At 70.7% G+C, this 57,230-nt stretch carries 53 protein-coding genes and 1 pseudogene (1 of these 54 running past the window's edge); 30 read left to right on the top strand and 24 right to left on the bottom strand.

Features of this window, described 5'->3' with window-relative positions; translation table 11 throughout:
• The 13 genes from ngcE to AC07AG_RS40845 form a co-directional block, all read left to right on the top strand.
• Positions 1–1,320, top strand: the 3' portion of a protein-coding gene (gene ngcE, locus AC07AG_RS40905) for an N-acetylglucosamine/diacetylchitobiose ABC transporter substrate-binding protein (protein ID WP_478762025.1). 114 nt of this gene lie to the left of the window's left edge; the window shows 1,320 of its 1,434 coding nt (coding positions 115–1,434); the start codon falls outside the window, past its left edge; its stop codon occupies positions 1,318–1,320.
• Positions 1,321–1,510: 190 nt separating this feature from the next.
• Entirely contained in the window at positions 1,511–2,425 is a 915-nt protein-coding gene (locus AC07AG_RS40900; RefSeq protein WP_478762077.1) for a carbohydrate ABC transporter permease, read from the top strand.
• 21 nt (positions 2,426–2,446) lie between these two features.
• On the top strand, positions 2,447–3,340 hold the full coding sequence (locus AC07AG_RS40895) for a carbohydrate ABC transporter permease (RefSeq protein WP_478762024.1): 894 nt from the start codon (positions 2,447–2,449) through the stop codon (positions 3,338–3,340).
• Between the two features lie 150 nt (positions 3,341–3,490).
• Positions 3,491–4,753, top strand: coding sequence for an ABC transporter substrate-binding protein (locus AC07AG_RS40890; protein WP_478762022.1), 1,263 nt, complete (start codon positions 3,491–3,493; stop codon positions 4,751–4,753).
• Between the two features lie 130 nt (positions 4,754–4,883).
• A complete protein-coding gene (locus AC07AG_RS40885; protein WP_478762020.1) occupies positions 4,884–5,762 on the top strand; it encodes a carbohydrate ABC transporter permease in 879 nt (292 codons plus the stop codon).
• On the top strand, positions 5,762–6,646 hold the full coding sequence (locus AC07AG_RS40880) for a carbohydrate ABC transporter permease (RefSeq protein WP_478762019.1): 885 nt from the start codon (positions 5,762–5,764) through the stop codon (positions 6,644–6,646). Before AC07AG_RS40885 ends, AC07AG_RS40880 begins: the two co-directional genes overlap by 1 nt.
• Positions 6,647–6,854: 208 nt before the next feature.
• Positions 6,855–8,054: an ROK family transcriptional regulator gene (locus AC07AG_RS40875; RefSeq protein WP_249587155.1), complete on the top strand. Its 1,200-nt coding sequence runs from the start codon at positions 6,855–6,857 to the stop codon at positions 8,052–8,054.
• Positions 8,055–8,174: 120 nt separating this feature from the next.
• Positions 8,175–9,260, top strand: a complete 1,086-nt coding sequence (locus tag AC07AG_RS40870) for a substrate-binding domain-containing protein (protein ID WP_478762018.1) — start codon at positions 8,175–8,177, stop codon at positions 9,258–9,260.
• A gap of 192 nt (positions 9,261–9,452) precedes the next feature.
• A complete protein-coding gene (locus AC07AG_RS40865) occupies positions 9,453–10,232 on the top strand; it encodes an ATP-binding cassette domain-containing protein (protein WP_478762017.1) in 780 nt (259 codons plus the stop codon).
• Positions 10,229–11,512: a sugar ABC transporter permease gene (locus AC07AG_RS40860; protein ID WP_478762016.1), complete on the top strand. Its 1,284-nt coding sequence runs from the start codon at positions 10,229–10,231 to the stop codon at positions 11,510–11,512. Before AC07AG_RS40865 ends, AC07AG_RS40860 begins: the two co-directional genes overlap by 4 nt.
• Before the next feature lie 213 nt (positions 11,513–11,725).
• Positions 11,726–13,660, top strand: a complete 1,935-nt coding sequence (dxs, locus tag AC07AG_RS40855; RefSeq protein WP_478762014.1) for a 1-deoxy-D-xylulose-5-phosphate synthase — start codon at positions 11,726–11,728, stop codon at positions 13,658–13,660.
• Between the two features lie 145 nt (positions 13,661–13,805).
• Positions 13,806–15,308: an amino acid permease gene (locus AC07AG_RS40850; protein WP_478762013.1), complete on the top strand. Its 1,503-nt coding sequence runs from the start codon at positions 13,806–13,808 to the stop codon at positions 15,306–15,308.
• A 3-nt stretch (positions 15,309–15,311) separates the two neighbouring features.
• Entirely contained in the window at positions 15,312–16,796 is a 1,485-nt protein-coding gene (locus tag AC07AG_RS40845) for an ArnT family glycosyltransferase (protein WP_478762011.1), read from the top strand.
• On the opposite strand, the gene AC07AG_RS40840 is transcribed toward AC07AG_RS40845, so the two are convergent.
• Entirely contained in the window at positions 16,772–17,158 is a 387-nt protein-coding gene (locus tag AC07AG_RS40840) for a PIN domain-containing protein (protein ID WP_478762010.1), read from the bottom strand. The two genes, AC07AG_RS40845 and AC07AG_RS40840, sit on opposite strands and share 25 nt — an antisense overlap.
• A 111-nt stretch (positions 17,159–17,269) precedes the next feature.
• On the opposite strand from AC07AG_RS40840, the gene AC07AG_RS40835 reads away from it, so the two are divergent.
• Positions 17,270–18,391, top strand: a complete 1,122-nt coding sequence (locus AC07AG_RS40835; RefSeq protein WP_478762009.1) for a PLL family lectin — start codon at positions 17,270–17,272, stop codon at positions 18,389–18,391.
• A gap of 82 nt (positions 18,392–18,473) precedes the next feature.
• On the opposite strand, the gene AC07AG_RS40830 is transcribed toward AC07AG_RS40835, so the two are convergent.
• The 5 genes from AC07AG_RS40830 to AC07AG_RS40810 form a co-directional block, all read right to left on the bottom strand.
• On the bottom strand, positions 18,474–20,615 hold the full coding sequence (locus tag AC07AG_RS40830) for a 3-hydroxyacyl-CoA dehydrogenase NAD-binding domain-containing protein (RefSeq protein WP_478762008.1): 2,142 nt from the start codon (positions 20,613–20,615) through the stop codon (positions 18,474–18,476).
• Positions 20,612–21,838 carry a thiolase family protein gene (locus AC07AG_RS40825; protein ID WP_478762006.1) on the bottom strand — a complete coding sequence of 409 codons (1,227 nt, stop codon included), beginning with the start codon at positions 21,836–21,838 and terminating at the stop codon, positions 20,612–20,614. The genes AC07AG_RS40830 and AC07AG_RS40825 overlap by 4 nt, the downstream gene beginning before the upstream one ends.
• 816 nt (positions 21,839–22,654) lie before the next feature.
• Positions 22,655–23,932: an HRDC domain-containing protein gene (locus AC07AG_RS40820; RefSeq protein WP_478762004.1), complete on the bottom strand. Its 1,278-nt coding sequence runs from the start codon at positions 23,930–23,932 to the stop codon at positions 22,655–22,657.
• 78 nt (positions 23,933–24,010) lie between these two features.
• A complete protein-coding gene (locus tag AC07AG_RS40815; RefSeq protein WP_160507754.1) occupies positions 24,011–24,673 on the bottom strand; it encodes a response regulator transcription factor in 663 nt (220 codons plus the stop codon).
• Positions 24,674–24,959: 286 nt separating this feature from the next.
• Entirely contained in the window at positions 24,960–25,637 is a 678-nt protein-coding gene (locus AC07AG_RS40810) for a DUF3000 domain-containing protein (RefSeq protein ID WP_478762002.1), read from the bottom strand.
• 121 nt (positions 25,638–25,758) lie between these two features.
• Between AC07AG_RS40810 and hemE the strand changes: the two genes are divergently transcribed.
• Complete coding sequence (gene hemE, locus AC07AG_RS40805) at positions 25,759–26,826, top strand: uroporphyrinogen decarboxylase (protein ID WP_478762000.1); 1,068 nt, start codon at positions 25,759–25,761, stop codon at positions 26,824–26,826.
• A 119-nt stretch (positions 26,827–26,945) separates the two neighbouring features.
• Here the strand turns inward: hemE and AC07AG_RS40800 are convergent, their stop codons facing one another.
• On the bottom strand, positions 26,946–28,328 hold the full coding sequence (locus tag AC07AG_RS40800) for an FAD-dependent oxidoreductase (protein ID WP_478761998.1): 1,383 nt from the start codon (positions 28,326–28,328) through the stop codon (positions 26,946–26,948).
• A gap of 37 nt (positions 28,329–28,365) precedes the next feature.
• Entirely contained in the window at positions 28,366–29,289 is a 924-nt protein-coding gene (locus AC07AG_RS40795) for a DUF4349 domain-containing protein (RefSeq protein WP_478761996.1), read from the bottom strand.
• 144 nt (positions 29,290–29,433) lie between these two features.
• On the opposite strand from AC07AG_RS40795, the gene hemG reads away from it, so the two are divergent.
• The 3 genes from hemG to AC07AG_RS40780 all read left to right on the top strand — a co-directional run bounded on the left by hemG (position 29,434) and on the right by AC07AG_RS40780 (position 32,127).
• Positions 29,434–30,885 carry a protoporphyrinogen oxidase gene (hemG, locus tag AC07AG_RS40790; protein ID WP_478761994.1) on the top strand — a complete coding sequence of 484 codons (1,452 nt, stop codon included), beginning with the start codon at positions 29,434–29,436 and terminating at the stop codon, positions 30,883–30,885.
• Positions 30,886–30,889: 4 nt separating this feature from the next.
• The gene (gene hemQ, locus AC07AG_RS40785; RefSeq protein WP_478761993.1) at positions 30,890–31,609 is read left to right on the top strand and encodes a hydrogen peroxide-dependent heme synthase; all 720 of its coding nucleotides are present in this window, start codon (positions 30,890–30,892) and stop codon (positions 31,607–31,609) included.
• 143 nt (positions 31,610–31,752) lie between these two features.
• Positions 31,753–32,127 (top strand): RNHCP domain-containing protein, encoded by a 375-nt coding sequence (locus tag AC07AG_RS40780; protein ID WP_478761992.1) that lies wholly within the window; start codon positions 31,753–31,755, stop codon positions 32,125–32,127.
• Here the strand turns inward: AC07AG_RS40780 and AC07AG_RS40775 are convergent, their stop codons facing one another.
• The 10 genes and pseudogenes from AC07AG_RS40775 to AC07AG_RS40730 form a co-directional block, all read right to left on the bottom strand.
• Positions 32,128–33,747 (bottom strand): alpha/beta hydrolase, encoded by a 1,620-nt coding sequence (locus AC07AG_RS40775; protein WP_478761990.1) that lies wholly within the window; start codon positions 33,745–33,747, stop codon positions 32,128–32,130.
• Between the two features lie 106 nt (positions 33,748–33,853).
• Positions 33,854–34,645 (bottom strand): TIGR04222 domain-containing membrane protein, encoded by a 792-nt coding sequence (locus tag AC07AG_RS40770; RefSeq protein WP_478761989.1) that lies wholly within the window; start codon positions 34,643–34,645, stop codon positions 33,854–33,856.
• A gap of 208 nt (positions 34,646–34,853) precedes the next feature.
• Positions 34,854–35,588: pseudogene (locus tag AC07AG_RS40765) on the bottom strand (DUF4142 domain-containing protein); the annotation flags it as partial.
• A 209-nt stretch (positions 35,589–35,797) separates the two neighbouring features.
• Complete coding sequence (locus tag AC07AG_RS40760) at positions 35,798–36,769, bottom strand: TIGR04222 domain-containing membrane protein (RefSeq protein WP_478761988.1); 972 nt, start codon at positions 36,767–36,769, stop codon at positions 35,798–35,800.
• Between the two features lie 10 nt (positions 36,770–36,779).
• Complete coding sequence (locus AC07AG_RS40755; RefSeq protein ID WP_478761986.1) at positions 36,780–38,081, bottom strand: MbnB/TglH/ChrH family RiPP precursor modification enzyme; 1,302 nt, start codon at positions 38,079–38,081, stop codon at positions 36,780–36,782.
• A 109-nt stretch (positions 38,082–38,190) separates the two neighbouring features.
• Positions 38,191–38,958 (bottom strand): DUF4142 domain-containing protein, encoded by a 768-nt coding sequence (locus AC07AG_RS40750; RefSeq protein ID WP_478761984.1) that lies wholly within the window; start codon positions 38,956–38,958, stop codon positions 38,191–38,193.
• Positions 38,959–39,057: 99 nt separating this feature from the next.
• Positions 39,058–39,648, bottom strand: coding sequence for a TIGR03086 family metal-binding protein (locus AC07AG_RS40745; protein WP_478761982.1), 591 nt, complete (start codon positions 39,646–39,648; stop codon positions 39,058–39,060).
• A gap of 7 nt (positions 39,649–39,655) precedes the next feature.
• On the bottom strand, positions 39,656–40,093 hold the full coding sequence (locus AC07AG_RS40740) for a hypothetical protein (RefSeq protein WP_478761981.1): 438 nt from the start codon (positions 40,091–40,093) through the stop codon (positions 39,656–39,658).
• A 160-nt stretch (positions 40,094–40,253) separates the two neighbouring features.
• Positions 40,254–40,919 (bottom strand): TetR/AcrR family transcriptional regulator, encoded by a 666-nt coding sequence (locus AC07AG_RS40735; RefSeq protein WP_478761979.1) that lies wholly within the window; start codon positions 40,917–40,919, stop codon positions 40,254–40,256.
• A 182-nt stretch (positions 40,920–41,101) separates the two neighbouring features.
• Positions 41,102–42,049 (bottom strand): LysR family transcriptional regulator, encoded by a 948-nt coding sequence (locus AC07AG_RS40730; protein ID WP_478761978.1) that lies wholly within the window; start codon positions 42,047–42,049, stop codon positions 41,102–41,104.
• A gap of 113 nt (positions 42,050–42,162) precedes the next feature.
• On the opposite strand from AC07AG_RS40730, the gene AC07AG_RS40725 reads away from it, so the two are divergent.
• A complete protein-coding gene (locus AC07AG_RS40725; protein ID WP_478761977.1) occupies positions 42,163–43,059 on the top strand; it encodes an NAD(P)H-binding protein in 897 nt (298 codons plus the stop codon).
• A gap of 69 nt (positions 43,060–43,128) precedes the next feature.
• Positions 43,129–43,494, top strand: coding sequence for a darcynin family protein (locus tag AC07AG_RS40720; RefSeq protein WP_478761975.1), 366 nt, complete (start codon positions 43,129–43,131; stop codon positions 43,492–43,494).
• Positions 43,495–43,577: 83 nt separating this feature from the next.
• Here the strand turns inward: AC07AG_RS40720 and AC07AG_RS40715 are convergent, their stop codons facing one another.
• Positions 43,578–44,324 carry an aminoacyl-tRNA hydrolase gene (locus tag AC07AG_RS40715; RefSeq protein WP_478761973.1) on the bottom strand — a complete coding sequence of 249 codons (747 nt, stop codon included), beginning with the start codon at positions 44,322–44,324 and terminating at the stop codon, positions 43,578–43,580.
• A gap of 86 nt (positions 44,325–44,410) precedes the next feature.
• Between AC07AG_RS40715 and AC07AG_RS40710 the strand changes: the two genes are divergently transcribed.
• Together AC07AG_RS40710 and AC07AG_RS40705 are read left to right on the top strand one after the other, a co-directional pair.
• Positions 44,411–45,400 carry an ABC transporter ATP-binding protein gene (locus AC07AG_RS40710; RefSeq protein WP_478761972.1) on the top strand — a complete coding sequence of 330 codons (990 nt, stop codon included), beginning with the start codon at positions 44,411–44,413 and terminating at the stop codon, positions 45,398–45,400.
• A complete protein-coding gene (locus tag AC07AG_RS40705; RefSeq protein ID WP_478761970.1) occupies positions 45,397–46,065 on the top strand; it encodes an ABC transporter in 669 nt (222 codons plus the stop codon). Before AC07AG_RS40710 ends, AC07AG_RS40705 begins: the two co-directional genes overlap by 4 nt.
• Before the next feature lie 47 nt (positions 46,066–46,112).
• On the opposite strand, the gene AC07AG_RS40700 is transcribed toward AC07AG_RS40705, so the two are convergent.
• Positions 46,113–46,253: a hypothetical protein gene (locus AC07AG_RS40700; protein ID WP_478761968.1), complete on the bottom strand. Its 141-nt coding sequence runs from the start codon at positions 46,251–46,253 to the stop codon at positions 46,113–46,115.
• Between the two features lie 10 nt (positions 46,254–46,263).
• Positions 46,264–47,214 (bottom strand): polysaccharide deacetylase family protein, encoded by a 951-nt coding sequence (locus AC07AG_RS40695; RefSeq protein ID WP_478761966.1) that lies wholly within the window; start codon positions 47,212–47,214, stop codon positions 46,264–46,266.
• A gap of 557 nt (positions 47,215–47,771) precedes the next feature.
• Between AC07AG_RS40695 and AC07AG_RS40690 the strand changes: the two genes are divergently transcribed.
• Both AC07AG_RS40690 and AC07AG_RS40685 read left to right on the top strand, forming a co-directional pair.
• Positions 47,772–48,404, top strand: coding sequence for a TetR-like C-terminal domain-containing protein (locus AC07AG_RS40690; RefSeq protein ID WP_478761964.1), 633 nt, complete (start codon positions 47,772–47,774; stop codon positions 48,402–48,404).
• Positions 48,405–48,515: 111 nt separating this feature from the next.
• Positions 48,516–49,103, top strand: a complete 588-nt coding sequence (locus AC07AG_RS40685; protein WP_478761963.1) for a DUF4352 domain-containing protein — start codon at positions 48,516–48,518, stop codon at positions 49,101–49,103.
• Between the two features lie 27 nt (positions 49,104–49,130).
• Here the strand turns inward: AC07AG_RS40685 and AC07AG_RS40680 are convergent, their stop codons facing one another.
• Both AC07AG_RS40680 and AC07AG_RS40675 read right to left on the bottom strand, forming a co-directional pair.
• Entirely contained in the window at positions 49,131–49,823 is a 693-nt protein-coding gene (locus AC07AG_RS40680; RefSeq protein ID WP_478761962.1) for an alpha/beta fold hydrolase, read from the bottom strand.
• 145 nt (positions 49,824–49,968) lie between these two features.
• Positions 49,969–51,264 carry an MFS transporter gene (locus tag AC07AG_RS40675; RefSeq protein ID WP_478761960.1) on the bottom strand — a complete coding sequence of 432 codons (1,296 nt, stop codon included), beginning with the start codon at positions 51,262–51,264 and terminating at the stop codon, positions 49,969–49,971.
• Positions 51,265–51,563: 299 nt separating this feature from the next.
• Here AC07AG_RS40675 and AC07AG_RS40670 point away from each other — a divergent pair, with 299 nt between their 5' ends.
• Positions 51,564–52,580: a LacI family DNA-binding transcriptional regulator gene (locus AC07AG_RS40670; protein WP_478761958.1), complete on the top strand. Its 1,017-nt coding sequence runs from the start codon at positions 51,564–51,566 to the stop codon at positions 52,578–52,580.
• A 16-nt stretch (positions 52,581–52,596) separates the two neighbouring features.
• On the opposite strand, the gene AC07AG_RS40665 is transcribed toward AC07AG_RS40670, so the two are convergent.
• Positions 52,597–53,055, bottom strand: a complete 459-nt coding sequence (locus AC07AG_RS40665; RefSeq protein ID WP_478761957.1) for a YunG family protein — start codon at positions 53,053–53,055, stop codon at positions 52,597–52,599.
• Here AC07AG_RS40665 and AC07AG_RS40660 point away from each other — a divergent pair.
• From AC07AG_RS40660 to sph, 5 genes are all read left to right on the top strand, one after another.
• Entirely contained in the window at positions 52,938–53,468 is a 531-nt protein-coding gene (locus AC07AG_RS40660; RefSeq protein ID WP_478761955.1) for an FCD domain-containing protein, read from the top strand. The genes AC07AG_RS40665 and AC07AG_RS40660 overlap by 118 nt on opposite strands.
• Positions 53,469–53,615: 147 nt before the next feature.
• Positions 53,616–54,809 (top strand): Cmx/CmrA family chloramphenicol efflux MFS transporter, encoded by a 1,194-nt coding sequence (locus AC07AG_RS40655; protein WP_478761954.1) that lies wholly within the window; start codon positions 53,616–53,618, stop codon positions 54,807–54,809.
• Positions 54,806–55,219 carry a RidA family protein gene (locus AC07AG_RS40650; protein ID WP_478761952.1) on the top strand — a complete coding sequence of 138 codons (414 nt, stop codon included), beginning with the start codon at positions 54,806–54,808 and terminating at the stop codon, positions 55,217–55,219. Before AC07AG_RS40655 ends, AC07AG_RS40650 begins: the two co-directional genes overlap by 4 nt.
• A 71-nt stretch (positions 55,220–55,290) precedes the next feature.
• Entirely contained in the window at positions 55,291–55,869 is a 579-nt protein-coding gene (locus AC07AG_RS40645; protein ID WP_478761950.1) for a TetR/AcrR family transcriptional regulator, read from the top strand.
• 203 nt (positions 55,870–56,072) lie between these two features.
• A complete protein-coding gene (sph, locus tag AC07AG_RS40640) occupies positions 56,073–57,065 on the top strand; it encodes a sphingomyelin phosphodiesterase (RefSeq protein WP_478761949.1) in 993 nt (330 codons plus the stop codon).
• Positions 57,066–57,230: the final 165 nt, after the last annotated feature.

Raw genomic sequence — 57,230 nt, 5'->3', positions numbered from 1 at the left:
GAGAACAAGGCGGAGAAGGGCGAGAAGTCCAAGAAGAATCCGCTCGGCGTGAAGGAGGACGCCGGGCTCGCCGTGGTCGTCTTCAACGGCGGTTACGGCGACAAGTACGCCCAGTTCGTGACCGACATGTACAAGAAGCGGTACCCGGACTCGGACGCCGGCCAGAAGTCGACGACGAAGATCGCCACTCAGGTGCAGCCGAAGATCGTCCGCGGCAAGCCGACGGCCGACGTCATCAACAACTCCGGCGCCGACCAGATGAACCCCGGCAAGCTGGTCTCCAACAAGCAGGTGGCGGACCTCACCGAGCTGCTCGACGCGCCGTCGTGGGACGACCCGAGCGTCAAGGTGCGCGACATCCTCGTCCCGGCCGTCGCGGACAGCGGCAATTTCGGTGGCTCGGGCACCTTCCAGGCCGGCATCTCGCTGACGGTCTACGGCACCTTCTACTCCAAGAAGCTCCTTGAGGAGGGCCTGGATTCCGCGTACCCGAAGACGTGGGACGAGATGCTGGCCGTCTGCAAGAAGGCCAAGGCCAAGGGCATCCACGGCTGGAGCTACCCGGGCGGCCACCCCCGGTACATGTTCTTCAGCATCTACACGATGTTCGCGCAGCGGGGCGGGCGCGAGATCACCACGGCCATGGACCACCTGGAGCCGGGCGCCTGGAAGAACGACGCGGTCAAGGACGTCTTCGAGGCGTGGGAGGAACTGGTCGCCAAGAAGTACGTGCTGACCGGCTTCGACGGCACCGAGGCGCACACCGAGATGCAGACCGCCTGGACCAAGGGCGGCAAGTGCGTCTTCGTGCCCAACGGCTCCTGGGTGGAGAACGAGGCCAAGGACACCACCCCGAAGGACTTCGGGATGTCGTTCGGCCCGAGCCCGTCACTGGACTCGGGCGACAAGATGCCGTTCGGCACGATCAACGCGCCGGCCGGTGAGTTCTACGTCGTCCCCGAGAAGGCGCAGAACCGGCAGGGCGGCCTGGAGTGGCTGCGGGCGATGTACAGCAAGGAGGCCGCCCTGAACAACTTCAAGCAGCTCTCCGCCCTCCCGGTGGTCAAGGGAGCCATCGACGGCCAGAAGCTGCCGTCGGGTGTGGCCAGTGTGCAGAAGGCGATCGAGGCCGCCGGCGACAACGTCGTCATCGCCAAGCACATGGACTGGTACAACGAGCTGTTCCGCGAGGACTTCAACAACATGATCGCCAAGTTCATGCTGGGCCAGATCGGTACCAAGCAGGCCATGGACATCATGGAGAAGGCCGGGGCCCGGATCCTCAAGGACCCTGACGTCGTCAAGATCAAGAAGTCCTGATCAGACGCGGATCGACCGAGAACGCGGGCACGTGAACGAGGCGGGGCGGAGTGGCGTGAAGACTGACACCCGGGTGGACGAATCCCCACCCCCGAAGAAGGCACCGGACCCGGCAGGACGGCCCAAGCCGCCGAACGGGCTGCTGTTCCTTCTGGCAGTGCTGCTGCCGCCCCGCTTCACCCCGCAGAGCGTGCGCTACGACCGGCGCTACCGGACGCTGGACAAGTACCGCTTCATCGCGGGCTTCCTGGCACTGCCGCTCGCGTTCTACGCCCTGTTCGTGATCTCGCCCTTCGTTCAGGCGATCTATTACTCGTTCACGGACTGGTCCGGCGGACCGGTGGCGAACTTCATCGGCTTCGACAACTTCACGAAGATGTGGAACGACGAGCGCTTCTGGGAATCCCTGGAGGTGAGCATCACCCTGGCGGTCGTCGCCCCGGTGATCACGCTCGTGCTCGGCATGTTCTTCGCCTACATGATCACGTCCGGCGGCAGGCACCGTAAGGGCCAGGCCATCGCCGGTGTCGCCGGCTCGTCCCTCTACAAGGTCGTCTACTTCTTCCCCCAGGTCCTGTCCGTCGCGATCATCGCCGTGGTCTGGGGCCGCGTCTTCAACACCAACAGCGGCCTGATCAACGGCGGGCTCGACAAGGTGGGCATCGACGGCCCCGCCTGGCTGGGCGGCGATCGCTCGCTGGCCCTCATCGCGGTGATGGTCGTGCTCTCCTGGAGCTTCGTCGGCTTCTACGTGGTGCTGTTCTCCGCCGCGATGGGCGCGGTCCCCAAGGACATCTACGAAGCCGCGCTGCTCGACGGCGCGGGCCGCGGGCGGACCTTCTTCAGCGTGACGCTCCCGCTGATCTGGGACACCGTGCGGACCGGCTGGATCTACATGGGGATCCAGGCGCTCGACTCGTTCGCGATCGTCCTGGTCATGGTCCCCGAACACGTCCTGAAGGTCACCCCGGTCTTCCTCTACGAACGGTTCCGGGACGGTCAATACGGCTATGCCACGTCCATCGGCGTCGTCCTCCTCGTCCTCAGCATGGCGTTCTCGCTGATCGTCATGAGGATCGGGAATCGCGACCGGATCGAATACTAAAGACCGCGGGAGCACTGCATCATGACCACGACCACCGCGCCCCGCGCCGAATCCGCCGACACGACCCGCCGAGAGGGCGAATCGGCGGGCGGTGCGACCCTGAACGTCTTCTCGCACGCCTTCCTGGTCCTGTGGGTGGTCCTCGCGGCGGGCCCCCTGATCTGGGTCGCCCTCACCGCTTTCCGCCCGTCGGTGGAGATCCTCAGCGATCCGATGGGCTGGCCGACCTCCTTCCACTGGGAGAACTTCACCAACGCGTGGACCGACGCGAACATCGGCCAGTACGCCATCAACTCCGTGATCATCCTGGCGGGTTCGCTGACCGGCACCATGCTGCTCGGCTCGATGGCGGCCTATGTGATCGCCCGCTTCACCTTCCCGGGCAACCGGTTCATCTTCATGCTCTTCGCGGGCGGCATGATGTTCCCCGTCATCCTCGCCCTCGTTCCGCTCTTCGCGGTGATGGAGAACTTCGGCCTCCTGGACACCCGTCCCGGCCTGATGATCGCCTACATCGCGTACTCGCTGCCCTTCACCACCTTCTTCCTGACGTCCTTCTTCCGTACGCTGCCGACCGGCGTGCAGGAGGCGGCGATGGTCGACGGGGCCTCGCACACGCGGACGTTCTTCCAGATCATGCTGCCGATGGCCAAGCCGGGCCTGGTCAGCATCGGCATCTTCAACTTCCTCGGCCAGTGGAACCAGTACCTGCTTCCGCTGCTGCTCAACAACGAGGAGGAGAGCAGGTACGTGCTGCCGCAGGGACTCGCCACCCTGGCGGTCTCACAGGGGTACCGGGGCGACTGGGGAGCGCTCTTCGCGGGCCTGACGATCGCGATGCTTCCGGTGCTCGTCGTGTACGCCGTGTTCCAGCGTCAGGTGCAGGCCGGGCTCACCGCGGGGGCTCTCAAGTGACCCTGACCGCCGGTGATTTCAGCTTGGCCACGAAAGTGGTCTAGGCCTGTCGCGCCAATTCCGGCCGTGAGTAATGTCGGCCCCACGGCGCCGCGGGGGGAACCTTTTGCCCGCGTTCAAGTCGACACCGATGTCGAAGGGTTGAACAGCATGAGGAATCGAGTAATCGCCACCGGTGCGGCAACGCTCGCGATGGCAATGGGACTTACCGCGTGCGGCGGTGACAGCGACAGCGGTGACGGCAAGACGATCAAGATCGTCGCCGCCGACTACGGCGACAAGGCCTCCAACGCCTCCAAGAAGTACTGGGACGGCGTGAAGAAGGACTTCGAGGCGGAGAACAAGGACTACAAGGTCGACGTCCAGGTCATCAACTGGAACGAGATCGACAAGCAGGTCAAGAACATGATCCAGGCGGGCAACCAGCCCGACCTGCTCCAGACCGGCGGCTACGCCGACAAGGTCGCCGACGACCTGCTCTACAAGGCCGACGAGGTCCTCTCGCCCAAGACGCAGGAGAACCTCATCCCCACCTTCGCCAAGGCGGGCGAGGTCGACGGCACCCAGTACGGCATCCCGTGGGTGTCCTCGAGCCGCGTGATGTTCTACAACAAGGCCGTCCTGAAGAAGGCGGGCGTCAAGACGCCGCCCAAGACCTGGGACGAACTCGCCGCCGCCGCAAAGAAGATCAAATCCTCCAAGGCCGCCGACACCCCCTACGCGCTGCCGCTCGGCCCCGAGGAGACCCAGGGCGAGACGATGATGTGGGAGCTCGGCAACGGCGGTGGCTACACCGACGCGAGCGGCAAGTACACGCTCGACAGCGCCAAGAACGTCGAGACCTTCGACTGGCTGCAGAAGAACCTGGTCAAGCCCGGCCTCACGTACTCCAACCCGGCCTCCACCGACCGCAAGACGGCCTTCGCGGACTTCGCGGCCGGCAAGGTCGGCATGCTGAACGGCCACCCGAGCCTGATCCAGATGGCCAAGGACGGCAAGGTCGACTACGGCGTCGCGCCGATCCCCGGCAAGACGGGCCCGCTGGAGTCCACCCTCGGCGTGGCCGACTGGATGATGGCCTTCAAGGACGGCGGCGCGGAGAAGGAAGGCGTCAAGAAGTTCCTGGACTTCACGTACTCCAAGAAGATGCTGGAGTTCGACGAGATGTACAACCTGATGCCCGTCACCCAGGACACGCTCAAGACGATGCAGACCAACGGCAAGCACAAGGACCTGGAGCCGTTCTTCGAGGTCCTGCCGAACGCCAAGTTCTACCCCCTGGGCGACACCTCGTGGGACGTCATCTCCGCGGAGATGAAGAAGACCGGTGGCAAGGCCGCGAGCGACGACCCGAAGTCGGTCCTCGGTGACCTGCAGAAGAAGGCGGAGGACGCGGCTGCCGCGAGCAAGTAGCGCTCAGGCGGCTCCCCCTTCGTCCCGTACCTCTCGTACGTCCCGTTCGCTAGGAGACCTTGTGTCACTGAAGGCCCCTCCGCCCCCGGCCGACACCGGCCGGGGACGGAGCGGGCGCGCACCCAGGCCGGTGAGCCGTCGCAGCGGCATCGCCCGGCTCGGCCCGCTGCCCTGGATAGCGCCCGTCATCCTGCTGATCCTCGCCGTGGTCATCTGGCCGGTCGTCGAGCTGATCCGCACCTCGTTCCTCAACATCTCCATCGCCGGCATCGTGCGCGGCAGCGCGGGGACCGACAAGTACAAGAAGCTCTTCGACGAGACCGACTTCGGGGCGGTCCTGCTCTGGACGGTCGTGTGGACCGTCGTCGTCGTGACCGTGACGATGCTGCTCTCGCTGGCCCTCGCCCAGCTGTTCAACCAGAAGTTCCCCGGCCGCACCGTCACCCGCTGGGCGCTCATCGCGCCCTGGGCCGCGTCCGTCCTGATGACCGCCATCGGCTTCAAGTGGATGCTCAACCAGACCGCGGGCGTGCTCAACACGCTGATGCTGGACCTCGGCCTGATCGACAAGTCCAAGGACTGGCTGGGCAAGCCGGAGACGGCCTGGCCGTGGATGATGGCCGTCGCGATCTTCGTCTCGCTGCCCTTCACCACGTACACGCTGCTCGCCGGTCTGCAGACCATCCCGGCCGAGGTCTACGAGGCGTCGCGGATCGACGGGGCGAGCCCCTGGCAGACGTACCGGCACATCACGGTGCCGATGCTGCGGCCCGCGTTCCTCGTCGGCGTGGTCATCAACCTCATCAACGTCTTCAACTCCTTCCCGATCATCTGGGCCATGACGCAGGGCGGTCCCGGCTATGACACCTCCACGACCATGGTGTTCATGTACAAGCTGAAGGAGACCGACATCGGCGAATCCGCCGCCATGTCCGTGGTCAACTTCGCGATGGTCGTCGTGCTCGTGCTGATCTTCCTGAAGGTCAGCCGGTGGAACGAGGAGGACTGATGGCCACCGCGACGGCTCCCCGGGCGGGGACCCCGAAGGGCCCCGCGCCCCAGCACAAGCCCAAGCGCACGTTCCGGCCGCGCACCCTGGTCATCACCGTGGTCGCCTGGGCGCTCGCGGCGATCTTCCTGGCTCCGTACCTGGAGATGGTGATCACCGCGCTCCGCCCCAAGAGCGAGCTGCGCGACCGGACGTACCTTCCGCAGGACCTGGAGTGGTCGAACTTCATCGAGGTCTGGAAGGAGTCGGAGCTCGGCCAGAACCTCCAGGTGACCCTGTTGGTCGCGGGCGGGGCGACGCTCCTGGTGCTCCTGGTCTCGCTGCCCGCCGCGTACTACACGGCGCGCATGCGCTACCGCGGGCGCAAGGCCTTCCTGCTCCTCGTCCTGATCACCCAGATGTTCCAGCCCACCGCCCTCCTGGTCGGTCTCTACCGCGAGTTCCACCAGCTGGACATGCTCAACTCGGTCTGGACGCTGATCATCACCAACGCGGCGTTCAACCTCGCGTTCGCGGTGTGGATCCTGACGGCCTACATCAGCTCCATCCCGCCGGAGCTGGAGGAGGCGGCCATGGTGGACGGCACGAGCCGCTTCGGCGCGATGGTGAAGGTGACCCTGCCGCTCGCGCTGCCGGGTGTCGTCACCGCGGTGATCTTCACTTTCATCACCTCGTGGAACGAGTTCGTGATGGGCCTCACGCTCACCACCGAGCCCGACAAGCAGCCGCTGACCGTCGGCATCAACAACTTCATCGGCGCCTACACCGTGGAGTGGAACTACCTCTTCGCGGCCTCCGTGGTGGCGATCGTGCCGGTCATCGTGCTGTTCGCCTTCATCGAGCGGCACGTGGTCTCGGGTCTCACCGCGGGATCGGTCAAGTAACGGATCGGCCCTCTCAGGCCGGGTCTGGGCGGTTTGGGGTGCATCCTCGCCGCTTGGACCCGGCCTGTCCGCTGTTCAGGAGCGCCGATTTACGTCAAGGACTTGACTGCGCCAACCCGTTCAGCAGAGCTTGGAGTTCACAACTTGTACGGGCGGCGACGTAGCTGCCACTTCATTAACGTCATACGGAATAAGGGTGGCTGAGTCAATGGAGACTCCGGGGTCGCAGTCGTCGCTGCACCGGGCCAATCTCGAGCGGGTCGTACGTGCCGTACGGCTCGCCGGGTCGCTCACTCAGGCGGAGATCGCCAGGACGACGGGTCTGTCCGCGGCCACGGTCTCCAACATCGTCCGGGAGCTCAAGGACGGCGGAACGGTCGAGGTCACGCCCACCTCGGCAGGCGGCCGCAGGGCCCGCAGCGTCTCGCTCAGCGGCGACGCGGGCATCGTCATCGGCGTCGACTTCGGCCACACGCACCTGCGCGTGGCCGTGGGGAACCTCGCCCACCAGGTGCTCGCCGAGGAGGCCGAGCCGCTGGACGTGGACGCGTCGGCCGCGCAGGGCTTCGACCGCGCCGAGCAGCTGGTCAGCAGGCTGATCGCGGTGACCGGCGTGGACCGTACGAAGATCGCGGGCATCGGCCTCGGCGTGCCGGGCCCCATCGACGTGGAGTCGGGGACGCTCGGCTCGACCTCGATCCTGCCGGGCTGGACCGGCACCAAGCCCGCAGAGGAGCTCAAGGACCGCCTCGGCGTCCCCGTGCACGTCGACAACGACGCCAACCTCGGCGCGCTCGGCGAACTGGTCTGGGGGAGCGGCCGCGGGGTCAAGGACCTCGCGTACATCAAGGTCGCGAGCGGTGTCGGCGCCGGTCTGGTGATCAGCGGGCGGATCTACCGCGGCCCCGGCGGCACCGCCGGCGAGATCGGGCACATCACCCTGGACGAGTCGGGCCCGGTCTGCCGCTGCGGCAACCGCGGCTGCCTGGAGACCTTCACCGCGGCCCGCTACGTGCTGCCCCTGCTCCAGTCGAGCCACGGCACCGAGCTGACCATGGAGCGCGTGGTCGCGCTCGCGCGTGAGGGCGACCCGGGGTGCCGCCGGGTGATCGCGGACGTCGGCCGGCACATCGGCAGCGGCGTCGCGAACCTCTGCAACCTCCTGAACCCCAGCCGTGTCGTCCTCGGCGGTGACCTCGCGGAGGCCGGTGAGCTGGTCCTGGGGCCCATCAGGGAGTCCGTGGGGCGCTATGCGATCCCCAGCGCGGCGCGTCAGCTGTCCGTGCTTCCAGGGGCGCTGGGGGGCCGCGCCGAAGTCCTCGGCGCACTGGCTCTCGCACTCAGCGAAATGGGCGATTCAACCCTTTTGGATGGCTCGCTGCCCGCGACCGCACCTGCCTTCACTTAGATAACGCATGGCACCGTTGTCATCTCGTTAAGGATTTACTCCTTGACGCTGGTGTGGCGGCCGAGTTGACTTCGAGCCACCTCGGCCGCAACGACGCGGCCACGTCAGGGAGGTTGGACAGTGAACACCCATCTGCGTCGTGCCGCGATAGCCATGACCGCTACCGCGATGGCCGTTTCCCTTGCCGCTTGTGGCGAGGCTGGTGGCGGTGACAAGGGAGACGGGGACAACAAGACCATCGGTCTGTTGCTGCCCGAGAGCAAGACCACGCGTTACGAGTCCTTCGACTACCCGCTGATCAAGGCGAAGGTCCAGGATCTCTGCTCCGACTGCAAGATCAATTACAAGAACGCGTCCGAGAACGTCTCGACCCAGAAGCAGCAGTTCGACGACCTCGTCGACTCCGGCGTCAAGGTCATCATTCTGGACGCGGTCGACTCCGGTGCCACCAAGGCGTGGGTGCAGGAGGCGAAGAAGAAGGACATCAAGGTCGTCGCGTACGACCGCCTCGCCGAGGGTCCGGTCTCCGCGTATGTCTCCTTCGACAACGAGAAGATCGGCAAGCTCCAGGGCCAGGGCATCATCAACGCCCTGGGGGACAAGGCCAAGGACTCCAATGTCGTCATGATCAACGGCAAGGAGTCCGACCCGAACGCCGCCCTCTTCAAGAAGGGCGCGCACTCCGTCCTCGACGGCAAGGTCAAGAAGGTCGTCTACGAGCAGACCGGTGAGTGGGACCCGAAGATCGCGGGCGAGAAGATGGGCACCGCCATCACCTCCCTCGGCAAGGACGGCTTCGACGCCGTCTACTCGGCCAACGACGGCATGGCGGGCGGCATCGTCGCGGCGCTGCAGTCGGCCAAGGTCAAGGGGATCCCGGTCGGCGGCCAGGACGCCGAACTCGCGGGCATCCAGCGGATCCTGAAGGGCACGCAGGCCTTCACGATCTACAAGCCCTACAAGCCCGAGGCCGAGAAGACCGCCGAGGTCGCGGTCAAGCTCCTCAAGGGCGAGAAGATCGACTCGCTGGTGACGGCCAAGCTCGACAGCCCCAGCGACAAGGCCATCCCGTCGGCCCTCGTCCAGGCCTTCGTCGTCACCAAGGACGACATCAAGGACACCGTGGTCAAGGACAAGTTCTACAAGACGAGCGAGATCTGCACCCCGGACTTCGCCAAGGCCTGCGCGGACGCCGGCATCAAGTAGCCGCGTTGCAGGCAACGGACTCGTACGGCGTCTCGGTCCCCGTCACGCTTGCCCCGCTGTCGGGGGCCAAGGCGCCGTACGTCTGCTCGCCTTCCTGCCTCATCCCCCCTTAGTCCACACATCACATCCCGCCGTACGCCATGTCCGTACGGCCTCCGCCGCACCCCTCGGCGGACGAAGGAGATGGTTTGCATGTCCGCTCCGCCCGTGCTGGCGTTGCGCGGAGTCTCCAAGCGCTTCGGTGCCGTTCAGGCGCTCACCGATGTCGAACTGGAAGTACACGCAGGTCAAGTGGTCGCCCTGGTCGGCGACAACGGAGCCGGTAAGTCGACCCTGGTCAAGACGATCGCCGGGGTCCATCCGATCGACGAGGGCACCATCGAGTGGGACGGCAAGCCCGTCTCCATCTCGCGCCCGCACGACGCCCAGGGACTTGGTGTCGCGACCGTCTACCAGGACCTCGCACTCTGCGACAACCTGGACGTCGTGGCCAACCTGTTCCTCGGCCGTGAGCTCGGCCGCGCCAAGGTCCTCGACGAGGTGGCGATGGAGAAGCGTGCCAAGGAGCTCCTTGACACCCTCTCCATCCGCATCCCGAGCGTGCGCATCCCGATCGCCTCGCTCTCCGGCGGTCAGCGCCAGGTCGTCGCGATCGCGCGCGCCCTGGTCGGCAACCCCAAGCTGGTGATCCTCGACGAGCCCACCGCCGCGCTCGGCGTCGAGCAGACCGCACAGGTCCTCGACCTGGTCGAGCGGCTGCGGGAGCGCGGCCTCGCGGTGCTCCTCATCAGCCACAACATGGCCGACGTCAAGGCTGTCGCCGACGACGTGGCCGTCCTGCGCCTCGGCCGCAACAACGGTGTCTTCAGCGTCAAGGACACCAGCAACGAAGAGATCATCGCCGCGATCACCGGAGCCACGGAGAACGCCGTCACCCGGCGCAAGGCGCGCAACGCGGAGGTCGCGAAGTGAGTGAGACCGTGAACACCTCGAAGACGGTGGACGCCGAGGCCCCGGCCGCCGCCGCCATCCCGGTCGTCGACCCGCGTCTGCTCGTCCGCGAGCAGGGCTTCGCCGGCTACCTCACCGAGTTCAAGCGGAAGATCAAGGGCGGCGAGCTCGGTTCCATACCGGTCGTCACCGGCCTGATCGTGATCTGGGCGATCTTCGAGATAACGACGGGCCGCTTCCTCGACCCGTCCAACCTCAGCAACATCGCGCAGTACATCGTCGGCCCCGGCCTCATCGCGACGGGCATCGTCTTCGTCCTGCTGCTCGGCGAGATCGACCTGTCGGTCGGCTCGGTCGCCGGTCTCACCGCCGCGGTCAGCTCGGTCCTCGCGATCAAGCAGGACGTGAACGAAGGCCTCGCCGTCATCATCGGCCTGGCCGCCGCCGGCGCGATCGGCGCACTGCACGGCTTCTTCTTCGCCAAGATCGGGGTCCCGGCGTTCGTCGTGACGCTGGCGGGCTTCCTGGGGTGGAGCGGACTGCAGCTGTACGTCCTCGGCAACACCCTGAGCCTGAACAACCTCTCCGACGGCATCATCTACAACCTGAACAACTACTACTTCAGCGATGTCGCCGCCGCCTACGGCCTGGCGACCGTCGCGGTGCTCGCGTACGGCTACTCCCAGTGGAGCCAGCGTCTGCGCCGCAAGGCCGCCGACCTGCCGCACCGCCCGGTCAGCGAGCTGGCCCTGCGCACCGGCGTCGTCGCGGTCCTCGCCTATGTCGTGGCCTTCGTCCTGAACCAGGAGGACGGCCTGCCGCTCGGTCTGACCGTCTTCGTCGCCGTGGTGGTCCTCGCCAGCTTCGTGCTGCGCCGCACCAACTACGGCCGCCAGGTCTTCGCGGTCGGCGGCGGCGTCGAGGCGGCCCGCAGGGCCGGCATCAACGTCGTATGGATCCGGATCTCCGTGTTCACGATCTCCGGCTTCCTCGGCGGCCTTGGCGGCCTCTTCATCGCCTCCCAGTCCGGCGTCGCCGACTCGAACCTGGGCGGCGGTGACACGCTGATGCTGGCGATCGCCGCGGCGGTCATCGGCGGCACCAGCCTCTTCGGCGGCCGGGGCACGCCCTGGTCGGCCCTGCTCGGCATCCTGGTCATCCAGTCGATCATGACCGGCCTGTACATGTCGGGCAGTTCCAGCAAGGCGGTGCAGTCGATGATCACGGGTGCCGTACTCCTTGCCGCTGTTGTGCTCGACTCCGTTTCCCGCAGGAGCCAGAAGGCGGCAGGACGCGCCTGACCTGGAAGAACCCGGAGCAGAGCTGCCCGGCACCGCAAGGGAGCGGTGCCGGGCAGCTCTCTGTCCGCCTCCGATGTACGCCCGTTCGCGTGACACGGAACATCCGGCCCGGACGCCGTCCTCAGCGACGGAACATTAGACTCAACAGGCCCGGCAACAATCCGGTCAACGCTTGAACAGCTCTACTGCACGCTCTACTGCAAGGAGGCACGGGTGCCGCTGCTGACCCGCATCAGGGGACCGCGCGATCTGGACCGGCTCAGCCCGGAGGAGCTGAACCAGCTGGCCGGCGAGATCCGCGCCTTCCTCGTCGACGCAGTGTCCAAGACAGGCGGCCACCTCGGCCCCAACCTCGGCGTGGTCGAGCTCACGATCGCCATGCACCGCGTCTTCGAGTCCCCGCAGGACAAGGTGCTCTTCGACACCGGCCACCAGAGCTACGTGCACAAGCTGCTCACCGGCCGCCAGGACTTCGGCAAGCTGCGCACCAAGGGCGGCCTCTCCGGCTACCCCGCGCGCGCCGAGTCCGAGCACGACGTGATCGAGAACTCCCACGCATCGACGGTCCTCGGCTGGGCCGACGGCCTCGCCAAGGCCAACGAGGTGCAGGGCAAGGACGACCACGTCGTCGCCGTCATCGGTGACGGCGCGCTCACCGGCGGCATGGCCTGGGAGGCGCTGAACAACATCGCCGCCGCCAAGGACCGCCCCCTGGTGATCGTCGTCAACGACAACGAGCGTTCGTACGCCCCGACCATCGGCGGCCTCGCGAACCACCTGGCGACCCTGCGCACCACGGACGGCTACGAGCGCTTCCTGGCCCGCGGCAAGGACCTCCTGGAGCGCACCCCGGTCGTCGGCAAGCCCCTCTACGAGACGCTGCACGGGGCGAAGAAGGGCCTGAAGGACTTCATCGCCCCGCAGGGCATGTTCGAGGACCTCGGCCTGAAGTACGTCGGCCCGATCGACGGCCACGACATCGAGGCCCTGGAGTCCGCCCTGGTGCGCGCCAAGCGCTTCGGCGGCCCGGTCATCGTCCACTGCATCACCGAGAAGGGCCGCGGCTACAAGCCCGCCCTTGAGGACGAGGCCGACCACTTCCACGCCGTCGGCGTCATCCACCCCGACACGGGCCTGCCCATCGCAGCCTCCGGCATGGACTGGACGTCCGTCTTCGGCGAGGAGATGGTCAAGCTCGGCCGGGAGCGCGAGGACATCGTCGCGATCACCGCCGCGATGCTCCAGCCGGTGGGCCTGAAGAAGTTCGCCGAGGAGTTCCCCGACCGGGTCTACGACGTGGGCATCGCCGAGCAGCACGCGGCCGTGTCGGCGGCGGGCCTGGCCACCGGCGGCCTGCACCCCGTCTTCGCGGTGTACGCGACGTTCCTCAACCGCGCCTTCGACCAGCTCCTGATGGACGTGGCCCTGCACAAGTGCGGCGTCACCTTCGTCCTGGACCGTGCGGGCGTCACCGGCACGGACGGCGCATCGCACAACGGCATGTGGGACATGTCGATCCTGCAGTGCGTGCCGACCCTGCGGATCGCCGCCCCGCGCGACGCCGACCAGGTCCGCCTGCAGCTGCGCGAGGCCGTCGAGGTCACGGACGCCCCGACCGTCGTCCGCTACTCGAAGGGCGCGGTCGGCCCGGCGGTCAAGGCCGTCGGCAAGGTCGGCGGCATGGACGTCCTGCGCGAGGCGGGCACGAACCGCCCCGACGTGCTCCTGGTCTCCGTGGGCGCGCTCGCGCCGATGTGCCTGGAGATCGCGGACCTCCTGAACAAGCAGGGCATCACGACGACGGTCGTCGACCCCCGCTGGGTCAAGCCCGTCGACGAGGCGCTCGCCCCGCTCGCCGAGCAGCACCGCGTGGTCGTCACCGTCGAGGACAACTCCCGCGCGGGCGGCGTCGGCTCGGCCATCGCCCAGGCCCTGCGCGACGCGGGCGTCGACGTGCCGCTGCGTGACTTCGGCATTCCGCCGCGCTTCCTTGACCACGCGTCGCGCAAGGAGATCATGGCCGAGATCGGCCTGACCGCCCCGGACATCGCCCGCCAGGTCACCGGCCTGGTCGCCAAGCTCGACGGCCGGTTCGAGCGCACGGCGGCCGTGGACTCCGTCGAGGCGGGGGAGCCCGCGCGCGACTGAGTCAACACGCACCGCCGATGGGCCGGTTTCAGCACCCTGTACGGGTGGTGGAACCGGCCCATTCGCGTGAATAGGCTCGCGCCGGAGCCTATGGGGTACTCGCCCTCTCGATCATGTCGAGGACGACAAGCGTGGAGGTACGTCCGTGGCAAGCAGCCTTTTCAGAACGAAGAGCATCGAGCAGTCCATCCAGGACACCGAGGAGCCGGAGCACGCGCTCAAGAAGTCGCTGTCCGCCCTCGATCTCACGGTCTTCGGCGTCGGCGTCGTCATCGGCACCGGCATCTTCGTGCTGACCGGAGCGGTGGCCAAGGAGACCGCGGGGCCCGCCACCGCGATCGCCTTCGCCGTCGCCGGCGTCGTCTGCGCCCTCGCGGCGCTCTGCTACGCGGAGTTCGCCTCCACCGTGCCGGTGGCCGGATCGGCGTACACCTTCTCGTACGCCTCGCTCGGCGAGCTGCCCGCCTGGACCATCGGCTGGGACCTGGTCCTGGAATTCGCCCTGGGCACGGCGGTGGTCGCCGTCGGCTGGTCCGGCTACGTCCGTTCGCTGATGGACAACGCGGGCTGGCATCTGCCCGAATCGCTCTCCGGGCCCGATGCCGCGGAGGGCTTCAGCTTCGACATCCTCGCGACGGCCCTGGTGCTGGTCCTCACGGTCGTCCTCGTCCTGGGCATGAAGCTCTCGGCCCGCGTCACCACGGTCATCGTCGCCATCAAGGTGGCCGTCGTCCTCATCGTCATCATCGCGGGCGCCTTCTTCATCGACGCCGACAACTACAAGCCGTTCATCCCGAAGGCGGAGGAGGTGACCGCGGGCAACAGCATCGATTCCCCGCTCATCCAGCTGATGTTCGGGTACGCGCCCACCAACTTCGGCGTCCTCGGCATCTTCACCGCCGCCTCCATCGTCTTCTTCGCCTTCATCGGCTTCGACATCGTGGCCACCGCAGCCGAGGAGACCAAGATGCCGCAGCGGGACATGCCGCGCGGCATCCTCGGCTCGCTCCTCATCTGCACGGTCCTGTACGTCGCCGTGTCGATCGTGGTCACGGGCATGCAGCACTACAGCGAGCTGTCCGTGGACGCCCCGCTGGCCGACGCCTTCAAGGCCACCGGGCATCCCTTCTACGGGGGCGTGATCAGCTTCGGAGCCGCCGTCGGCCTCACCACCGTCTGCATGATCCTGCTGCTCGGCCAGACCCGCGTCTTCTTCGCGATGAGCCGCGACGGACTGCTGCCCCGGTTCTTCTCCCACGTCCACCCGAAGTACCGGACGCCGCACCGCCCGACCATCCTGCTCGGCGTCCTCATCGCGATCCTCGCGGGCTTCACCAGCCTCGACGAACTCGCCGAGCTGGTGAACATCGGCACGCTCTTCGCCTTCGTCGTGGTCGCCCTGAGCGTCATCATCCTGCGCCGCACCCGCCCGGACCTGCCGCGCGCCTTCCGCACCCCGCTGGTGCCCCTGGTGCCCATCCTGTCGGTGGCGGCCTCGGTGTGGCTGATGCTGAACCTGCCCGCCGAGACCTGGCTGCGGTTCGGGATCTGGATGGCCCTCGGATTCGTCGTCTACTTCGTCTACGGGCGCTCGCACAGCCTGCTGGGCCGGCGGGGGAAGCAGACCTCGGCCGGTGACGTCCAGTAGTCAATGCTCGCCGAGCCCTCTGCCGCACCACGCTCCGTACGGGGGCTGCCACGCCCGCGTACGGAGCAGGCCCCGGCGCCCTCCGCGCGGTACTGGCCGCGCCTGCTCCCCCTCCTCGCGGCCCTGGCCTGCATCACCCGGATTCCCTCCTTCCGGTGGCCGCTGTGGAGCCCGGACGAGGGCTATCTCGCCGTCCAGGCAGGGATACTGGCGGACGGCGGAGAGCTCTACGAAACGGTCGTCGACCGCAAGCCGCCGCTCGTCCCCTGGCTGTACGAGGGGGCGTTCGCGCTCTTCGGCGACGCGACGCTGCTCCCGCTGAAGGTGCTCGCGGTGGCGGCCCAGCTCCTGACCGCCGTCCTCCTCGCCCGCGTCGCCCGGCGCCGCTGGGGCGACGGCGCGGGCCGTACCGCGGGCGTGCTCCACCTCCTCGTCTCGGTCGGCCTGAACCCCGAGGACGCCCAGGCGGCCACCTTCGAGGTCTTCATGCTGCCCTGCACGGCAGCCGCCCTGTGGTGCGCGGACCGGCGCCGCTGGGGCGCCGCGGGCGCCGCGGTGGCCTGCGCCTTCCTGGCCAAGCAGACCGGGGGAGCGGTCCTGGTGCCGGTGGCGTGGCTGCTGTGGCAGGCGGGCGGCGCCCGAAGGGACCTGCTGCGCCTGGGAGTCGGTCTCTGCGGGCCGGTCGTCGCGGCGGCCGCGGTCACGAATCCGGCGGGGTTCCTGTTCTGGACGGTGACGGGATCGGGCGCGTACGCCTCCTTCACCGGGTCCGAACTCCACGTGCTCCTGCGGGGGTCGACCAACGCGGCGATCCTCGCGGCTGCCTGCGCGGGGATCATCCCGCCGGTCGTACGGGTCCTGCGCATCGCCCGCACCGGTTGCACGGACCTGTGGCTCTGGCTCGCCTCGTCGGCGGGCGCGGTCCTCGTCGGCTTCCACTTCTTCGGGCACTACTACCTCCAACTGACGCCGCCCCTGGCCCTGCTGGGAGCCGCCGCGCTGCAGATCCTGCCCAGGGAGCGCACCCTGACGGCCGTGTCGATCTCGGCCGGGGCGTGCGCGCTGTTCCTGGCCTGGGGGATGCTCGCGCCGCGCCCCGAGCTTGCGCACGCGGAGCGGATCGCGGGGGAGGTCCGGGCGCGCACGTCACCCGGGGACCGCGTGCTGGTGTGGGGCATACACCCCGAGACGTACTGGCTCGCCGGCCGAGCCCCCGCGAGCCGCTTCCTCACGGCGGGTCTCCTGACCAACTACAGCGGGGGCCGCGACGGGCCCCAGGTGGGGGAGAAGTACGCGGTGGACGGCGCCTGGCCGGTCTTCCGCGGCGAGCTCGCGGCCGGTCCGCCCGCGCTGATCGTGGACGACTCCCGGGGCAAGCCCTTCGCGCCCCAGCGGGTCCCCTCGCTCCGGCGGATCCTCGCGGCGGGGTACCAGCCGGTGGGCACGGTGGAGGGCGCGGTGATCTACTCGCGCTCGGCCCCGGGCTGACGCACGGAGCGCGGACCCAGGCACTCGGCGTCCAACTCGCCGACACGGCGGCGCAGTTCACGGTCGGCGGTGACGACGACGCACGGCTGCGGCGCGGCATCGGCGACCAGCTCCACGATGCGGTCGTCCCCGCTGCCGGGCGCGGAGACCACGCGTACCCCTTCGACGGACTCCACGCCGCGGGCCGCGCCCTCGACCACGAGGGTGACGTCGAGCGGCCCCGGATGACCCGGGAGCCCTTCTTCGGCGTACGGGACGAGCCGGTCCCGCAGCCGTTCGGCCGCCCCGTGCCGGTCGCGCCACCAGCCGTCAGGGACCGAACCGACGACATTGGCGGCGTCGACGACGAGCAGAGTTCTCATGGCGTCACCCTGGCACACCGGGGCCGAGCCCCGGACGGGAGAGGTGTGCGCCAAACGTAGACTTGGTGGGCCGGAGAAGACGCACGCTCGTAGGAAGGTCGGCGCAGAGTCATGCCGCTGAGGTCCGCCCCCAGGCCCGAGCGGGAGCCCTCCCGCCCGACGGCCGCCACCGCCGGCCACGTCGCGACCGGCACCCTCGCCACCGGCCGCTGGCTGCTGCGCGGCAAGGACGACAGGCTCACCGCGTACGCCCGCTCGGCGGACGGCCTGCTGCGCTGGACGGAGACCCGCCCCGGCGGCCCGGACTGGACGGGCCCGGAGCTCTTCGAGGCGCCGCACCTGACCCACCTGACCCTGGCCCAGGGTGCCGACGGGTACGTCCACTTCGTCGCCCTGCGGAAGCTCCCCAAGGAGGGCGGCGGCGCGGAGGTCGACGTCGTGCACGCCGTCCAGTACCAGTCGGGCAGGCCGCTCATGGACTGGCGCTCGCTCGGCAATCCGCACACCAAGCTCGTCGAGCGCGCCCCGCACCTGGGCGCGCCGACCGCCGCGGTGGACGCCGCGGGGACGGTCCACGTCTTCGTACGGGACGCGGTGAACAGTGTCCGGCTGCGGCGCGAGGGCAAGGGCGGCAAGTGGGAGGGGTGGAAGGACTTCAAGGTCCGTGAGGTCCTCGACGGCATCACGGCGGTCGCCACCTCCACGGGCCGCATCGAGATCTTCGGTCCGGCGGAGAACAAGACGCTGCACTGGACCCAGGACGAGCAGGGCGCCGAGTTCCAGCGCACGGACGACATCGCGCTGCCCCCGGCCACCGGCTCGGGCACGGTCCTGGAGACGGCCCCTGACCGCCTCACGTACTACGCCGCCGACGCCCGCGGCAAGGGAGTCCTGGCTCACCGCTGCGACGACGAGGACATGCGCCCCCTCGGCGGAACCCCCGAGCAGGGCCCCACGGCCGCCCTGCGCGCGACGATAGAGGGCCACGACTGCACGGTCCTCGCCCACCGGGGCGAGGACGGGCGCCCGGTGATAGCGGCCTACCCCACGGAGGACGAGAAGGCGGGCGTCTGGTGGGCCGGGACGGGCGATGCCTGCCTTGGCTCACCGGCGTTGGCACTGGACGCGCAGGGCCGCATGGTCATGGCGACGATCGGCCTCGACGGGACGCTGCGGCTCGCACGCCAGAAGGCGGAGTCGGGCCTCGCCCTTGGCGCGTGGACGCGGGTGTAGCGGGTGGAGGCGGCAAGCGTGCGAAACGGGCGATGCCCGGCCGGCCAGGAGGCCGGCCGGGCATCGCCCGTATGCGGAGGTGCTACGCGGGAACGCTGGCCACGCCCGGCGCCAGGAACCGCTTGCCGTTGACGCGCTCGCTGACACCGGCACGGTCCAGGTACGGCGTGACGCCGCCCAGGTGGAAGGGCCAGCCGGCGCCCGTGATCAGGCACAGGTCGATGTCCTGCGCCTCGGCGACGACGCCCTCGTCGAGCATCAGGCCGATCTCCTGCGCCACCGCGTCGAGGACGCGGTCGCGGGTCTGCTCCTCGGTCAGGACGGTGTCGCCCTGCTTGAGGAGCGCGGCGACCTCGGGGTCCAGCTCCGGCTTGCCGGAGTCGTAGACGTAGAAGCCGCGCTTGCCGGCCTTGACGACGGCGGCGAGGTTCGGCGACACCGTGAAGCGCTCCGGGAAGGCGCGGTTCAGGGTCTCCGACACATGCAGGCCGATGGCAGGACCGACGAGCTCGAGGAGCACCAGCGGCGACATCGGCAGGCCCAGCGGCTCGACGGCCTTCTCGGCCACCTCGACCGGGGTGCCCTCGTCGATGACGTTCTGGATCTCGCCCATGAAGCGGGTGAGGATGCGGTTCACGACGAACGCCGGGGCGTCCTTCACCAGGACCGCGGTCTTCTTCAGCTTCTTGGCGACACCGAAGGCCGTGGCCAGCGAGGCGTCGTCCGTCTGCTCGCCGCGCACGATCTCCAGGAGCGGCAGGATCGCGACGGGGTTGAAGAAGTGGAAGCCGACGACCCGCTCGGGGTGCTTCAGCTTCGACGCCATCTCGGAGACCGAGAGCGAGGAGGTGTTCGTGGCGAAGATCGCGTGCGCCGGAGCGACGGCCTCGACCTCGGCGAACACCTGCTGCTTGACGCCGATCTCCTCGAAGACGGCCTCGATGATGAAGTCGGCGTCGGAGAAGCCCTCGGCCTTGTCCAGGACACCGGAGACCAGGCCCTTGAGGCGGTTCGCCTTGTCCTGGTTGACGCGGCCCTTGAGGAGGAGCTTGTCGATCTCCTCGTGGACGTAGCCCACACCCTTGTCGACGCGCGCCTGGTCGATGTCCGTGAGGACGACCGGCACCTCAAGACGGCGCAGGAAGAGCAGCGCGAGCTGCGAGGCCATCAGACCGGCGCCGACGACGCCGACCTTGGTGACCGGGCGCGCCAGGTTCTTGTCCGGGGCACCCGCAGGGCGCTTGGCGCGCTTCTGGACGAGGTTGAACGCGTAGATGCCGCTGCGCAGTTCGCCGCCCATGATGAGGTCGGCGAGCGCCGTGTCCTCGGCGTCGAAGCCCTGCTGCAGGTCGCCGTCCTTGGCGGCCGCGATGATCTCCAGGGCGCGGTAGGCGGCCGGGGCGGCGCCGTGCACCTTGGAGTCCGCGATGCCACGGCCACGCGCCACGGCGGCGTCCCAGGCCTCGCCGCGGTCGATCTCGGGGCGCTCGACCGTGAGCGAGCCGTTCAGGACGGAAGCCGTCCAGATCAGCGACTGCTCAAGGAAGTCCGCACCCTCGAAGAGCGCGTCGGCGATGCCGAGCTCGAAGACCTGCTTGCCCTTGAGCTGGCGGTTCTGGTTGAGCGAGTTCTCGATGATGACCGAGACGGCCTTGTCGGCACCGATCAGGTTCGGGAGCAGCGCGCAGCCGCCCCAGCCCGGTACGAGACCGAGGAAGACCTCGGGCAGCGAGAAGGCCGGAAGCGCCTTGGAGACGGTGCGGTACGAGCAGTGCAGACCGACCTCGACACCGCCGCCCATGGCAGCGCCGTTGTAGTACGCGAAGGTCGGCACGGCGAGCCCGGAGAGCCGCTTGAAGACCTCGTGGCCGCCCTTGCCGATGGCGAGAGCGTCCTCATGCCGCTTCAGGATCTCGACGCCCTTGAGGTCGGCGCCGACGGCGAAGATGAACGGCTTGCCGGTGACACCGACACCGACGATCGTGCCCTCGGCCGCCTCCTTCTCGACCTGGTCGATCGCGGCGTTCAGGTTCGCGAGCGAGCCGGGGCCGAAGGTGGTCGGCTTGGTGTGGTCGAAGCCGTTGTCGAGCGTGATGAGCGCGAAGCGCCCGGCGCCCGCGGGCAGGTCGAGGTGGCGTACGTGCGCCTGCGTGACGACCTCGTCGGGAAACAGCTCGGCTGCACCCTTCAGAAGCTCGGTGGTGGAGCTGGTGGAGCTGCTCACTTGTCGCCTCCGGCGTCCTTGTGGTTCGGGTTCTCCCAGATGACGGTGGCGCCCATGCCGAAGCCGACGCACATCGTCGTCAGGCCGTAGCGGACGTCCGGCTGCTCCTCGAACTGCCGCGCAAGCTGCGTCATCAGACGCACGCCGGAGGAGGCGAGGGGGTGGCCGTAGGCGATGGCGCCGCCGTACTGGTTCACGCGGGTGTCGTCGTCCGCGATGCCGTAGTGCTCCAGGAAGGCGAGCACCTGCACGGCGAAGGCCTCATTGATCTCGAAGAGACCGATGTCGGAGATGGACAGGCCCGCCTGGGCGAGCGCCTTCTCCGTGGCGGGGATGGGACCGTAGCCCATGACCTCGGGCTCGACACCGGCGAACGAGTAGGACACGAGCCGCATCTTGACGGGCAGGTCGTGCTCGCGGGCGAAGTCCTCGGAGGCGATGATCGACGCCGTGGCGCCGTCGTTGAGGCCCGCGGCGTTGCCTGCGGTGACGCGGCCGTGCGTACGGAACGGCGTCTTGAGCCCGGCGAGGCTCTCCAGGGTGGTGCCGGGCCGCATCGGCTCGTCGGCGGTGGCGAGGCCCCACCCGGTCTCACCGGCTTCCTCGTTCGTCCGCCGTACGGAGACGGGCACGAGGTCCTGCTGGATCTTGCCGTTGGCGTACGCCTTGGCGGCCTTCTCCTGCGAGCGCACGGCGTACGCGTCGGCACGCTGCTTGGTGATCGTGGGGTACCGGTCGTGCAGGTTCTCGGCGGTCATGCCCATGAAGAGGGCGGACTCGTCGACGAGCTTCTCGCTCACGAACCGCGGGTTCGGGTCGACGCCCTCGCCCATGGGGTGGCGGCCCATGTGCTCGACGCCACCGGCGATGACGGCGTCGTACGCGCCGAACGCGATGGAGCCCGCGGTCGCCGTCACGGCGGTCAGGGCGCCCGCACACATGCGGTCGATGGAGTACCCGGGAACGGACTGGGGCAGGCCCGCCAGGATCCCGGCGGTGCGGCCCAGCGTCAGGCCCTGGTCGCCGATCTGCGTGGTCGCGGCGATGGCGACCTCGTCGATCTTGGCGGGGTCGAGGGCCGGGTTGCGGCGGAGCAGCTCCCGGATGGCCTTCACGATGAGGTCATCCGCACGGGTCTCGTGGTAGATGCCCTTCGGGCCCGCCTTGCCGAACGGGGTGCGGACGCCATCAACGAAGACGACGTCCCTGACGGTACGAGGCACGATGGCTCTCCTCCAGGGTGCGGGTGCGCCTGCCGGCGCGCTTCCGGGTTCCATGCTACTTGCCGGTAACTATGCTGCCCAGTCCCGGCTCGGGGAGGCGAAGGTCACATTGTTCGGGCGGGGGCGCCTGGGGCGGGGCGGCGCTGCGCCGCTGCGCGGCGGATGCCTCCCGATCACCCGGCGTCGACCAGAGGGCATGGGGCTGGAGCTGGAGGTGGTGCGTGTGTCTCCGTCGGCCGGTGGGGCGTCTCCTGTCCCGCCGCTGCGCGGCGGATGCCTCCCACCCACCCGCCCGATTGCCCGGCATCCGCCCGGGATCGGAGGACTGGAATCCCGCCGGCCGGTGGGGCGGTGCCTGTCCCGCCGCTGCGCGGCGGATGTTCCCCACCCACCCGCCCATGACCCGGGGTAATCGGGTGGGTGGGCGGGAAAGATCCGCCGCGCAGCGGCGGGACAGGAGACGCCCCCCGGCCGCAACGGGCAGTGGCGGTGCGCGGTAGGGCCGGTCCCGCCCTCGACGCGCAAGGGCAAAGCAGGGCAGGGCAGGTCAGGCGCCCGCAACGCGAACCACCCACCCGGTGCTGCGGGGTAATCGGGTGGGTGGGTGGGAGAGATCCGTCGCGCAGCGGCGGGACAGGTTTCCGTCCCACTGGCCTGCAGAGTGAATCACCCACCCACCCACCCGCTCGCCCCGTGCTGCGGGTAATCGAGTGGATGGGGGAGGGAAGCATCCGCCGCGGAGCGGCGGGACAAGGGGCCCACCTGACCCGCAGCCGATGGGCCGCCCCGGCGTCAGGCGACGTCAGGCGGGGGCGGCTACGCGGAAGTGGTGGTGAGGGCCGTTACCAGGGCCGGGGTCACCTGGGAGATCTGCCACTGCCGCGCACCGTGCGCAGCAAGCGCTCCCGCCACGGAATCCACGCCCACCTGAGCCGGCGGCTCCCAGCACACCCTTCGTACCGTGTCCGGAGTGATCAGGTTCTCCTGAGGCATGTTCAGCTCCTCGGCCAGCGCCGAGACAGCCGCCCGCGCCGCGGAGAGGCGCGCCGCGGCGGCCGGGTCGCGGTCCGCCCAGGAGCGGGGCGGCGGGGGCCCCGACACGGCCGCCCCCGGCTGCGGAAGCTCGGAGTCGGGCAGGGCCTTGGCCCGATCCACCGCGGCCTGCCACTGCTCAAGCTGACGGCGGCCCATGCGATGCCCGAAGCCGGTGAGCCCGGCGAGCGCGTGCACGTTGGGGGGCAGGCTCAGCGCCGCCTCCACGATCGCGCCGTCACTGAGGACCTTGCCCGGCGACACGTCACGCCGCTGGGCGACCTTGTCGCGGGCGGTCCACAGCTCACGTACGACCGCCATCTGACGACGGCGCCGCACCTTGTGCATGCCGGACGTGCGCCGCCAGGGGTCCTTGCGCGGCGGAGCCGGCGGAGCGGAGGAGATCGCGTCGAACTCCTCGCGGGCCCACTCCAGCTTGCCCTGCCGGTCGAGCTCCTTCTCCAGGGCGTCCCGCAGGTCCACGAGCAGCTCGACGTCGAGCGCCGCGTACCGCAGCCACGGATCGGGCAGCGGCCGCGTCGACCAGTCGACCGCCGAGTGGCCCTTCTCCAGGACGAAGCCGAGTACGCCCTCGACCATCGCGCCGAGGCCGACCCGGGGGAAACCGGCGAGGCGCCCGGCGAGTTCCGTGTCGAAGATGCTGGTGGGGATCATGCCTATTTCGCGGAGGCAGGGCAGGTCCTGCGTGGCGGCGTGCAGCACCCACTCCGCGCCGGAGATCGCCTCGCCGAGCCCCGACAGGTCGGGGCAGGCCACGGGGTCGATCAAGGTGCTGCCTGCACCTTCACGGCGCAGCTGCACGAGGTAGGCACGCTGGCCGTACCGATAGCCGGACGCACGTTCGGCGTCCACGGCCACGGGGCCACTGCCTGCCGCGAAAGCGGCGATCACCTCTGCGAGGGCGGTCTCGTCGGCGACCACCGGAGGAATTCCATCACGCGGCTCGTCCAAAGGGATCGGCGCCGTTTCGACGTCGTCCGGAGGGCCGCCTCCGGTGGTTCGCAGTGAACTGTCTGCTGCGGTCTCTTGGGCGTCGGTCACCTGTCAAGGGTATCTGTGTATGCACAGCGCCCGTCGACGGAACGTTCCGTCGACGGGCGCACGAGGGGTGTAAATGAGTCAGTGGATGATTCCGGTGCGCAGAGCCACCGCCACCATCCCGGCCCGGTCACCCGTGCCGAGCTTGCGTGCGATCCGGGCGAGGTGGCTCTTCACGGTCAGTGCCGAGAGCCCCATCGAGACGCCGATGGCCTTGTTCGACTGGCCCTCCGCGACCAGGCGGAGAACCTCCACCTCACGTCCGGACAGCTCGCGGTAGCCACCGGGGTGGCTCGGGGCGCCGGGCGGGCGGCGGTGCATTCGGGCGGCGGCCGAGCCGATGGGCGCGGCGCCGGGACGGGTGGGGAGACCGACATTGTTGCGGGTGCCGGTGACGACGTAGCCCTTGACGCCGCCCGCGAGGGCGTTGCGTACGGCGCCGATGTCATCGGCCGCGGAGAGGGCGAGGCCGTTCGGCCAGCCCGCCGCGCGGGTTTCTGAGAGGAGCGTCAGGCCGGAGCCGTCGGGGAGGTGGACGTCTGCGACGCAGATGTCACGGGGGTTGCCGATGCGGGGACGAGCCTCCGCGATCGACGAGGCCTCGATCACGTCGCGTACACCGAGGGCCCACAGGTGGCGGGTGACGGTGGAGCGTACGCGGGGGTCGGCCACGACGACCATGGCGGTCGGCTTGTTCGGGCGGTAGGCGACCAGGCTTGCGGGCTGCTCGAGGAGAACGGACACCTAGGCCTCCTGGGGTGCGGGACTGAACCGGCTCGGGGATGAAGCCGGGACGAACCGTGCTTTCAAGGTCACCAACCTCTTCGGCACCAAACCCGCCCGCCTTTAGAGAATGATCACGATTTGGTGAGTAATAATTCGGACCATTCGGACATGTGATCGATCATCCGAAGATCGACCCGAATCGGAGTCGTTCAGAATCGCTCATCCGCATGACCGTTCGGTCCCGTCAACGCTCCGTCAACGCCCCGTCCGGTCCCGTCCGGTCCTGTCCGGTCCCGCCCGTCGGTCACGGCGTCTGCGGCCCCCGTCGCTGCGGGAGCGACACCACGGACCCGGATCCGGCTCCGTCGCCGTGCCCCTGGTTCACCGGCGGCAGCCCCGCCACCTGGCAGAGCAGATCGCACCACGCCGCGAGATGCGCCGCCGTGTCCGGCACCCCGCCGCGCCCCTCGCGCGGCGTCCACGACGCCCGGATCTCGATCTGTGACGCGGGCGGCCGCTCGGAGAGCCCGCCGAAGTAGTGCGAACCCGCGCGCGTGACGGTGCCGCTCGGCTCCCCGCAGGTCAGGCCGCGCGCCTGCAGGGCGCCCGTCAGCCAGGACCAGCAGACCTCCGGAAGCAGCGGGTCCGCCGCCATCTCCGCCTCGAGCTCGGCGCGGACGAGCGTGACGAGGCGGAAGGTGCCCTGCCACGCGTCGTGCCCGTCCGGATCGTGCAGCAGGACCAGGCGCCCGTCCGCGAGGTCCTCGTCGCCGTCGACCACCGCAGCTTCCAACGCGTACGCATAAGGGGCCAGCCGCTGCGGAGCCCGCGTCGGGTCGATCTCGATCTCGGGCCGAAGCCGTGCCCCGCGCAGCGCGTCGACCGCCGCCCGAAAGGGCAACGGAGTCGATTCCGCCACCTTCCCCTCCGTACTTTCCATCTCGCCAGCGCCGTCCGACCGTTGTCCTTGAGCCGCAGCCATGCGGGGAAGATTAAGGGGAACGGCGGCTTCGCGCAGGGAGAGACACCCGTGAGAGGGGCCCCGGTCAAGGCAGGGTGTCCCTCGCGACAGGGGGCACACGGGCCCGTGCGAGACTTTCCGCGTGAGTGCCAACAACAGCCCCGCGGGCCAGCAGAACGCAGCGACGTACGACTCCGCTTTCATGAAGGCCTGCAGGCGCGAGCCCGTGCCGCACACGCCGGTCTGGTTCATGCGGCAGGCGGGGCGCTCACTGCCCGAGTACCGCAAGGTGCGCGAGGGCACGGCCATGCTGGAGTCCTGCATGATGCCCGAGCTGGTCACGGAGATCACGCTGCAGCCCGTGCGCCGCCACAAGGTCGACGCCGCGATCTACTTCAGCGACATCGTCGTCCCCCTCAAGGCCATCGGCATCGACCTCGACATCAAGCCCGGCATCGGCCCGGTCGTCGCCAACCCCATCCGCTCGCGCGCCGACCTCGCCCAGCTGCGGGATCTGACGCCGGACGACGTGAGCTACGTGACGCAGGCGATCGGCATGCTGACGGCCGAGCTGGGGTCGACCCCGCTCATCGGATTCGCCGGTGCGCCTTTCACTCTCGCGAGTTACCTGGTCGAGGGCGGTCCGAGCCGTAATCACGAGCACACCAAGGCGCTCATGTACGGCGACCCGCAGCTGTGGGCGGATCTGCTCGACCGGCTCGCGGAGATCACCGGCGCCTTCCTCAAGGTGCAGATCGAGGCGGGCGCCAGCGCCGTGCAGCTCTTCGACTCGTGGGTGGGCGCGCTGGCTCCCGCCGACTACCGGCGCTCCGTGATGCCCGCGTCGCAGAAGGTCTTCGACGCCGTCGCCTCGTACGGAGTGCCGCGCATCCACTTCGGTGTCGGCACGGGCGAACTGCTCGGTCTGATGGGCGAGGCGGGCGCCGACGTGATGGGCGTCGACTGGCGTGTCCCGATGGACGAGGCGGTCCGCCGTGTCGGTCCCGGCAAGGCGCTGCAGGGGAACCTCGACCCGGCCGTCCTCTTCTCCACGCGGGAGGCGATCGAGGCCAAGACGGACGAGGTCCTGGACGCCGCTGCCGGGCTCGAAGGGCACATCTTCAACCTCGGTCACGGTGTCCTGCCGTCCACGGATCCCGAGGCGCTGACGCGTCTCGTGGAGCACGTCCACACGCGGACCGCGCGCTGACCATGCCGGTTCGCAACCGGCTCGTAGTTGGCTGAAAATCTCGCCTGAATGTGACGGGTGAGGCAGGGCGCGCTCCGTTCGGAGGGAGTGCCGAAGCTTTCGGAGGCGCCCTCGGGCACCTAGCCCGCCGACCGCACCGCCGCGACCGCCTTGCGCGCCGCCACCAGAACCGGGTCCCACACCGGTGAGAACGGCGGTGCGTAGCCGAGGTCGAGCGCGGTCATCTGGTCCACCGTCATCCGGGCCGTCAGGGCCACGGCCGCGATGTCGACGCGCTTGGCCGCGCCCTCGCGGCCGACGATCTGCACGCCGAGCAGCCGTCCCGTGAGGCGCTCGGCGAGCATCTTCACGGTCATCAGGGCCGCGCCGGGGTAGTAGCCGGCGCGGCTCGTCGACTCGATGGTCACCGTCGCGTACTGCAGTCCCGCCGCCCGTGCCTCCTTCTCGCGCAGGCCCGTGCGGGCGATCTCCAGGTCGCAGACCTTGCTGACGGCCGTGCCGACGACACCGGGGAAGGTCGCGTAACTCCCGCCCACGTTCGAGCCGATGACCTGGCCGTGCTTGTTGGCGTGGGTGCCGAGCGCGATGTGGCGCTCGCGGCCCGAGACCAGGTCGAGGACCTCGACGCAGTCACCGCCCGCCCAGATGTTCTCGTGCCCGCGCACCCGCATCGCGAGATCCGTGAGCAGCCCGCCGTGGTGGCCGAGTGGCAGTCCCGCGGCCTCCGCGAGGCCTGTCTCGGGACGCACGCCGATGCCGAGCACCACCACGTCCGCCGGATACTCCGCGTCCTCGGTGGCCACCGCCCTGACCCGGCCGTCGTCACCGGTGAGGATCTTGGTGACCTCGGCGCCGTTGACCATCTCGATGCCCATGCCGGACATCGCGTCATGGACGAGGCGGCCCATGTCCGGGTCGAGCGTCGACATCGGCTCCGTGCCGCGGTTGACCACCGTGACCTCGTAGCGGCGCTGGATCAGCGCCTCGGCCATCTCGACGCCGATGTAGCCCGCGCCGATGACGACCGCCCTGCGGCCCGGCGTGCGGGCCAGCGTGTCCAGGAGCGCCTGGCCGTCGTCCAGGGTCTGCACGCCGTGCACGCCCGGGGCGTCGATGCCGGGCAACGACGGGCGGACCGGCCGGGCGCCGGTGCCGATCACGAGCTTGTCGTACGACGTCCAGTCCTCGGCCCCCGACTCCAGGTCCCGCGTGCGGACCCGGCCGCCCTCGACGTCGATCTCCTCGACCTCCGTACGCATCCGGAGGTCGATGTCGCGCTCCCGGTGCTCCTCGGGCGTACGCGCGATCAGCTCGTCCCGCGAAGGGACGTCGCCACCGACCCAGTAGGGGATGCCGCACGCCGAGTACGAGGTGAAGTGGCCGCGTTCGAACGCGACGATCTCCAGCTCGTCCGGGCCCTTGAGCCTGCGTGCCTGCGACGCGGCGGACATGCCCGCCGCGTCACCCCCGATGACCACCAGTCGCTCTCTCGCGCTACTCATACGGACACGCTACGACGCGGCGGCAGTTGACGGACCGCTAGTCGTCGTCGCCCTCGCGTGCCGGTGCCGCCGCCACCGAGGGGCGACGCGGCAGCCGGGGCCGCACCAGGCGCTGCCACAGCAGGAACAGCAGCACCGCCACCGCCGCGAACGGCAGGATCGCGCCGACGGCGACCGCGAGCCACCGCAGCATCGTCACGAACGCGCTCCAGCCGCCGGACAGCGCGTCCACGAACGTCGGGTCGTCGTCCGCGTCCGCCTTCTTCACGGCCGTCTCGCTGAGCGAGAGCGTGATCGTCGACATGCTCGTACGGTCCTTGAGCGAGGACTGCTGCGCGAGCAGCGCCTCCAGTTCGGACTGACGGCTGCTCAACTCCCCTTCCAGGGTGACGACATCGCTCAGTTTCGTCGCCTTGTCCATCAGCTCCCGCACCCGCGCCACGCTCGCCCGCTGCGACTTGACGCGGCTCTCCACGTCGACGACCTGCTCGGTGACGTCCTGCGCCTTGGCCTTGCGCTCGATCAGCTTGCCCGTGCCCTCCAGGGACGTGAGGACCTCGTCGTACCGGTCCTGCGGGACGCGCAGCACGATGCGGGAGCGCTCGTGGCCCCGTCCGTCGCGGTCCGTGGTCTCGTCGCCGACGACACCGCCCGCGTCGGTGGCCGCCGCGCGCGCCTCGTCCAGGGCCTTCGGCACGTCCTTGACGCGGACGGTCAGGGTGGCGGTGCGGATGATGTGCGTGCCCGTGAGCTCGGGGGGCTTCTTCTCGCCGGACTGATCGGCCCGGCCGCCGCCCATCCCCTTGTCCTCCTTGCTGCCGGCCGCGGCCTTGTCGCTGTCGCCGCCGCTGTCGGCGCTGTCGCCGCCCGCGCTGCACCCGGTGAGCGCGAGGGCGACCGCGAGCAGGACGGCCGAGAGTGCCTGGACGGTGCGGTGCCTGGACGTGCTGGACGCGTGCATGTCGACGTACCCCCGAGTGCCGTGGCGACTGACTGATGCTCCTTTGACGCCGGGGAGGGGCGAAACGATGGTTGCCGACCGGTCCCGATGGGGTCACGGTCGGGACTCGCCCGGCTCGAAGTGGCCGCCTCGTAGAGTGGAGGCATGCGCGAAACGGACACACGTACGGGTCATGTAGTCGTCATCGGTGGCGGGATCGCCGGACTGGCCGCCGCCCACCGATTGCTCGACACCGGAGCCCGCGTGACCGTCCTGGAGGCCTCCGACCGGCTCGGCGGCAAGCTGCTCCCCGGCGCGATCGAAGGTGTACGCGTCGACCTCGGCGCCGAGTCGATGCTGGCCCGCCGCCCGGAGGCCGTCGCCCTCGCCCGCGAGGTGGGCCTCGCCGGGCGGCTGCAGCCGCCCGCCACGGCGACCGCCGCGATCTGGACCCGCGGGGCCCTGCGGCCGATGCCCAAGGGGCACGTCATGGGCGTACCCGGCGACGCGTCGGCCCTCTCCGGAGTGCTCTCCGACGAGGGGCTCCGCCGCATCGAGCAGGACCGTGAACTGCCGCGCACCGAGGTCGGGGACGATGTCGCGGTCGGTGAGTACGTAGCGGCGCGCCTGGGCCGCGAGGTCGTCGACCGCCTCGTGGAGCCGCTCCTGGGCGGGGTGTACGCGGGGGACGCCTACCGCATCTCGATGCGCTCGGCGGTCCCGCAGCTCTTCGAGGCCGCCCGCGCTTACGACTCGCTCACCGAGGGCGTCCGCGCCATCCAGGCCCGCGCCGCGCAGAACCAGCAGACCGGGCCCGTCTTCATGGGCATCGAGGGCGGTGTCGGCCAACTGCCGCTCGCCGTCGCGGAGTCGGTGCGGGCGCGGGGCGGTGAGATCCGCACCGGGACACCGGTCACCGAACTGCGGCGCACCCCGGAGGGCTGGCAGGTGAGCACCGCGGAGCAGACCATCGACGCCGAAGCCGTGGTCGTCGCCGTGCCCGCGTACGCCGCAGCCGCTCTGCTCGGCGTCGAGGCACCCGCCGCAGCGGCCGAGCTCGCAGGCGTCGAGTACGCCTCCATGGCCCTGATGACCCTCGCCTACCGCCGCGGCGAGACCGACCTCCCCGAAGGCAGCGGTTTTCTCGTGCCGCCCGTCGACGGGCACACCATCAAGGCCTCCACCTTCGCCTCGCGCAAGTGGGGCTGGATCGCCGAGGAGAACCCTGACCTGCTGGTCCTGCGCACTTCGGTGGGGCGCTACGGCGAAAGCGCGATCCTGGAGCGCGACGACGCCGACCTCGTCGCCCTCTCCCGGCGCGACCTGCGCGCGGCCACCGGCCTCGACGCCGAGCCCGTCGCCACCCGCGTCACCCGCTGGCACGACGGCCTGCCGCAGTACCCCGTCGGCCACCACACGCGCGTGGCCCGCGTCCGCGACCACGTGAGCAAGCTGCCCGGCCTCGCCGTGTGCGGAGCGGCGTACGACGGCGTGGGCATCCCCGCGTGCATCGCGAGCGCCTACGCCGCCGTCGACCAGCTGGGCGGCGACCTGGCCGGTGTGCAGGAGCTCACCGCCAACCCGGTGCAGAGCCTGCACGGCGGCGGAGGAGAATAGGGCCATGAGTGACGACGCCCCCGCCAAGAGCCCGAACGCGGGCAAGAAGGCCAAGGACCTCAACGAGGTCATCCGCTACACGCTGTGGTCCGTCTTCAAGCTGCGCGACCTGCTCCCCGAGGACCGCGCAGGCTACGCCGACGAGGTCCAGGAGCTGTTCGACCAGCTCGCCGCCAAGGACATCACCGTCCGCGGCACGTACGACGTGTCGGGGCTGCGCGCCGACGCCGACGTCATGATCTGGTGGCACGCCGAGACCGCCGACGAGCTGCAGGAGGCCTACAACCTCTTCCGCCGCACCAAGCTGGGCCGCGCCCTTGAGCCGGTCTGGTCGAACATGGCGCTGCACCGCCCCGCCGAGTTCAACAAGTCGCACATCCCGGCCTTCCTGGCCGACGAGACGCCGCGCAACTACGTCAGCGTCTACCCCTTCGTGCGCTCCTACGACTGGTACCTGCTGCCCGACGAGGACCGTCGCCGCATGCTCAAGGACCACGGCATGATGGCCCGCGGCTACCCCGACGTGCGCGCCAACACGGTCGCCTCGTTCTCGCTCGGCGACTACGAGTGGCTCCTTGCCTTCGAGGCGGACGAGCTCTACCGCATCGTCGACCTCATGCGGCACCTGCGCGCCTCCGAGGCCCGCATGCACGTCCGCGAAGAGGTGCCGTTCTACACCGGCCGCCGCAAGTCCGTGGCCGACCTCGTGGCGGGCCTCGCCTAGATAAATCGCTTGCCGTGCCTGTCCGGTGCGGGTTTCATCGAGAGGTCGAAGCCAAGGACAGAGAGACGGTGAATGTATGCCCAGGGCCCTGCGGAACTGCTCGGAGTCATCCCCTTCCGCAACGCTCAGGAGTCATCCTCACCATGTCCCGCAACACCTCTCGGCGGGCCCGCACTGAAGCGCGCGCCCAGTCCTTCCGCTGCCTCCAGTGCGGTCTCGACGTCTCGATGACCGCCCCGGGCACCGACCACCGCAACCACTGTCCCAACTGCCTGTGGAGCCGTCACCTGGACGACACCCCGGGCGACCGGGCCGCGGAGTGCGGAGCCCGGATGGAACCCCTCGCCATCTCCGTACGCGGAGACGGCGAGTGGGTCCTGGTCCATCGCTGCACCCACTGCGGCGTCCTGCACGCCAACCGCACGGCGGGCGACGACAACGCCCTGCCGCTGACCCGGCTCGCGGTGCGCCCGCTGGCCCAGCCGCCGTTCCCGCTGGAGCGGCTGTCCGCCCTGTAGCTAGTGCTCCTCGGGAAGAGCCGCCGCCCGCTCGCCGGACAGCGGCTCGGGCTCCTTGTGCGGTGCACACGCCGCGCGCCGCACGGGGAGCCTGCCCTCCAGGAGGTAGGCCTCCATGTGTCCGTTGACGCACTTGTTGGGGCCGCCGCCGATGCCGTGCGTGCCCGCGTCCCGCTCGGTCACCAGGACCGAGTCGCCCAGCCTCCGGTGCAGTTCCTTGGCGCCCGTGTACGGGGTCGCCGCGTCCCGCTCGGCGGCCAGGATCAGCGTCGGGGGCAGCTCGCCCTTGCCGGTGCCGACGTCGAAGGGACGCTGCCGGGGCGCGGGCCAGTAGGCGCACGGCAGGTTCATCCAGGCGTTGTCCCAGGTCTCGAAGGGAGCGGTGCGCGCGAGGAGCGAGTTGTCGCGGTTCCAGGTGCCGAAGTCGGTCGGCCAGGGCGCATCGTTGCACTCCACCGCCGTGTAGACCGCGTTGCCGTTCTCCTGCTCCTTGGCCGCCTTCGGCTCGGGCGCCGCCTGCTCGATCAGCGGCTTCGGGTTGCCCTTCAGGTACGCGGAGAGCGCCGAGGCACGCGTCGGCCAGTAGTCGTCGTAGTACCCGGCCTGGAGGTACGCCGACTGCAGCTGGCCGGGGCCGACCTTGCCGCCCGCGGGCTTGGCCGCCAGCTTGTCGCGCACCTTCTCGTAGCTGCGCAGGACCGCTTCGGGTGTCCTGCCCAGGTGGTACGTCTTGTCGTGCTTGGCCACCCACGTGCGGAAGTCGCCCCAGCGGTGCTCGAAGGCCGCGGACTGGTCGAGGTTGTTGCGGTACCAGATCTGCGCGGGGTCGGGGTTGACCGCCGAGTCGAACACCATGCGGCGCACGTGGGAGGGGAAGAGCGAGGCGTACACGGCGCCGAAGTAGGTGCCGTACGAAGCGCCCATGAAGGTCAGCTTCTTCTCGCCGAGCGCCGCCCGCAGCACATCCAGGTCACGGGCGTTGTTCAAGGTCGAGTAGTGCTGCACGGCCTTCCCGGAGCGCTCGACGCAGCCCTCCGCGTACGCCTTCGCCTGCTTGATGCGCTTCAGCTTGTACGCGGCGTCGGGGTGGGTCGGCGACTGCGTGGGCGCCTTGGCGAACTTCTTGGGGTCCTGGCAGGAGATCGGGGCCGAGCGGCCGACACCGCGCGGGGCGTAGCCCACGAGGTCGTACGCCGCCGCGATGCGCTTCCACTCGGGGAGCATGCCGACCATCGGGAAGTACATGCCGGACCCGCCGGGACCGCCCGGGTTGAACACGAGGGCGCCCTGCCGCTTGACGGCCTTGCCCCGCCGCGGTTCTGCCTTCTGCGTGGCCTTGGTGCGGCTGACGGTCAGCTTGATCTGCTTGCCGTCCGGACGTGCGTAGTCGAGCGGCACCGATACGGTGCCGCACTTGATCGAGGGAGGCAGGTTCTCCGCGGCGGGGCAGGCGCCGAAGCGGACACCGGCCGCCGTGGCGCGCTGGGCGGCGACGAGCGTGCCGTGCGCCTCCGGGTAGGGGGAGGTGTCGGCCGCGGACGCGCTTCCCGTGGGGGCGGCGACGAGTGCGGTCAGGACCAGGGATCCGGCGGTTCCGTAGAGGGCGGCTGCTGCTCTCATCGCTGTTCATCCTTCATTCGGCCGTGCATTGCTCGAATAAAAGGGATGATTCGTTCGGTAAATGGCGAAGTAAAGCACCGCCCTGCCGGTGTCGGGCGTGTCGGTCTCAATGACCCCGATGCGCCCCACCCCGATGCGCCCCACCCCGGTGCGCCTCACCCCGATGCGCGAAAGCCGCCCGCAGCTCCGGGTCGGCGAGCGCGCGCGTGCCGCGTACGGCCACGGCGGTGAGGTCGGAGCCGCCGCGCGCCGGGAGCGCGCTCAGGAGGAGCTGGCCCGCGGGCGACGCCCAGCGGGGGTAGGGGTGGATCTCGAAGCGGGCGACGGCGAGGCAGCTCACGTTCAGGACCAGGGGCAGCGCGAACCAGAGCGCCACGGGCACCTCTCCCGGCGGCTCCTGGACGGGCATCAGCAGGGCGACGGCCCCCAGCGCGACCACCGCCACCGCGGCGGCCCGCACCTGCCGGACCGCTCCCGCGACGCCCGACCAGACGCCGTCCGGCAGGGCCAGGCCCGCGGCGACGAGGCGGTCCGCGAGGGCGCGCATCGCGTCGGTGCCCGCCGCAGCCCGGCGCACCGGCGCTATCGGCGACTGTCCGTCAGGGCCTATCGCGCCGAGCACGGAGCGCTCCATGTCGTCGCCGCCCACCGGATCGACGACGGTCGCCCAGCCGGTGTGCGCGAGCAGCAGCCGCCGGGTGCGGGCCATCGACACCAGGGTGAGGTCGGTGACGCGCGCGGGGCCGCCGGAGAGGAACGCGGCTTCGTAGAGCGTCAGTTCATGGCGGTGCCCTGGGGCCGCGCCGTGCGGTGCGGTGCGGTACGCCGTGAGGCACAGCCGCGCGCAGGAAAGGCCCGTCGCGACCCAGGCCACGAGAAGGAGGGGAAGCCAGAACATGCCGGTGTTGTATGCGAGGGAGCGGGGGCGGCGCCATGGGTTATTCAGCATGCGGACGGGGGATCGCGGGTAGGTAACGTTCCGCTTTGCTGCGGGGCTTGTCCTTGTCCGCGTCCTTGTCCGCGTCCTTGTCCGCGTCCTTCTCCTCGTCCTTGTCCTTGCCCTCGTCCTTTTCCTCCTTCTCCTCCCTGGGCTTCGCCGACTCCGTCGGCTTGGGGCGGGACGCCGGCGGGGGCAGCGAGAACGTGGGGGAGGGGGAGACCGGGGTCGCCGGATCCGGGGACGCGGCCGGGCCCGGCGGTGCGGGGGAGCGGGTCACCGGGTCGGGGGCCGCCGACGCCGCGTCGCGCGCCAGGTCGTCGAAGTCGACGAGGCCCGTGCCTTCGAGGACCGTGATGTGGTCGAGGACCGTCGTGTTCGCGTCGTCGGCGAGCGCGCGCACCAGCGAGTTGCGGGTGGTCGCGCGGACCTCGGCGACCACGGAGAAGACCTTGCCGTGGGCGACGCGCAGGATGTTGGCGAACTTCTCGTCGTACGCGTCGCCGTGCGCGTCGCTCATCTCGTCGAGCCAGTCCCGCTGCTGCGAGGTCGGCTGATTGGGCAGCTCCAGATTGAGCTGCGTCGCCACTTCACGTACTCGCGCGTCCAGGAACGTATGGCCCTCGACGAGATGCTCGCCCGCGGTCTGGACGGCCTTGGTGGTGCCGCGCGCCTCGGCCTGCTGTCCGGCCGGGAGCTCCCAGAGGCCCGCGAGCCGCACCTTGGTGATGAAGTCGCGGTCGAGCGCGGAGAGCGGGCCGTACTCCGTCGACACGGTCTCCGCGTCGAGTCTGTCCAGGGCGGTGCCCGACCTGTCCTCGTACGACCAGAGAGGGAAGAGCAGCGCGGCCAGTGTCGCGACGAGCCCCGCGACGATGAGGCCGGTGCCGTTGATGGATCGCATGACGCCTCCTGTTGCACCGCCGCACGTTAGTGCGCGGCGGGGAGGCGTCCGCGGGTTACCGCCCGCATTACGTCAACTGCCGTACCGGTAAGGGGCACTGGAGGCGGGCGGGCGCTGTTCGCACGGCGGGGCGCTGTACGTGAGGCGGAGTGCTGTTCGCGCGGCGGGGCGCTGTTCGCGCGGCGGGGCGCTGCTCGCGCGGCGGAGCGTCAGGAGCTTCCGCCTCCGCCTCCGCCGCCCCCGCAGCCGCCTCCCCCTCCGCCTCCGCCGCAGGAAGTGGAGCCACCGCCCCCGCAGCCGGAACTCCCGCAGCTGGAGCCGCCGCACGCCGAACCGCCTCCGCCGCCGCTCCCGCACCACACGGGCGTGCCCGCGCCGGAGCTCGCGAAGGGTGCGGCCGTCCCCGTCGTACGCCCCGGCCGGATGCGGTGCGCTGCCGCGAGCTGGTCGCGCAGCTCGGGGTCGAGCACGCCGACCAGGCCCTCCACCGCCACGCGGTGCGCCGCGCCGAACACGTGCGCGCCGGCGGCGCGGTACTCCGCGAGGGCGGTCCTGCCCGTGGCGGTCACTCGGCTGCGGGTGGCGCGGCTGCAGAGCCCGCCGGTCAGGGCGCCGGTCGACCAGGCCACGATCAGGGCGATGGTCGGCACGCTCACGGGGTCCCACCCCGGGCCGTCGCCGTCCTCGACGGCGATGACGCCGATGACGAGGAAGAACCCGGCGATGCTCACGGCGTTGTGCCGGATCTTCCGGCGCCGCAGGCGCTCAAGGGCCTCGGGCCGCACCATCAGACCGCGCCGGGCCAGCGTGTCGCCGAGTGCCTGGACGGCCGGGCTGCGCATCACGCCGACGCGCAGCCAGTGCAGGGCGCCGCTCGGCGCGGCGGCGTGGGCCTGGAGCACCGCGCCCTCCATCGGGTTGCGGACCTCGGCCGACCGGATCTCGACGATGCCGGGGTAGGCGACCACCAGGCGCCCGTCCTCGTGCAGGGCCGCGATCGCGGCGTCGGCCACCCGGCCGGGGCCACCGGCGAGGAAGGCGGCCTCCAGGGGGTCGAACACGGCCCCGCGCTGTGCGTCGGGCTGTGCGGGCGGGGCCTGCCGGATGCGGGAGACGCCGACGAGGAGACCCGCCGACGAGAGGAGGGTCAGCAGGGCGAAGCCGATGGACACGATCCCCATGGCCGCCCCCTCAACCCCGCCGTAGCGCGAAGCGCGCCGCCCGCAGCCACCGCGTGACCGGCCGCGCGTCCAGCGGCGCGGGCCCGGAACGCTCCAGCCACCACTGGGTCAGCCTGCCGCGCGCCTGTGCGTTCTCGGGCTGCCCGGCGAGCAGCAGCCGCTCGGCGAAGTCCAGCGCGTCACGCCGGTATCCGCCGGCCATCGGCCGCCCCTGGGCATAGGCGGAGAACTCGGCGCGATAGGCCTTGCCGAGAATCTCCGGCAGCTCGGGCGCCACCTTCGCCACGACATCCGCCCGCTTGCCGGTCAACGCCCGGCTCTGCACGGTCAGCCGGGCCCGGTCGAACCCTTCGGGCGCGGGCGTCCCCGCGACGAGCGCGGAGAGGAGCGCGGTCTGGGCGAGGGCCAGACGCTGGCGGGTGGGGGCAGGGACGTCCGCGGGACGCGCGGCCGGTGCCGTGCCGGTCGCGCACTCACCGGAGGCCGGCGCCCGGGTCCGCACGGTCTCCCGTATCGCGTCCAGCTCCCGTTCGAGCTCCCGCGGCGCCGGGAAGTTCTCGTCCCGCTCAAGGAGGACGCCCGGCGGGCTCACGCGTGACGCCAGGTCCGCCAGGATCGCGAGGACCGGCTCGGGGACCGGGTGGGCGTGGCTGTCGTGCCAGACGCCGTCCCGCTCGAAGCCGCCCGCCACATGGACGTACGCGATGGCCTCGACGGGCAGCTCGTCCAGGGCCTTGGCCGGGTCCTCGCCGCGGTTGACGTGGTTCGTGTGGAGGTTGGCGACGTCGATGAGGAGGCGTACGCCCGTGCGCTCGACGAGCTCGTACAGGAACTGCCCCTCCGTCATCTCCTCGCCGGGCCAGGAGATCAGCGCCGCGATGTTCTCCACCGCGAGCGGCACCGGCAGAGCGTCCTGCGCGATGCGTACGTTCTCGCACAGCACGTCGAGGGCGTCGCGGGTGCGCGGCACCGGGAGCAGATGGCCCGCCTCCAGCGGCTGCGAAGCGGTCAGCGGGCCCCCGGCACGTACGAACGCGATGTGCTCCGTGACGAGCGGAGAGCCGAGGGCCTGAGCGCGCTCGGCGAGCGCGCTCAGACGGGTCTCGTCGGGGTGGTCGGCGCCGCCGAGGCCGAGCGAGACGCCGTGCGGCACCACCGTGACACCGCGCTCGCGCAGCCGTAGGAGGGAGTCGGGGATGTGTCCCGGGCACAGGTTCTCCGCGACGGCCTCGACCCAGTCGATGCCGGGCATCTTCTCCACGGCGTCCGCGATCTCCGGACGCCACCCGATTCCGGTCCCCAGATGTTTCATGTTCCCCCTCCTCCGCCAAGACCCCGCGTCGTGCCCGTGTCTTGTGAACGTGTGCAGTGGTCATGGCCCCCGCACACGCCGACGAACCCCTGAGGAGGGACGTTCAGAGCTACATTTGAGGTTCCGGCCGGTCCGTGTTGACCTCTCCGGGCGGGGCCGGCGAAGGCCGTGACGTCGTGGACACATCGCCCGTCGGCCCGGCGGGAGGCGGCTCAGGGGGAGCGACGCCGGAGGGCGGCGGAGGCCCGGTGGGGCTGGTCGTGGCGGTGGCGGCGCCGCCGTTCGCGATGTCGTCGAAGTCGACGAGTCCGGTCGCCTCCAGCATCGTGATGTGGTCGAGGACCGTCTGGTTGGAGTCGCTGGCGAGCTGCCGTATCAGCGTGTTGCGGGTGCTGTCCCGCACCTGCGCGATCACGCTGAACACCTTGCCGTGCGCGACGCGCAGCAGATTCACGAACTTCCGCTGATACGTCTCGCCGCTCGCCTCGGTCAACTCCTGCAGCCAGCCCTGCTGTTGGGCGGTGGGCTGGTTCGGGAGCTCGACGCCGAGCTGCGCCGCGACCGAACGGGCCCGCTTGTCGAGGTCCGTGTGGCCGACGATCAAGTGGTCACCCGCCTCCTTGATCGCCTCGGTCGGCGCGCGTTCGACGGCCTGCTGGCCCGCGGGCAGCTCCCACAGTCCTGCGAGCCGCACCTTCACCAGCAGGTCGCGGTCGGCCGCCGAGAGCGGACCCCACTGTGTGGCCACTGACCCGGCGGCCAGATTGGCGGGCCCCGTGCCCGAACGGTCGGCGTAGGACCACATGGGGAACGCGAGTGCGCCCAGTGTGACCACGAGTGCCGCGATGATCAGAGCCGTGCCGTTGATGCGCCGCAATGTGCCGTGCCTCCCTGCCCGTGAACCTGCCGTGGAGGCAAGCTACTTCCTGGTACCGGGAGATACGGAAGAGGCGTGCGTGATGTTCAACGCTTCGCCTCACCGGTGTGAGGATGCGGGCTCCCGTCCCAGGAGAGCCAGCATCTCCTCCAGTGGGGACGCGTCCTGCGGCGTGGGCAGGACCGGTGCGAACGCGGCGCCGGGGCCACGGCGTTCGGGGTCCTTCGGCACCCGGCGTGCGATGTCGAGTGCGGCATCGACGACCGGCAGGGGGAGGTCGATGGCGATGCCCAGGGTCGTCGCCACGTCCCAGGAGTGCACCACGTAGTCCAGGAAGTGGAAGCCGATGGCGATCCTTCCCGTGAACGTCCCGCCGATCTCGGGAAGGGTGAACCCCCTTTCCACGACGCCCTCTTCGGCGAACGCGGCAAGGACATGGCGCACCGACTCGTCGTAGATCCTGAACGGGTCGCGGCCGAGGTCCTGCTCGATCCAGTACGTACGGTCGGCGCCCGAGCCGCGTGCCGCCGCCGCGAATCCGTGGTGCTGCGCGGTCATGTGCGCCACGAGGTCGCGCAGCGTCCAGCCGGCGCAGGGCGACGGCCGTTCCCAGTCGGCGGCGCGAGCGGCGCGCAGGACGCGGAGCGATTCCTGGACGGCGGTGCGGTCGAGCGCGATGAGGTCGGTCATGGGGTCCTCACGGTCCTTCCGAGATGTGAATGGCCTTGTCCGGCCAGGGAGTCGGGTCAGAGATCAGGGCGTGCGCGGCGGTCCAGGAGGCATCCGGGTCGAGCCGGTCCGCCGTCCAGGTGGTGGCGCGTGCGGTGCCCCGGTCCCGGTACGCGCGGACGATCCGCAGGTGGTCGGGGCGCCCGACGAACGCGTACAGCGATCGCTCGTCGGTCCAGACCGAGACGGAACCCGAGCGCTTGCGCCACGGGTCGAGCCAGAGCCACATGCCGACCGCGCCGGGCGTCGTCGGCCAGCTCCGGCGCAGCCGCAGCCCCGACAGGGCGATCGGGACGGTCCGGCCGTGGCTCCCGGCGGTGAACTCCGTGACGCTCACCAGGACCGGGCCCGGCGTGTGCGCATCGGGGCCCGGTTGCCATGGCGCACGCAGAATCGATGGAAGCATGCGACGAGCGTAAATCTAAACGAACGGTCGTGCTACTTGTTTGCCGAAGTCGGTGCCACCGCCGAACCGGACGGACGGTCGAGGCCGGGGGTCAGGCGGGGTCAGGCGGGGGCAGGCCGGACGTCAGGCCGGGGATCAGGCCGGGGACCAGGCCGGACGGTCAGGGGAGTTGAGGCACCAGGGACGGGTCCGTCGCCGCCGCGCGCAGCCGGGACGTGATGGCGATGCCCGCCCTGCGGTAGGCGTCCGGTGCGTCGTGCAGGACCGAGTGCGCGTTCGCCGTCTCCATGAGGGCGATGAACTCGAAGGCGAGCTGCGGGACATCGGTGTCCGGGCGCAGTTCGCCGGTGTCGCGGGCCTCGGTGAGGCAGCGCTCCACCTGGCCGGTCCAGTCGTGGTTGGCGCGCACCAGCGCGTCGTGCACGGCCCCCTCGCGGGCGTCGAACTCGGCGATCACCCCGTAGAAGAAGCAGCCGCCGGGGAAGATCCGCTGCTCCGAGTAGTCGAGCCAGCGCGCGCACAGCTGCCACACGCGGCCGAGGCCGGGCGGGGACTGGTGGGCCGGTTCCACGACGTTGTCCAGGAAGATGCGCCCCGCCGCGCGGACGGTCGCGAGCTGCAGCTCCTCCTTGGAGCCGAAGAGCGCGAAGACCCCGCTCTTGCTGAGCTTCAGCTCGGTGGCGATCCGGCCGACCGACAGCGCGTCAAGGCCCTCGACCGAGGCGATGTCGACCGTGCGGCGCAGGACCAGACGCCGGGTCTGGTTGCCGCGCTCGACGCGGCCGTCGAGCTTGGTGTCGACCGTGCCGTCGGCTCTGGTGCCCATCTCGGTCTCCTCGGCGCGGGGGCGGGGTGGTCGGCGGCCACGGTGCGGGAACCGGGCGCGACCCCATGCGACCACAGAATATGCGGTGCTCGGGGGCGTCGAGCAGAGGTGGTCACGGCGGCAGCGGTGGTCGGGCGGCAGAGGTGGCCACGGCGGCAGCGGTGGTCAGGCGGCAGACGTGGTCAGGAAGCCGGGCCTCCGGGTGCGCGCAGTGTCCGGCGGACGGCGTCGCGGAGCCAGTGGTGCCCCGCGTCGGCCGCGTGGCGCGGGTGCCATGCCATGCCGATGGTCAGGGGCGGCAGGGGCACGGGGATGTCGAGGACGCGCAGGCCGAGGGCGGTGGCGGGGTCGGTCAGGGGAGAGGGGGCGGCGCCGGGGAGCGCGGCGGGGACGAGGCAGACGGCATCGCTGCGGGCGGCGAGGGTCATCGCGGCCAGGTGGCTGGGCAGGACGACGGCGACCCGCCGCCGCAGGTTCTGCTCGGCCAGTGCGGCGTCCAGGGGGCCGGTGAACCGACCGCGGCGGCTCACCACGACGTGCTCGGCCGCGGCGAGCCGATCCGGGGTCAGGGGCCCGTCGGTGAGGGGGTGGCCGGGCCGGACGGCCGCCGCCATCCGGAGGGTGACCAGTTCCTCGACCCGGGTCTCGGGGTCGATGTGGTCGATGGATCCGACCTCCAGGTCGATCCGGCCCTCGCGCAGGGCGGGACCGGCCTCCAGCTCCTCGGCCCGGACCCGCAGGGAGACCCCCGGCGCCTCCTGCCCGGCCAGCTGGAGCAGTCCGGGCGCCAGCGCCGCGCCGACCAGGTCGGCCGCCTGGAGGGTGAACGTCCGCCGCAGGTCGGCGGGGTCGACGCCGGTGCCGGGAGCGAGCAGCGCCCCGAGGCGGTGCACCACCGCGGCGACCTCGTCGCGCAGGGCCTCGGCGCGCGGGGTGGGGACCATCGTCTGACCGGCCCGGACCAGGAGCGGGTCCTGGAGGACCCGCCGGAGGCGGGCGAGCGTGCGGCTCATGGCGGCGGGGGACGTGCGCAGGCGCGCGGCGGCGCGGGTGACGCTCTGCTCGGTGAGCAGGGCGTCCAGCGCGACGGCGAGATTGGCGTCGACAACGGGCTCTGGACTGCAGGTCATGGGGATAATTCCATTTCAGGCAATGATTCCGTGCTGAAGTTCCCATTGTGGCAATATCCCGGGCCTCCGCAGGATGAGGGACGTACCGATCCGGCACGACCCACGAGGTTTTCATGATCGTCATCACTGCTCCCACCGGGAACATCGGCCGCCACCTGCTGCCGCTGCTCCTGGAGTCCGCCCCCGCCCGCGACGAGGAACTGCGCGTGATCGTGCGCGATCCCGCACGGCTCCCCGACGCGGTGCGCGAACGCGCCGAGGTGATCACCGGCTCGCACGGCGACGCCGAGGTCGTCGACCGGGCCTTCGACGGCGCGGACGCCGTGTTCTGGCTCGTCCCGCCGGACGCATCCCTGACCCCCGAGGACGCCTACTCCGGCTTCTCGGGACCCGCCGTGAAGGCTCTCGTCGCGCACGGCGTCGGCCACGTCGTCGGTGTCTCGGCGCTGGGCCGCGGCACGCCGGTCGCCGACCGCGCGGGACTCGTCACCGCTTCGCTCGCCCTGGACGACCTCATCGCAGGCACCGGCGTGGCGTACCGGGCCCTGGCCAACCCGTCCTTCTTCGAGAACCTCCTGGAGGAGGCCGAGTCAATCCGTGAGAAGGGCGTCTTCACCGATGCCGTCGACGCCGACCGCAGGGCTCCGCTCGTCTCCGTCGCCGACATCGCGGCCGTCGCCGCGGGCCTGCTCCTCGACCGCTCGTGGACCGGCAGCGACAGCGTCCCGGTGCTCGGGCCGCAGGACCTGTCCCCCGACGAGCTGGCCCGCATCATGACCGAGCAGCTCGGCCGACCCGTCCGCTACGAACGGCAGCCGCTCGACGAGCTGCGAGCCACCCTCGTCGGCTACGGCCTCAACGAGGCGTTCGTGCAGGGCATCGTCGACATGAAGCGGGCCAAGAACGAGGGCCTCGACGCGGGCGTAGCTCGCGTCCCGGGAGCGGCATCCCCCGCCACCACCTTTGAGGAGTGGTGCGCCAAGACCCTCAGGCCCGCCGTCATCTCCTGAGACATCTCTTGAACCCTGCGACATCTCCTGAAACGACCCGCTCATACCGCCACTACGGAGGCACCCGTCATGACCACTGAGGAAACCGCACCGCCGGTCACCGCGTTCATGCTCATCAAGACCAGGCCCGAGTGGCTCGCCATGACCCCGCAGGAGCGGGTGAACGCCTTCACCACCCAGGTGATCCCCGCGATCAAGGCCAAGACCACCGGCGTCCGGTCACGCTTCTACGACACGGAGTTCTACTCCACGCGCGTCACCGACGTCTGGGTCTGGGAGGCCGACGACCACGAGGCCTACCAGCTCCTCATCGACGCCCTGCGCGAAACCCCGTTCTGGGACCGCTACTTCGAGGTCGTCGACCTCCTCGTCGGCGCCGAGAACGGCTACGCCCGTACGTACGGCCTCGAACCCGTGGCGACCATCAGCACCTGAGCGCGGGGAGGGGAGGGGAAGAGAGAGGAGGAGGGGGGAGGAGAGGAGAGGAGAGGAGAGGGGATGGGCGGGTCGCGGCAGGCTCAGCGCAAGGCCGGGTGGTCGGCGACCACCGTGCAGGAACCGGGCGCGATCTCCGTGAAGCCGGCGTCCCGCACCACCGGCAGGCCGCTGGCCACGAGTTCGCGCCAGAGCGCGGCGTCCGGGGTGCGGACGGAGAGTGCGAAACCGGCGTCCCGCCAGGCCGCGCGGTCCTCGTCCGACAGCTCCCACCAGGCCAGTTGGGCGCCGTGCCCCGCCTGCGCCATGGCCTTGCCGGCCGACATGTCGACATCGGGGTTCATCCACAGGACCGGGGCGGTCGCGTCCGGCGGCGGCACCGCCTCCGGGTCGTCCAGGTCCGTGCCGGAGACCTGGAGCCGCGCCAGGTCCTTGGGCCAGCCGTCCAGCGGCACCGGCGGGAAGACGCGGACCTCCGCCGACTTGCCCGTGACGGTGATGCCGGGGAGCGCCTCGGCCCGCCGCCACTCGGCGCCGCGGGCCCGCCGCACCACCTTGCGGATCCGGGCGTCCTGCCAGTCCCGCATGGCCTGCGCCCACTCGCCATCGCCCAGGGACCGCTCGTCGTCGAGCATGACGAGCACCGCGCGGGCCGCGGTCTCCAAGGCGTCCGTACGGTGCGGGGGCTCGGCGCGCTCGATGCGCGCCACCAGCGGCAGCACGAACTGCGGTGCCTCGTCGCGTGTCGTCTGCTCCACGCGGAAGGGGCTGTCCTGGGGGTCTTGGATGTCCTGCGGCTGGGGGTTCCCGGCGGACTGGTCGCTGCTCACGCGTCCAGTCTGCCAGGCGGAAGATCGGGCCCGTCAGGGGCTTTGCCCCTTGCCCCACTACCGGACCCCTGCGCGAGGATGGCCGCATGGGCAGTGATCTTGCGGGGGCCGCGCTGCGGCTCGACGGGGTGGGGCGGCGCTACGCCATGGGCGGGCCGTGGATCCTGCGCGGTGTCGGCCTCGGCGTACGCGCGGGCACGCTGGTGCGGGTCGAGGGCGCGAACGGCACCGGCAAGTCGACCCTGCTGAGGCTGCTCGCCGGGATCGACGCCCCGACCGAGGGTCATGTCGTGGGACGGCCGCGAACGGCGTACGTCCCCGAACGCTTCCCGGCGGCAATGCCGTTCACGGCCGCCGGGTATCTCACGCACCTGGGTCGCATCCACGGCCTGGCGAAGGGTGGGGCCGCGCGGGCGGCGGAGGAGTGGCTCGAGCGCTTCGGGGCCGGGAGTTACGCGCGTACGCCCCTGTCGGAACTGTCCAAGGGCAGCAGCCAGAAGGTCGCCGTGGCCCAGGCGCTCCTCGCGGGACCCGAGCTTCTCGTCCTCGACGAGGCGTGGACGGGCCTGGACGCGGCGGCCCGCGACGAACTCGACCGGGCCGTGGCCGAACGGGTCGCGGACGGCGGCGCCGTGGTCTTCGTGGACCACGACCCGCGGCGGCTCGCGGGGACGGTCGACGCGACGTACGCGGTGGTCGGCTCGGCGGTGAACCTCCGTACGCCGGAAGGTACTTCACCGGGGGGCGCTTCACCGGACGGCGCCGCTTCGGAAGGTCCTACGGTCGTGATCGAGGCGCAGGGGCCTCCGGGCGCCGGGCCGCCCTCCGTGCCGGGTGCCGTCATCGGGCACTCGCCTGAGGGGGCGCTGCGGCTGACGGTGGCGGCGACGCACTCGGATGTCGCGCTGCGGGCGCTGCTGACGGCGCGTCCGCCGTGGCACGTGGTGTCGGTGTCGGTATCGGCTCCGGGATCGGTGTCGGAGGTCGGCACGGAGGCCGTCTCGGGGGCCGACTCGGGGCGTGTCCCGGGGGCTGCCTCGCCGACGACGAGCAGGAGCGAGGTGCGCGACCGATGAACGCCCTGCTCCACTACCAGTCCGCGCTCCTCCTGCGCTCCCAGCGCTGGCTCGCCCCCGTCATCCTGTACGCCGCGTTCCTCGCCGTCGGCGTACAGAGCGGGCAGCCGATCCTCGACTCCCTCGCGTACGCGGCCGCCGCGCTGCTGCCCGTCGCCGCCTGGCTCGTACGGATCTGCGCCACCAACGAGCCGCCCGCGGCCCGCAGTTGTGCGGCCGCGGCCGCCGGTCCCTGGCGGGCGCAGCTGGCCTGTCTGCTCTCCGCGTTCCTCGCGACGGCCCTGCTCGGCGCCGTCGCCACCGTCGTCGTGGCCGTGATCAGCGACCCGGCGAGCACCGATCACCGGACGGCGGTGAACCGGCTCGCGGCGGGCGGTGCGGGGCTGCTCGCGATGCTGGTGAGCGCACTGACGGGCACCGCCATCGGCGCCGTCACCAGTCGGCCGTTGATGCGCTCGCCGGGTCGGGCGATCCCGGTGATGCTGCTCGCCTCGCTGCTCGCCCTGGTGACCACGGGTTCCCCCGCGAAGGGGGTCATGACCGCACTCGTGACGGGTTCGCGTGACGGGGCGGTGCCGGTGCCGCTGCTGCCGGTCGCGGGGGCGGCGGTGCTCGCGGTGGCAGCGGCGGGGCTGGCCTGCGGGATGGCTTCACGCAGGGGGTGAGTACTCGGCAGGGTGAGTACTGGGCGGGGTGGGCGTCCCCCGGTGGCTCAGCCCGAGCAGGCCGTGCGCTGCGCCTCGTGCCACTCGCACACGGGGCACAGCGTCACGCCCTTGTGCGTCTCCGGGTACTCGGTGGGCTCGCGGCACAGCACGCACTCGGCGAACGAGCCCTCGGCGGTGTCGTCCATGCGGCCCAGCCTATCCGCGCATACCGGCTGCCTTTCCTGACTCAGCCGCCTTTCCCGACTCGGTCGCCCTGCCTGCTTCAGCTGCCTTTCCTTCCCCTGCCGCTCGGATCTGCTCCGACACCCGGACGAACCGGAATCCGCGCTCGCGCAGCTTCGGGACGATCGTCCGCAGGGCGCGCTCGGTCGTGGGGGCCGCGCTGCGCGTGCAGTGCATGACGACGACGGAGCCGGGCCGCACCCCGTCGAGCACCTGCCGGGCCACCGCGTCGGCGTCCGTCGCGAAGGCGTCGCCGCTCACCACGTCCCACTGCACGGCCGTGACACCGCCCGGAGCCAGCGCGCGCAGCGCCCGCTTGTCGTAACAGCCGCCGGGGAAGCGGAAGTACGGCACCTGGTGCTCGACGCCCGCCTTGCGGAAGGCGGCGAAGGCGCGCTCCACGTCGGCGCGCATGCGGGACGCGGGCACGGTCGGCAGGCCGTAGCAGCGGCCGGTGAAGGCGTAGTGGCTGTACGAGTGGTTGGCGACCTCGAAGAGCGGGTCCCGGCCGATGTCCTTGGCCTGCGCCGGGTACTCCTCGGCCCACCGCCCCGTCATGAAGAAGGTCGCCGGAACCTTCAGCCTGCGCAGCGTCGCCACGAGCGCCGGATTGTCGAACCGCTCACCGGCCGCGGCGCGGGGCCCCTGGTCGGCGGTCATGTCGGCGTCGAAGGTGAGGGCGACGGTGGGGGCGGCGGACGCCGGGGTGCGGGGGGCGTTCTTGAAGACGGGGGTGAGGCCGGCGGGGCCGGGGGCGAGGGTCGCGGGGCGCGGTGGGGCGCTCGCCGAGGGGCGTGCTGCCTGGTCGCGGCTGCCCGGTGCGGGGCCTGTGCCGCAGGAGGTGAGGGAGGCGAGCGCGGTGAGGGTGAGGGTGAGAGCGGTCAGGGTGGAGGCGGTGGTGAGTCTTCGCGTGGGGGTGATCACCCGGCGAACATATCGGCACAAAAAGGATAAAAGGATGAGAAGTGAGCCGCGCCGCCCCGGACGGCCGAACCGTCAGTGCCACGACCCTCGCCGCGATGCGCTCCGCGGGGGAGGTGACCGCCCGAGCTCGCGACCGTCGACGCTGGTCAACGACACGGGAGGGCCGGTGTCCCCGACTCGCCTCTCAGGTCACTGATCGGCGCCGGCCGGTCCTGGGGCCGCATCTGTCAGGGAGGGGCGACTCAAGCCGACCGGTGCAGTCAACTCCGTGGTCAACTCCGAAGCCACCTCTGAAGCCACCTCCGAAGCCATCTCTGAAGCCAACTCCCTTAAGGGCAGGCCACGTTCACCCGTTCGCCCGATGCGGCGTACGCACCCTTCCAGTTCTGCTTCATTCACAACCCCCGAGATCGATGTCGTCACCTCAACCCCTAATGCTCATTCACACGCATTAAGGAGCGCTCACGATAGCGAGGAGCAGGCCCGTCACGCAACGCGAGACCCGCCGGGCCGACCGGGCCGGAGGTGAAGATCCGGTGCCCACTACATTGGCGCCGATGACTGAGCGACCCCCACCCGGCTCCGCCCGCCCCGGCGGGCGCACGGCACGCACGCGCACGGCTGTCCTGGCGGCTGCCCTGGACGAGCTCGACGCGGCCGGGTTCGCCGCGCTCACCCTGGACAAGCTCGCCGCGCGCTCCGGCGTCCACGTGTCGACGATCCGCCGCCGCTGGCGCACGGTCGAGGGCGTCGTCGTGGACCTGCTGGCCCAGCACAGCGCGACGATCCCCACTCCCGACTCCGGCGACTTCCGCCAGGACCTGCACGAACTGGCCCAGGCCATCGCCAACTTCCAAGCGGCGCCGCGCAATTACCACCTCATCGAGGGCATCGTGGCGGCGGCCGCGCACGACTCGGGTATCGCCGACGTCGTCCGCGGCGCCTTCACGGCACGCACCGAGCACGTCACACAGCTCGTACGCCGCGCCGTCGACCGCGGCGAACTCCCCCCGCACACCCAGGCCACCGAGGTCATCGCGGCCCTGAGCGCCCCCTTCTACTACCGCCTCCTGATCCTCCGCGGCCCCATCGACGACCGCCTGGTCCACACGAGCGCCGAGGCGGCCTATCAGGCGGCGCATGCGGGGGTGTTCGACGCGGCGCCCGAAGGCCGCGATCACCCGGCATGAGACATGCGTGCCGCGCTCCCGGCCGTCGCGGTTGGCGATCGCGCGGGAACGGAGGATCGTTGCCAGGAGAGGCATGACTCGGGCAGGTGCTTTCGGACCCGAGGAGGACAGATGCGTGAGATGCGTCGCGCGTCCGCAGTGTTGCTGAGCGCGTTCGCCGTACTGGTGGTGGGTGCCGCAGGCCCCCAGGCCATCGCTGCTCCTGCGGACGTGACGGTTACCGCATCGAGCACAGACGGCCGGGCGGCCGACAAGCCGTCCCCTCGGGAACCCGGAGTCGGAACAACCTTGTCCCTGAAGGGGAACAGCAGCGGTGAGCGGCTCGACGTCACCGTGGTGAAGGTGGTGGACCCGGCACGCACCTCGAACCAGTTCCTGGCCCCTGAGCCGGGCGACCGGTACGTGGCCGTGCAGTTCCGTCTGAAGAACACGGGCGACGATCCGTACAAGGACAGTCCGGGCAACGGCGCCGCGCTGGTGGACGCGGACGGCCAGCACTTCGATGCCGCGCTGGCCGGCGAGACCACGGCCGGTCCGGCGTTCCCCGGCTCCCTCTCCATCTCGCCCGGTGACACCGCGCTCGGGTTCATCACCTTCGAGCTGCCGACGTCCGCCCGGCCCGTGCAACTGCAGTTCTCGATGAACAGCGGGTTCTCCGATGACGTCGGTGAGTGGTCCTTGGAGTCGCCGCCGAAGTAGCGCACAGGGCGGACAGCGCGCACAGCGCTAGACCCAGCCGTCCAGTGACCCCATGAACGCATCGAAGTCGTCCCGGTGAATGGTGTGTCCGGCGCCCTTGACCGTCTGTACCTCGAATCCGCGTCGCTCCAACTCCCCCTTCAGCTCATCGGAGATGAGGAAACTGGGATCCGCGACCTGGACCAGTGACGGGACCGTGGGTGCGGCGGGTGTGTGGTCGAGGGCGTTCGGGCCGGAGAGGCCGAGTGCGGTGTCCGGGTCCCAGGCGGACAGCGTGGCGACCTCGATGTCGATGTCGGCCTCCTCCCAGCGCGGGTTCAAGGTCGCGATCGCCGTCCGGGTCGCGTTCCGGAACTCGATGAACACCGCCGGATCCACCGAACCGGTCGCGCCGAGCGCCCACGCCGGGTCGGAGTAGACGGCCCGTGCCGGGGCCAGCCGCTCCGCCGCGAGGGCGAGCGTCAGGCCGCCCAGCGAGTGCCCGATCGCGAGCTCCGCCCCGCTCGGCAGCGTCTCGACCAGGTCGTCCGCGAAGAGCTCGGGGCTGTACGCGCCGCGCCCGCTCGCGCCGTGGCCGCGCAGGTCGACGCCGATCACCCGGTAGCCCTTGTCGGCGAGGGCCGGACCAACGCGGCGCCAGGTGCGGTGGTCCGACATGATGCCGTGGACCAGGAGGGCGACGCGGTCGCCGCTGCCCCATTCGCGGGTGTGCAGCTTCATCGTGGTGGCCTGCTTTCTTGCATCTCGTGTCGTGCTGGTACGTGAACTCGTTTGTGCTGGCGCCCTGTTGTGCGTGGGCTGTCGTGCGTGGCCTGGTGTGCGTGGGCTGTTGTACGTGAACCTCCGCCTACCGGCCGCTGATTCCTCAGCGCACTCCGCGGATCGGGCGGACCGCGAGCGCGCCGAGGACGGACAGGGCGGCGCCCGTGACGAACAGGGCCGTGTAGCCGCCGCCTTCGCTTCCCCCGCAGAGCGAGACGATGACGGATGCGACGAACGGGGCCAGGATCTGTGGGCCCGCCTGTGCCATGTTCAGGACGCCCAGATCGCGTGCGGCGTCGTCGGCGCTCGGCAGGATCATGGAGACCAGCGCGTTGTCGACGGCCATGAAGCAGCCGAAGCCGAGGCCGTTGAGGACGGCGAAGACGATCATCGCGGTCCAGGTCGGCGAGACGGCCGGGATGACGAGGGCAACCGCGGAGATCGCGGCGGAGGCCGCGACGAACAGCTTGCGCCGGTTCATCCGGTCGGAGAGCGCGCCGCCGACGACGGTGGAGACGGCCATCGCGACCGCGTTCACGGGCGCGATGATGGCGACGGCGTCCTCGGGCTCGATGCCGGACGGCAGGTCTATGTGGTCCTGCAGGATGTAGAGCTGGTAGCCGAAGACGCAGAAGTAGCCCAGCACCAGCAGCGCGCGCCCGATGAACGCCCACCGGAAGTCGTGGTGGCGCAGGGCGCCGAGGAACGCGGCGAGCTGCCGCTTGACCGGGGCCGGAGCCGGGGCCGAGACCGGCCCGTGCCTGTGCGCCGCCGACTTCGGCTTCTCGCGCGCGAAGGCGGTGAACAGAGCCGCCGAGAGCGCGACGAACAGGCCGAGCACCAGATACCCGGTGGTGAGGTGATCGGCGAACGCCGAGCCGATCAGCGCGCCCAGGGTCGCGCCGATCGGCAGTCCGATGCCGACGGCAGCGGACGCCTTGCCGCGGGCGGCGAGCGGCACGCGGTCGGGGACGACCGAGGTGAGCGCGGCCTGGAAGACGTTCATCACGGCCTGGCCCAGACACCATGCGATCGTCACGAGCAGCACCGTCCGGACCCCGCCGAGCAGCGCCATCGCGCCGACGGCCGCGACACCGCCGCCGAGTATCCAGGGATTGCGGCGGCCGCTGCGGTCGGAGAGCGCGCCCGCTATGGGGTTGAAGACGGTGGCGAAGACCGCGCTGACACCGCTGACGAGGCCGAGCATGGCGACCTTGTCGGCCTTGTCGATGTGCTCGATCTGGAGCGGCAGCAGCACACTGCCCACGCCGACGTAGAGCGTGTACATCGCGGTGTTGGCCAAAGCCAGGAGGGGCATGAGGCCGCGCGGGGCCCGGGTGGCGTCCGGCGGAGTCCGGTCCTCCGGGGGCGTGTGGTCCTGGTGAGCGGAAAGGGCCACGTTGCCCTCCTCCTCAGAAGGTCGGTCGCGATGACCGAACGGTTCGTGACACGTGTAACTTGACACGTGTAAGTGCACTTTCTAGCACTCGCCTCATGACCGCACCAGAGCCGCGATGGGAAAGGATGCGCAGCAGGATGAACGACAGCTCAGAACGCGGGGGAGCCGGTTCAGAACGTGGGGGAGCCGGTTCGGAACGTGGGGGAGCCGGTTCGGAACGCGGGGGAGCCTGCTCGGGGCGCGGGGGCGCCGGTTCGGAACCCGGGGACGCCCGGTCGGAACCCGGGGGCGCCGGACCCGTGCCCCCGACCAGCACCTCCGTCGCCCGGTACGCCGGAGTCTCGCGCGCGACCGTCAGCTACGTCCTGAACGGTCTGGCCGCGGGACGCGTCAGCCCCGCCACGCAGGAGAAGGTCCGCGAGGCCGCCGAGGAGCTCGGATACGTTCCGCACGCCGCCGCGCGGTCCCTGCGTTCCGGCAGCAGCGGGCTCGTCCTGATCGCCGTGCCCGCCGACACGGTGCCCGCCTTCGGGCCCCTGTTCACGGGCTTCATCGCCGCGTTCCAGGCGGAGTTGCAGGCGTACGGGCACACAGGAGTCCTGCACGGCGCGAGCGCGGGGGACGCACCGCGGGCCGCCGTCCGCGCCTGGGCCGAGCTGAGGCCCGCCGCCGTCATCGCCACGATCGGCGCACCGCTCGACGAGGCCTCCGTGGAGATGCTGAAGCGCTCGGGCACCTCCGCCGTCGTCGCCTACGGGCCGCCCCCGGCGCCCGGCGCGCACGGCATCGCCATGGACCAGGAGGAGGTGGGCGCCGTGGCCGCCGCGCATCTCCTCGCGGGCGGGCGGCGCGACATCGGTGTCGTCGTCCCGGTCGAGCACGGCCTCGGCCTGTTCAGCGAGCCGCGGCTCAAGGGGATCCGGGCCGTGGCAGCCACCTGTCCCGGCGCGCGAGTGGAGCCGGTCGGGCTGGCTTACACCGAGGAGTCAGCGGCCGAACTGGCCGCCCGGTGGCGTGACTTGGGCCTGGACGCGGTGTTCGCCTACAACGACGAGTACGCGATGCTCCTGATGCGGGCTCTGCAGGACGCCGGGATCGACGTCCCCGGAGACGTCGCCGTGGTCGGCGCCGATGACCTGCTGCTCGGCAGGCTGCTGCGGCCGACGCTGACCAGCGTCCGCATCGAACTCCCCCCGCCCGCCGAGGTGGCCGCCCTGGTCGACCGCCTCATCCGCGAGCCGGAGACACCCCCGGCGGTGCACCTGCGCTCGACGGCACACATCGAGGCCAGGGGGTCCAGCCGCCCTGCGGGATGAGGGCTCTCCCGCAGGGTCATCCGGCGCCGACCGCCGCCTCGGGACCGGCCCCGGGCAGTGCAAGCGAGGCCGCATCGGCGAAGCGCCGCCGCAGCAGTTCGTACTCCGCGTGGCGGCGCGGCAGCCGTCCCGGCGGTCGCTCCACGGCGCGCGGTGCCGTGATCCGCTGGCCCAGCAGGAACTGCTCCCGGGTCAGGTCCAGTTCGACCCCGCTCGCGAGGCGGTTCCACCAGTGATACCCCTGCTGCTCGCCGTCGGCCGACCACACCTCACCGACGAGCAACTGGCCGCCGAACAGGTCGTGCACGACGAGCGCGGTGATGTCGCAGTGCCCCCAGGCGGGGTTGTCGGCGTTCCATGGGGCGCGGGCGACGTCGTCGGGGGAGCAGGTGTCGGCGGACCACGCGGCGCGCAGTGCCGCGTGGAGGCCGGTCAGGGTCAGGGGTTTCTCGGAGGCCTGGGCAAGCGGGTTCATGGCGTTCACCATGGCACCCACCACTGACAACGCCCCGGCCGAGGACGTCGCCTGCGCGGCAGGCGGCAGGCGGCACCGGACCTCGCGACCGGCGTCAAGACCTCCGGCCGATCCGCCGCAGCCGCGCGACTATTCGCCAGGGTTCGCCAGGGCCCGCCAAATGGTGTGCGTGGCTCAGCCTGCCGCTGCCGCACCGGGTGGAGACGCTCATCGAGGAGCACGCCTCGGTGGTCGACGCGCTGGAGGGCCGGGACGACGCGGCGGCCGTGGCGGCCCTGCGCGGCCACCTCCAGGGCGTGTTCGACGACATCGGCACGATCCAGGCCCGCCACCCCGAGCTGTTCGTGGCCGACGGCGATGGCGCGGTGCCGGTGCGGCGACGGGTGCATCCGGGAGTGCGCGGCCAGGTCTGATTCCCGGCCGGTCCCAGGGAGGTGGCGCGCCCCCAGCCCCAGGCCCCGCCCACTTCTGAAGCGATCGATTCAGAATGTGCTAGCGTCCTGATCGTCGATTTTGGAGCGGGTGCTCCAAAAGATGGTCCGCGATCATGAGAGGCATCAATGCCACCTGCGGTGTACATAGTTGGGCTCGGCATCTTCACCCAAGGAACCTCGGAGTTCATGCTGTCCGGCCTCCTGCCGGGCATGGCCGCCGACCTGGGTGTGTCGATCCCGGACGCGGGGCTGCTGATCTCGGCCTTCGCGATCGGCATGGTCGTCGGCGCGCCGCTGCTCGCGGTGGCCACCCTGAGCTGGCCCCGGCGTACCGCCCTGGTCTGGCTCCAGGCGGCCTTCGTCGCCGCCCACGTGATCGGCGCGCTCGCCCCCGGCTACGGGGTCCTCTTCGTCACGCGCGTGGTCAGCGCACTCGCCTACGCGGGGTACTGGGGCGTGGCCGTGGCCACCGCGGTCGCCCTCGTGCCGCCGGCGGCCAAGGGGAAGGCGGTCGCCGTCGTGGCGGGCGGGCTCACCCTGGCCACGGTCGTCGGCGTACCGGCGGGGACCGTCCTGAGCCAGTACTCCAGCTGGCGCGCCGCGTTCTGGGCGGTCGCTGCCGCCACCCTGGTGAGCCTCGTGTGCACGCTGCTCGTCGTCCCCGGTGGCCGGGCCGAAGCCGGGCGTACGTCGGTGAAGGCCGAGCTGCGCGGCATGGCGCGGCCCCAGCTCTGGCTCTCGTACGCCGTCACGGCCTTCACCTTCGGCGCGGTCATCGTCACCTTCAGCTATCTCGCGCCCCTGCTGACCGAGGTGAGCGGAGTGTCCGAAGGGTGGGTGCCCGCGGTCCTCGCCCTGTTCGGCGTCGGCGGGATGGCGGGCCTGGTCATCGGCGGACGCACGGCCGAAGCGCACCCTCTGCGGACCCTCGGCCTGGGGCTCGGCGCGCTCGCCCTCTTCTCCGCGCTGCTCGCCCTTGCGGCTCGCTCCACCGTCGTCGTGATCGCGCTGGTCTTTCTGCTCGGCCTGGTCGGATACGTGACCAATCCGGCGCTCCAGTCACGCGTGTTCACCCTCGCCCCGGCCGCCCCGACGCTGGTCGGCGCCACCAACACGGCCGCGTTCAACGTCGGCAACACCCTGGCCCCGCTCCTCGGCGGCCTGACGATCGACGCCGGACTCGGCTACGCCTCCGTCGCCTGGGTCGGCGCCGCGCTCGCCACTGCCGGAGCGGTGGCCGTGCTCTGGGCGGCGCGGCTCCAACGGGCCGAGCGGGACGCCGTGGCGGAGCCCCGGGAACGTACGCGAGTGACCGCATGACCAAGCCGTACGACGCATCCGCCGCGGCACGCACCCGCGTCACCGCCGACCCCGACTGGTACGCCTCCGCTGGCATCTCGCTCGGCATCCGCGTCGGAGACCTCGTCTTCGCCTCGGGGCAGGCTCCGGTCGACGAGCGCGGCGTCACGGTGGGCGCCGGGGACTTCGAGGCGCAGGCCCGCAGGGCGCTGGCCAATCTGTCCACCGTCCTGACGAACGCCGGATCCGGCCTGGACAAGGCCGTGAAGCTCACGGTCTTCGTCACCGACATGGCCCACCAGGACGTCTTCGCCGCTCTCCGCGAGGAGTTCTACGCCCCGCCCTTCCCGGCGGAGTCGTTCGTCCAGGTCGTCGCGCTCGCCGATCCCGAGTGGATGATCGAGATCGAGGGCATCGGCGCCCTCGCGTAGCCGGCCACCGGCCGGTGGCCGTCGGCCACGACATTTTGTACGTATGTTCCAAAACCCGTACTGTGGGGGCCATGGCCAGGCCACGAGAGTTCGACGAGGACCGCGTCGTCACCGCGGCCATGGAGACGTTCTGGCGCCATGGCTACGAGGGCACATCCACGCGCGCGCTGTGCGACAGCACCGGGCTCGGCCCCTCCAGCCTCTACAACACCTTCGGCGGCAAGCGTCAGCTCTATCTGCGCGCCCTGCAGCGTTACTACGAGACCAGCACCGCCGAGCAGATCGAGATCCTGCGGGGCGAAGGAACGGCGAAACAGCGGCTGCGGGACATGATGGTCCACGCCGTGGACGCCGATCTCGACGAGGCGGACGGGCGCGGCTGCTTCGCGATCAACGCGGCTGTCGAGATCGGCGGGCTCGACCCGGAGGTCAAGGACGCGGTCCGGCGCACCTTCGACCGGGTGGAGGAGGAGCTGCGCACGGTCGTGACGACCGGTCGGCGCACGGGTGAGCTCCGCTCCACGGCCGACGCGGCGGCCGTCGCGCGCCGCGTGCAGAGCACGTACTACGGCCTGCGCGTCATCGCCCGCGTCCAGGACGACCGGCAGGCGCTGCTCGACACGGTGGAGAGCACGCTCGCCGATCTCTGATCCCGGCGGCGGGGCGCTTCCCCGCCGCCACCGGGGCCGCGCGTTTCAGTCTTGGCGGGACACACAAAAACGTCACGCTCCCGCCGCGCGTTCTTTGTTCACGTGACGTATCCCCAGAAGTAATCACGGCTGATTGGATTGCGGCGCCCCATCAGTCACCTCACGTGCATCCGCACAACAACCCCCCACTCTCAGGAGATTCAGTGCCGCACCCAGCGCTGCGCAGGACGCACGCCGCCGCGATCACCACGGTGCTCGCCGCGGCCACGCTCGCCGCCGTCGCCCCGTCCGCGACCGCCGACGCGCCTGCCGCCTCTGTCGACACTCCCGCACTCAAGGTGCTCTCGTACAACGCGTTCCTCTTCAGCAAGAACCTCTACCCGAACTGGGGCCAGGACCACCGCGCCAAGGCCATACCGGCCGCGGACTTCTTCCAGGGCAAGGACGTGGTCGTCCTCCAGGAGGCCTTCGACAACTCCTCGTCCGACGCGCTGATGGCCAACGCTGCGGACCGCTACCCGCACCAGACCCCGGTCATGGGCCGGAGCAAGGACGGCTGGGACGCCACCGGCGGCGCGTACTCCGCGGTGTCCCCGGAGGACGGCGGTGTCACCGTCCTGAGCAAGTGGCCGATCGTGCGCAAGGAGCAGTACGTCTACAAGGAGGCCTGCGGCTCCGATTCCTTCTCCAACAAGGGCTTCGTCTATGCCCAGTTGGACGTCGACGGCACGAAGGTGCACGTCGTCGGCACCCACACCCAGTCCACCGACCCGGGCTGCGGCGACGGTGAGGCGGCCGCGACCCGTGCCACGCAGTTCAAGGAGATGGACGCCTTCCTGGACGCCAAGAACATCCCGGCGGGCGAACAGGTCGTCGTGGCGGGCGACTTCAACGTCGACTCGCACAGCGACGAGTACGCCTCCATGCTCGCCGACGGCGGCTTCGCGCCCGCCGACGGCCGCACGGGCCACCCGTACTCCTTCGACACCCAGGACAACTCCATCGCCGCCGAGCGCTACCCGGACGACCCGCGCGAGGACCTGGACTACGTCCTGCACCGCAAGGGCCACGCCCGCCCCGCGAGCTGGCACAACGAGGTGGTCAAGGAGCAGAGCGCGCCCTGGACGGTCTCCAGCTGGGGCAAGAAGTACACGTACACCAACCTGTCCGACCACTATCCGCTGATCGGTTCCTAGCGGTCGGAGGTGCGGTACGGGTGCGGGGGGGGGGGGGGGGGGGGGGGGGGGAACCCCCCCCCCCCCCCCGGCTTTTTCGGAGTGTCTTTTCCGCAAACATCCCTTCCTGGGGTTGGGGGTTTCGTCGAGTCGGAAAAAAGGGCGTTGGGGGAGAAGAGGTGTTCC

This window comes from Streptomyces sp. NPDC044044, from assembly GCF_056434405.1.
This window is presented reverse-complemented; position numbering and strand designations above follow the sequence as displayed.

Coding starts and splice junctions, on each gene's coding strand:
- AC07AG_RS40895 (WP_478762024.1), top strand. CDS start 2,447: ATGACCACGACCACCGCGCCCCGCGCCGAATCCGCCGACACGACCCGC.
- AC07AG_RS40890 (WP_478762022.1), top strand. CDS start 3,491: ATGAGGAATCGAGTAATCGCCACCGGTGCGGCAACGCTCGCGATGGCA.
- AC07AG_RS40880 (WP_478762019.1), top strand. CDS start 5,762: ATGGCCACCGCGACGGCTCCCCGGGCGGGGACCCCGAAGGGCCCCGCG.
- AC07AG_RS40875 (WP_249587155.1), top strand. CDS start 6,855: ATGGAGACTCCGGGGTCGCAGTCGTCGCTGCACCGGGCCAATCTCGAG.
- AC07AG_RS40865 (WP_478762017.1), top strand. CDS start 9,453: ATGTCCGCTCCGCCCGTGCTGGCGTTGCGCGGAGTCTCCAAGCGCTTC.
- AC07AG_RS40845 (WP_478762011.1), top strand. CDS start 15,312: ATGCTCGCCGAGCCCTCTGCCGCACCACGCTCCGTACGGGGGCTGCCA.
- AC07AG_RS40840 (WP_478762010.1), bottom strand. CDS start 17,158: ATGAGAACTCTGCTCGTCGTCGACGCCGCCAATGTCGTCGGTTCGGTC.
- AC07AG_RS40835 (WP_478762009.1), top strand. CDS start 17,270: ATGCCGCTGAGGTCCGCCCCCAGGCCCGAGCGGGAGCCCTCCCGCCCG.
- AC07AG_RS40810 (WP_478762002.1), bottom strand. CDS start 25,637: ATGGCTGCGGCTCAAGGACAACGGTCGGACGGCGCTGGCGAGATGGAA.
- AC07AG_RS40800 (WP_478761998.1), bottom strand. CDS start 28,328: ATGAGTAGCGCGAGAGAGCGACTGGTGGTCATCGGGGGTGACGCGGCG.
- AC07AG_RS40795 (WP_478761996.1), bottom strand. CDS start 29,289: ATGCACGCGTCCAGCACGTCCAGGCACCGCACCGTCCAGGCACTCTCG.
- hemG (WP_478761994.1), top strand. CDS start 29,434: ATGCGCGAAACGGACACACGTACGGGTCATGTAGTCGTCATCGGTGGC.
- hemQ (WP_478761993.1), top strand. CDS start 30,890: ATGAGTGACGACGCCCCCGCCAAGAGCCCGAACGCGGGCAAGAAGGCC.
- AC07AG_RS40780 (WP_478761992.1), top strand. CDS start 31,753: ATGTCCCGCAACACCTCTCGGCGGGCCCGCACTGAAGCGCGCGCCCAG.
- AC07AG_RS40775 (WP_478761990.1), bottom strand. CDS start 33,747: ATGAGAGCAGCAGCCGCCCTCTACGGAACCGCCGGATCCCTGGTCCTG.
- AC07AG_RS40770 (WP_478761989.1), bottom strand. CDS start 34,645: ATGTTCTGGCTTCCCCTCCTTCTCGTGGCCTGGGTCGCGACGGGCCTT.
- AC07AG_RS40760 (WP_478761988.1), bottom strand. CDS start 36,769: ATGGGGATCGTGTCCATCGGCTTCGCCCTGCTGACCCTCCTCTCGTCG.
- AC07AG_RS40755 (WP_478761986.1), bottom strand. CDS start 38,081: ATGAAACATCTGGGGACCGGAATCGGGTGGCGTCCGGAGATCGCGGAC.
- AC07AG_RS40745 (WP_478761982.1), bottom strand. CDS start 39,648: ATGACCGACCTCATCGCGCTCGACCGCACCGCCGTCCAGGAATCGCTC.
- AC07AG_RS40740 (WP_478761981.1), bottom strand. CDS start 40,093: ATGCTTCCATCGATTCTGCGTGCGCCATGGCAACCGGGCCCCGATGCG.
- AC07AG_RS40735 (WP_478761979.1), bottom strand. CDS start 40,919: ATGGGCACCAGAGCCGACGGCACGGTCGACACCAAGCTCGACGGCCGC.
- AC07AG_RS40730 (WP_478761978.1), bottom strand. CDS start 42,049: ATGACCTGCAGTCCAGAGCCCGTTGTCGACGCCAATCTCGCCGTCGCG.
- AC07AG_RS40725 (WP_478761977.1), top strand. CDS start 42,163: ATGATCGTCATCACTGCTCCCACCGGGAACATCGGCCGCCACCTGCTG.
- AC07AG_RS40720 (WP_478761975.1), top strand. CDS start 43,129: ATGACCACTGAGGAAACCGCACCGCCGGTCACCGCGTTCATGCTCATC.
- AC07AG_RS40710 (WP_478761972.1), top strand. CDS start 44,411: ATGGGCAGTGATCTTGCGGGGGCCGCGCTGCGGCTCGACGGGGTGGGG.
- AC07AG_RS40705 (WP_478761970.1), top strand. CDS start 45,397: ATGAACGCCCTGCTCCACTACCAGTCCGCGCTCCTCCTGCGCTCCCAG.
- AC07AG_RS40700 (WP_478761968.1), bottom strand. CDS start 46,253: ATGGACGACACCGCCGAGGGCTCGTTCGCCGAGTGCGTGCTGTGCCGC.
- AC07AG_RS40690 (WP_478761964.1), top strand. CDS start 47,772: ATGACTGAGCGACCCCCACCCGGCTCCGCCCGCCCCGGCGGGCGCACG.
- AC07AG_RS40685 (WP_478761963.1), top strand. CDS start 48,516: ATGCGTGAGATGCGTCGCGCGTCCGCAGTGTTGCTGAGCGCGTTCGCC.
- AC07AG_RS40680 (WP_478761962.1), bottom strand. CDS start 49,823: ATGAAGCTGCACACCCGCGAATGGGGCAGCGGCGACCGCGTCGCCCTC.
- AC07AG_RS40660 (WP_478761955.1), top strand. CDS start 52,938: ATGGGGCGCGGGCGACGTCGTCGGGGGAGCAGGTGTCGGCGGACCACG.
- AC07AG_RS40665 (WP_478761957.1), bottom strand. CDS start 53,055: ATGAACCCGCTTGCCCAGGCCTCCGAGAAACCCCTGACCCTGACCGGC.
- AC07AG_RS40655 (WP_478761954.1), top strand. CDS start 53,616: ATGCCACCTGCGGTGTACATAGTTGGGCTCGGCATCTTCACCCAAGGA.
- AC07AG_RS40650 (WP_478761952.1), top strand. CDS start 54,806: ATGACCAAGCCGTACGACGCATCCGCCGCGGCACGCACCCGCGTCACC.
- AC07AG_RS40645 (WP_478761950.1), top strand. CDS start 55,291: ATGGCCAGGCCACGAGAGTTCGACGAGGACCGCGTCGTCACCGCGGCC.